Below are 56,141 nucleotides of genomic sequence, written 5' to 3'. Positions count from 1 at the left end.
CAAGGCCGGCCTGACGGACTGCACGCCGCAGGAGTTCGCCAAGATCCAGCAGCTCAACGCCGCCTACAACGAACGCTTTGGCTTCCCCTTCATCCTGGCGGTGCGTGGCCCGCGCGGCAGCGGCCTGACGCGCCAGCAGATCATCGAGACCTTCGAGCGCCGCGTGGACCACCATCCGGACTTCGAGCTGGGCGAGGCCCTGCGCAACATCCACCGCATCGCCGAGATCCGCCTGGCCGACAAGTTCGGCGTGCAGCCCGAGCTGGGCAACCTGGTCTGGGACTGGCAGGAAAGCCTGGCCGAGTTCAGCGACCCCGGCTTCAAGGAGCTGGGCCAGCTCACCGTCACCTACCTGACCGACGCCCACCGCGCAGCGGCAGCGCGCATTGCGCAGGACATGCGGGACTGCGGCTTCGACACGGTGGACATCGATGCCGTGGGCAATGTGGTGGGCCGCTACGAAGCAGCCTCCCCCGGCGCCAAACGCCTGCTCACAGGCTCGCACTACGACACTGTGCGCAACGGCGGCAAGTACGACGGCCGCCTGGGCATTTTCACGCCCATGGCCTGCGTGCGTGCCCTGGCGCAAGCCGGCCGGCGCCTGCCCTTCGGCATCGAGGTGGTGGGCTTCTCGGAAGAGGAAGGCCAGCGCTACAAGGCCACCTTTCTGGGTTCGGGCGCGCTCATCGGCGGCTTCAACCCCGACTGGCTGACACAGAAAGACGTCGACGGCATCAGCATGGCCGATGCGATGAAGAATGCCGGCCTGCCGGCCGATCTGCAGGCCATTGACGCCCTGCAGCGCACCCCCTCCGACTACCTGGGCTTTGTCGAGGTCCACATCGAGCAGGGCCCGGTGCTCAATGAGCTGGACCTGCCGCTGGGCATCGTCACTTCCATCAATGGCGGCGTGCGCTACCTGTGCGAGGTGATCGGCATGGCCAGCCACGCCGGCACCACGCCCATGAACCGCCGCCGCGATGCCGCCGCGGCCGTGGCCGAACTGGCGCTCTACGTGGAGCAGCGCGCGGCGCAGGACGGCGACTCTGTGGGCACCATCGGCATCCTCAACGTGCCGGGCGGCTCCACCAATGTGGTGCCGGGCCGCTGCGTCTTCACGCTCGATTTGCGCGCCCCCAATGACGCGCAGCGCGACGCCATGGTGGCCGACGTGCTGGCGCAACTCCAGGCCATCTGCGAGCGCCGCGGTGTGCGCCACACAGTGGAGCAGACCATGCGTGCCGCCGCGGCGCCCAGCGCGCCGGCCTGGCAGCAGCGCTGGGAACAAGCGGTGGACGCCCTGGGTGTGCCGCTGTTTCGCATGCCCAGCGGCGCCGGCCACGACGCCATGAAGTTGCACGAGGTGATGCCCCAGGCCATGCTCTTCGTACGCGGCCAGAACGCCGGCATCAGCCACAACCCGCTGGAAAGCACGACCAACGAGGACATAGCCCTGGGCGTGCGGGCCTTCCTGGGCCTGCTGGACCAGCTTGCGACCGAAACCCAATGAACGACATGACAGCCTACGCCACGCTCGACGCCTGGATCGACGCCCACTTCGATGAGGAAGTGCGCTTCCTGCAGGAACTGGTGCGCGTGCCCACCGACACGCCACCTGGCAACAACGCGCCGCATGCAGAGCGCACGGCCGAACTGCTCAAGGCCTTCGGCTTCGAGGCGGAAAAATATCCCGTGCCGCGGGCCGAGGTGCAGGCCTATGGCCTGGAGTCCATCACCAACCTCATCGTGCGCCGCAAATACGGCGAAGGCCGCACCATCGCCCTGAACGCCCACGGCGACGTGGTGCCGCCGGGTGAAGGCTGGAGCCATGACCCCTATGGCGGCGAGATCGTGGACGGCAAGATCTACGGCCGCGCCACGGCGGTGAGCAAGGGCGACTTTGCCAGCTTCAGCTTCGCCGTGCGCGCGCTGGAGTCGCTGCAGGCCCAACTCAAGGGCGCGGTGGAACTGCACTTCACCTACGACGAGGAGTTCGGCGGCGAGATGGGCCCGGGCTGGCTGCTCAAGAACAAGCTGACCCAACCAGACCTGATGATGGCGGCTGGCTTCAGCTACGAGGTGGTGACGGCGCACAACGGCTGCCTGCAGATGGAGGTGACGGTGCACGGCAAGATGGCCCATGCCGCCATCCCCGACACCGGTGTCGATGCGCTGCAGGGCGCCGTCGCCATCCTCAATGCCTTGTACGCACAGAACGCGCTGTACAAGAAGGTGACATCGGATGTCGCCGGTATCCAGCACCCCTATCTGAACGTGGGCCGCATCGAGGGCGGCACCAACACCAACGTCGTGCCCGGCAAGGTGGTGTTCAAGCTGGACCGCCGCATGATCCCGGAAGAAAACCCGGTGGAGGTGGAGAAATCCATTCGCCAGGTGATCGCCGATGCTGCCGCCCAATGCAAGGGCATCACGGTGGACATCAAACGCATCCTGTTGGCCAACTCCATGCGGCCGCTGGCGGGCAACAAGCCCCTGGTCGATGCGATCCAGAAGCACGGCGAACAGCTGTTCGGCCAGCCCATCCCCGCCATGGGCACGCCGCTGTACACCGACGTGCGCCTGTACGGCGAGGCCGGCATCCCCGGCGTGATCTATGGCTCGGGCCCGCGCAGCGTGCTGGAGTCGCACGCCAAGCGCGCCGACGAGCGCCTGGACCTGGCAGATCTGCGCAAGGCCACCAAGGTGGTGGCGCGGGTGCTGTACGACCTGCTGCAGTAAGCCGGCCTACTGCGCTTCCATCACCAGGCGGATTCCCACGAGGGTGTAGCGCGTGTCCTGTGCATTCCAGTTGCGGTAGGCGCAGCGCGCATAGAGCGGCCAGGTGTGCCAGGAGCCGCCGCGCCGCACCTTCACGCCGCCCTCGGCCGGTCCCTGCGGATCGTCCTGCGGCGAACGGGCGTAGTAGCTGTCGTCGTGCCAGTCAGCCGTCCATTCCCAGACGTTGCCGTGCATGTCGTGCAAGCCGAAGGCGTTGGGCGCGAACCGGCCCACAGGTGCGGTGAACGCAAAGCCATCCGCGGCGGGAAGCGCGAAGGCCTGCCACTTGGGCCAGTGCGGCGCCGCATCGGCATCGAACACATTGGCCACCGCGCTCAATGAGGCCGGCGCATCGCCGCTGTGGAATTGCGTGCGCGTGCCGGCGCGGCAGGCGTATTCCCATTCGGCCTCCGTGGGCAGACGGTAGTGGCGCCCCTCGGTGGCGCTGAGCCAGCGGGCCAGGGCCTGGGCGTCGTTCCAGGTCACGTTGACCACCGGATGCCCCTCTGTCTGCGCAAAGCCGGGGTTGTGCCAGGAGTAGCGCGGGTCGCGGCCTTCGAAGGCGTCGCCGCGCCGGGTGGCGCTGGGGTCGTAACTGGCGGAATAGCCGTAGCCGCCCGTGCCATCGGCCACGGACTCCGGCACGTGACCCGAGCCGGCCAGGAACTGGCGGAACTGGCCCACCGTCACTTCGTGCCGCGCCATGTAGAAGGGCCGCGTGATGCGCACGCGGTGGGCGGGGGTTTCGTCCCGCAGGTCTTGCAGGCGCGTGAGCTCCAGGCCGGGGAAGAGCTGGGCCATTTCCTGCACGAGCGCATCGTTGCCCATGGTGAACTCGCCGGCCGGGACCAGGACCAGTTCCATCCCCAGGCGGTTGGTGGCCAACGGTGGCGGGGTCGCACAGGCGGCGAGGGCCAGGCAGGCGATGGCGGCTAGCCATGACGGGACGGAGCTGCGGATCATGCTGGTGCTTGCTCTCTCGTTGAGGCGGAAGTCTCCATTAGAACCGGGCCGGCAAGCAGGCAGCCGCAACTTCATATTTCATGTATTATTGAAATATGGATGAAACAAGCGTTGTCAAAGCCCTTGCCGCCCTGGCCCAGCCCGTGCGCCTCCAGGTGTTTCGCGCCCTGGTCGTGGCCGGGCCCAGAGGCATGACGCCAGGCACCATGGCCGACGGCCTGGGCATCTCCCCTAGCGCCCTGTCCTTCCACCTGAAGGAGTTGACCAACGCCGGTCTGCTCACCCAGGAGCGCGCCAGCCGCAACCAGATCTACCGGGCCGCCTTCGGGCAGATGAACGCCTTGCTCGCCTACCTCACAGACAACTGCTGCCAGGGCGCGGAGTGCGCCGTCGACCCAGCGGCCGCCGCCTGCACCACCTGCTGACCACCACCGGAGACCCACCATGAAGCGCTTCCACGTCCATGCCCACGTCGAGAACCTGCAGGCGAGCATCGCCTTTTATTCCAGGCTGTTCGACGCCGAACCCAGCCGGGTGGAGAACGACTACGCGAAATGGATGCTGGACGACCCCCGCATCAACTTCGCCATTTCCACCCGTGGCGACAAGCCCGGTGTCGACCACCTGGGCTTCCAGACCGATTCCCAGGAAGAACTGGCTGTCTTGAAGGCGCGTGCCCAGGCCGCCGACATGGCGCTGGCCGACGACGGCGCCACCACCTGCTGCTACGCCCGCAGCGAGAAGCACTGGATCACCGATCCGCAGGGCATCGCCTGGGAGCAGTTCCACACGCTGGCGGATATTCCCGTCTTCAGCGAAAAAGCGGCTTCATCCGCAGGCCCTGCTTGCTGCGCACCCAAGTCTGCGCAGACGCAGTCCTGCTGCTAGGCCCTGGAGGTCCTGTGAGCGACAAAGCCATCAACGTGCTGTTCCTGTGCACGCACAACTCGGCCCGCAGCATCCTGGCCGAGGCCGCCCTGAACGCGCTCGGGCGGGGCCGCTTCCAGGCCTATTCGGCCGGCAGCAGCCCCAGGGAGAATCAGAGACCCAATCCGATGGCGCTGCAGGTGCTGGAGAAGGCTGGCATCCCCACGCAGGACTTGCGCAGCAAAAGCTGGGATGAGTTCGCCCAGCCGGACGCACCGCGCATGGACCTGGTGATCACCGTCTGCGACAACGCCGCAGGCGAGGCCTGCCCTTTCTGGCCCGGCCATCCCGCCACGGCACACTGGGGCTATGCCGACCCATCGGAGGCGCAAGGCAGCGAGGAACAACGCCTGGAAGCCTTCCGCCAGACCCTGCATGCGATCCGCAGGCGGTTGGAACTGCTGGTGAATCTTCCGGCGGACCGCGTGGACAAGTTGTTGCTGCAGCAGACCGCCCGCGACCTGGCCCGCAGCTGATGGCGCCGCAACTGCGTCGGGCCGCTGCGGCGGAGTTTGCCGGCACTGCCATGCTGCTGTGCGCTGTCATCGGCTCGGGCATCATGGCCGAGCGCCTGGCGGGCGGCAACATGGCCGTCGCGCTGCTGGCCAACACGCTGGCCACGGTGTTCGCCCTGTTCGTGTTGATTGAAACCCTGGGCCCGGTCAGCGGCGCGCACTTCAACCCCGTGGTCACACTGGTGCTCGCCAGCAAGGGCCAGTTCGGCCAGGGCGGGCGACGCGATGCAGTGCTGCTCTTCGTGGCCGCGCAGCTGGCCGGTGCAGTGGCCGGCGCCTGGCTGGCACACCTCATGTTCGATCTGCCCATCCTCCAGGCCAGCACCCGGCTGCGCGCAGGCTGGGGCCAGTGGGCCGCCGAGGCCGTCGCCACGGCGGGCCTGGTCTTCGTGGTCTTGAAAGCGCCGCAGGGCAAGGCCGCTGCGCTTGTCGCCTGCTACATCGGCGCGGCGTACTGGTTCACGGCGAGCACCTCGTTTGCCAATCCTGCGGCGGTGGCGGGACGCATGCTCAGTGACACGTTCGCAGGGGTCGCCCCGACCGATGCGCCGGCGTTCGTGCTGGCGCAGTTGGCCGGCGGATGGGCAGGAAGCGTGCTGGCCAGCGCGCTGTCTGCCAGCGAAGCGCCGCGCACTTGAGCCACACCGATGTTCTTCTTGTGGTTCAGGCGGAGTGCGCGGGGCGGCGAAGCAGTGGAGAGCTGGCAGCCGCCATTGCGAGCTCCTCGGCGGCTTGCACGAGCGGTTTGCCCAGTTCCTGCATGCGCGCGGCTGTCAGGCGCTGGAGCGGTCCCGCGATGGTGATGACGGCGGCCGCGGCGCCGCCGCGCCTGAGCACCGGCGCGGCCATGGCGCTCATCCCCGGCGCGTACATCTCCGCCATGAGGCTGAAGCCGCGCTGTCGGTCTTCCCCCAGCACCTTCATCAGCGACTTGAATGTGGTGGGCGCGTTGGGCCCGTACTCTCGCGGCGAGCCAAAGCCCTGGCGGGCCACGATTTCCGTTGCACGCTCCTCGTCCAGCATCATCAGCCACGCATGGCCACCGGCGCTGCAGGACAGGCGCACCTCGATGCCCATATCGGGGTCGTAGCGCAGGCCGGTGCGCGCGCCCTGCGCTTTCGCGACGAAGGTCAGGCGGTCGCCGTCCACCAGCGCCAGGCGCACCAGTTCACCGGACACTTCCGCGAGGCGGTCAATGATGGGTTGCGCGATATCCACAATGCCCGCCGCACCCAGAAAGCTCAGGCCGAGCGCCGGCAGGCGCATGGTGAGGGTGTAGTCGCCCATCTCACGCAGCTGACGCACATAGCCGCAGCGCACCAGGTCTGCCAGCAGTCGATGGCACGCGCTACGGGGCAGGTTGAGTTCATCGGCCAGTGACGCCAGAGGCAGACCCTCAGGCTGCGAGGCCAAGGTCTCCACGATGCGCAGGGTGCGCTCGACAGTGCCGGAAGGAATGACCGCCGAGTTCGTCATGTGATATTGAATTCCGACTTGGAACGGGGTTCTTGCTTCGTGCCTATCATGCCCCACTTTCGCATCGACACCAAAAGGAGACACGCATGAGATTCATTACCCGCCGCGGCCTGACCGCCATTGCCTTGCTCGCCGCCGTTACCGGTGTCAGCGCACAGGACATCCAAGAACGCACCATCAAGTTCGGCCACCTGAACAACGCCGGTCACCCGACCAGCCTGGGCGTGCAGAAGTTCGCCGAGATCGTTGCTGCCAAGAGCGGCGGCAAGATCAAGGTGCAGGAGTTCGCCGCGTCGCAGCTGGGCAACGAGCTGCAGCAGCAATCGGCGCTGCAGGGCGGCGTGCAGGAAATGTTGGTCGCGTCCACCACGTCCTTGAACGGGATCGCCAAGGAGTTCGGTCTGCTGGACTTCCCGTTCCTGTTCGCCAATGCCAAGCAGGCCGATGCGATGGTCGACGGCCCCCTGGGCAAGGCCCTGGCCGCGAAGCTGCCCGAAAAGGGCGTGATCGTTCTGGGTTTCTTCGACCTGGGCTTTCGCAATGTGACCAACAGCAAGCGCCCGATCATGAAAGGCTCCGACCTCGAAGGTCTGAAGCTGCGAGTGATCCCCAATCCGGTGTTCCTGGAAACATTCAAGACCTTCAACGCGAATCCGCTGCCCATGGCGTTCGCCGAGCTGTACGGCGCTCTCGAGAGCAAGGCTGTGGACGGCCAGGAGAACCCGTTCGCGGTCATTGCGTCGAGCAAGTTCTATGAGGTCCAGAAGTACGTCAGCGGCACCAACCACGTTTACGCGACCAATCCGGTCCAGATCAGCAAGCGCTTCTGGGACCGCCTGTCGGCGACTGAACAGAAGATCCTGGCCGACTCCGCCATTGAAGCCCAGAACTGGCAGCGCACCGTCAGCCGCGAAGTTTCCAGCAAGGCGCTGGGCGAGCTGACCGCAAAAGGCATGGTCTACAACGACCTCCCGCCCGCTGAACTGGCCAAGATGCGCGTCGCGGTTCGTCCGGTGTACGACAAGTTCTCGGCGGCTTATGACCCGGCCATCGTGACCCTCTTCAAGTCCGAACTGGAACGCGTGTCCAAGTTCTGAAGCGAATCGACGACTCCGTGAAAATTCTTGTCCTGCACGGCCCGAACCTGAACCTGTTCGGGCGCCGCGAGCCGCACATTTACGGCCATACCACCCTGGCGCAGATCGACGCTCAGCTCGCCACGCTGGCTGGCGAGCTCGGCGTGCAGCTCGAGACGATCCAGTCGAACCACGAGGGCGCGCTGATCGACTTCCTGCACCGCCACATCGACGACGCGCAGGGCGCCCTGGTCAACCCGGCGGGCCTGACACAGCACGGCGTGCCCTTGCACGACGCCATCAAGGCCATGCCGTTCCCGGTGATCGAAGTGCACATGTCCAACATCGCCGCGCGCGAGAGCTGGCGTGCGCACTCGATCATCTCGCCGGCCGTCAAGGCCACCATCCAGGGCCTGGGGCCCCTGTCCTATCTCATGGGACTGCGGGCCCTGGCCGCCCTGGCGCAACAGGCGCATTGAGCGGCCACAAGCAGCCGCTGATCGCGGCTGCGTCAGCGCGCTGGCACGAAGAGCGCTCGCCTCTTCGTGCTAGTCGCGGCCGAAGCGCCGCTCTGGCAGACCTTGAACGTCCACGTCAATGGCCAGCAGCGACCCTGACCAGGGCTCGTCGCGCAGCTGCTGGCGCGTGAGAAAGCGCCGCGCCGTGGTGATGTACAGGGTGCGCAGGTCCGGACCACCGAAGCACACGCAGGTGGGATTGCTCACGGGCAGCGCGATGACGCGGTCGATGCGGCCATCGGGCGCGTAGCGCACGACCCGCTTGCCCGCAAAGATCGCGTTCCACACATAGCCCTGGGCGTCCACGCAGGCGCCATCGGGCCGGTCGCGCACGGCCGTGTGATCGACGAACACCTGGCGTTCACCCAGCTTGCCCGCTTCCATGTCCAGGCCGAAGCGCCAGGTCGTGTAGCGTCGCGTGTCCGAGAAGTACAGCGTGTCCTCGCCCGGCGACATCGCGATCGTGTTGGCGACGATGACGTCACCGAACTGGCGGTGCGCGCTGCCGTCCGGGTCCACGCGGTAGACGCCGCCGTTGCCCCGGTGCAGCTGGTTGTCCATGGTGCCGACCCAGAAGCGCCCACGGCTGTCGCAGCGGCCGTCGTTCAGGCGGTTGTCGGCGCCACCGTCGGGCTCCACCTGGCAGACCAGTTCGCGCTGGCCCGTGCCCAGGTCGAAGCTGACCAGCGCCAGGTCCAGGCCCAGCAGCACCCGGCCCGGGCGACGCAGCAATGCCAGCGATCCGACGTAGCGCTCGTCGAACTGGAAGACGTCGTGGCGTCCGCTGGCGGGGTGGAAGCGCTGCAGCCGTGCCTGCTCGATGTCCAGCCACAGCAGGGACTGCGTCTGCTCGCACCACAAGGGCGTTTCGCCCAGCACATCGCTCCCCGGCACCACGCAGCGCACGCCTTCGGACATCACCATCACTGAGCTCCTCGAAAAGGGTTCCACTGTGCCACCAAACGGGCCCGTTCCAGCGACAGCGAAGCCGGGTTTTGCTGTCTAGAATGCCCCCAGCGCCGGGCAGTCGCATGGCGCAAAAGAACATCCAGGAGACAGCCTTGACCTTCCGCAAACTCGCCACCCTCGCGGTGCTCGCAGCCGCCTGTGCCGCCGCATCCGCCCAGGACATCCAGGACCGCGTGATCCGCTTCGGCCACGTCAATCCACTGGGCCACCACCTGTCGCTGGGCGTGCAGAAATTCGCGGAGATCGTCGGCGCCCGCAGCGGTGGCAAGCTCAAAGTGCAGGAGTTTCACACCAGCAGCTTGGGCGGCGAGCAGCAGCAGTTCAGCGCCGTGCAAGGTGGCGCGCAGGACATGGTCGTGTTGTCGGCCACCGTCACGGGCGGTGCCGTCAAGGAGTTCACGCTGCTGGACATCCCCTTCTCGTTCACCAGTGGCGAGCAGGTGGATGCGCTGGTGCAAGGACCGTTCGGCAAGTCGCTGCTGCAGCGGCTGCCGGAGAGGAGCCTGGTGGGGCTGGGCTTCTGGGAGGCGGGCTTTCGCCAGTTCACCAACAGCCGCCGGCCGATCCAGACCGTGGAAGACCTCAAGGGCCTGAAGCTGCGTGTGATCCCCAACCCCATGTTTGTGGAGAGCTTCGCTGCTCTGGGCGCGAACCCGGTGCCGATGGCCTTTCCCGAGCTCTACGGCGCTCTCGAGTCCAAGGCGATGGACGCGCAGGAGAACCCCTTCGCGATCATCGCGAACAGCAAGTTCTACGAAGTGCAGAAGTACCTGAGCGTGACCAACCACGTGTACACGGCCAGCCCGGTTCTCATCAGCAAGAAGCTGTGGGACCGCCTGAGCGCCACCGAGCAGAAGATCCTGCAGGACGCCGCGGTGGAAGCTGGCGCCTACCAGCGCCGCCTGAGCCGCGAGTCGGCCGTCGCAGCGCGCAAGGAGCTGGAAAGCAAGATGCAGATCAATGACGTGTCGCCCGCGACGCTGGCCCGCATGCGCGAACTGACCGCGCCGGTGGCCGAGAAGTTTGCCGCGACCTACGACCCGGCCGCGGTGAAGCTGTACCGGGCCGAACTGGACAAGGTGCGCGCGACGGTGCGCTGAAGAATCAGTCCACCTGCGCGCCGGAGCGCTTGACGAGAACGGCCCACTTGTCCATCTCCGCCTTGTTGAAGCCGGCCAGCTCCTCGGCCTTCAAGGCGCGCTGCTCGACGCCCTGCTCGCGCAGCTTGCCCGCCACTTCGCTTGAGGCCAGCACGCTGGCTGCGGCGGCGCGCAGCTTCGCCAGCGTGGCCGGCGGTGTGGCGGCGGGCGCGTAGAGCATGAACCAGGCGACCAGGTCGAAGTCGGCCAGGCCCTGCTCCATCAGTGTGGCCACCTCGGGCGCGGCGGCGCTGCGTTGCGCGCTGCTGGCGCCCAGGGCGCGCAGCTTGCCGGCCTTGACCTGGGGCATGACGGCCGCCGGGTGGTAGAACATCAGGTCGACCTGGCGGCCCATCACGGCCGTCATGGCCATCGCGCCCTCCTTGTAGGGCACATGCGTCATCTTCACGCCCAGGCGCTGGGCCAGCATCTCGCCGGCCAGGTGGCCGGAGGTGCCGTTGCCGGCGGAGGCAAAGCTCACGCCCTCGGGCCGGGCCGCCATGGCCTTGAGATCGTTGAGTGTCTTGGCCAGTGAGTCGGCGCCAACCACCAGCAGGGTGGGCGTGAAGCCCACCAGGGCCAGGGGCGCGAAGTCGCGCAGCGGGTCGTAGGGCAGCTTCTTGAACAGCGAGGCGTTGATCGCATGCGTGCCCACCGTGCCCATGACGATGGTGCGGCCGTCGGGCGCGGCCTTGGCCACCTGGTCCGAGCCGGTGGAGCCGCCCGCGCCGGCCCGGTTGTCCACCACCACAGTCTGCTGCAAGGCCTTGCCCAGGCCATCGCCGAGCACGCGGCTGACGATATCGGTCGTGGTGCCCGCGCCAAAGGGCACGACCAGGCGCAGCGTGCCATCGCTGGCTTGCGCCAGCAGCGCGGGCGCGGCAGCGGCCAGACCGGCGGCAATGAGGATGCGGCGGGAGATGGTGGTGGGCGACAGCATGCTTTGTCTCCTTCGTTTGGTATTGTTTTGCCGACGGGCCGCCCCTAGGCAAACCACGCGCCCTCGGGGGCAGCGAGCCACACGCCGTGGGCGAGCGTGGGGTCACATTCAGACGCCAAGGTAGGCTTTGCGAATCTCGGGTCGCTCCATCAATTCCTGCGGCAAGCCCTCGGCCACAACGCGGCCCAATTCCAGCACGCAGGCGCGGTGCGCCACTTTCATCGCCATCGAAACGTTCTGCTCGACCAGCACGATGGTGATGCCGGCGGCGCTGACCTTGCGGATGGCCTCGAACATGTCACCCACGACCAGCGGCGACAGGCCCAGCGAGGGCTCGTCCAGCAGCAGCAGGCGCGGCCGCGCCATCAGCGCCCGGGCTATGGCCACCATCTGCTGCTGGCCGCCGGAGAGCTCACCGGCCGGCGCAGCCAGCTTGGCTTTGAGGGCCGGGAACAGGGCCAGCACCTCATCGAGCGACTGGCCGCGGCGCGCCTTGGCCGCCGGCAGGAAGCTGCCCACGTCCAGGTTCTCGGCGACGGTCAGGCCGGTGAACAGGCGCCGGCCCTCGGGCACCAGGGCGATGCCGGCGGCGCAGAAGCGGTGCGGCGCCAGCCGCGTGATGTCCTGGCCTTCCATCGAGATGCGGCCGGCCATGGGCTGGAGCACGCCGGCGATGGTGTTGACCAGGGTGGTCTTGCCCGCGCCGTTGGGGCCGACGATGCACAGCAGCTCGCCCTGGGCGACGCGCAGCGACACATCCCAGATGGCGCGCGCCTGGCCGTAGGCCACGGTCAGTTGGTGCAGTTCAAGCATGCTGAATTCCCAGGTAAGCGCTCATCACGGCCGGGCTTTGCATCACCTCGCGCGGCGCGCCCTCGGCCAGCATGGCGCCCTGGTCGAAGACCACGATGCGGTCCGTCAGCGCCATCACGGCGTCCATCACGTGCTCGACGAAGACGATGGTCGTGCCCTGGTCGCGGATGCGGCGGATCTGGGCCACGGCCGACTGGATCTCGGCGGGCGTCAGACCGCACAGCACCTCGTCCAGCAGCACCAGGCGCGGCCGGCCGGCCAGCGCCCGCGCCAGCTCCAGGAACTTGCGCTGGTGCAGGTTCAGTTCGCCCGGCAGGCTGTGCGCCTTGCCCTCCAGGTGGGTGAAATCCAGCCAGCGCATGGCCTCGCGACGGCCCGCCTCCATGCTGCCCAGGCCCTGGCCGGCGTACATGGCGGCGACGGCCACGTTGTCCAGCACGCTCATCTGGGCGAAGGGCCGGGGGATCTGGTAGGTGCGGGCGATGCCGGCCTGGGCGATCGCATGGGCCGGCAGGCCGGCGATATCGCGGCCAGCCAGTTTGACCTGGCCTCCACTGGGCAGAAAGTGCCCGCTGACCACGTTGATGAAGGTCGACTTGCCCGAGCCGTTGGGCCCCAGCAAGCCCAGGATCTCGCCCTCGCGCACCTGCAGCGAGACCTTGTTCAGCGCCTTGAGGCCGCGGAAGGATTTGGACAGGTCGTGGACGTCGAGCAGAACACCTCCGTCATTCCCGCGGCGGCGGGAATCCAGGGCGCCCGCCTTCGGCTCAGTGGAAAGCACTGGATCCCCGCCTGCGCGGGGATGACGAATCTGCTTGCGTCGCAGTTTTCCCATCACACCTTCCGGCATGAAGAGCACACCCACCACCAGGATCAGGCCGATCACGCCCTTGCCCATCACTGCGTACTCGCCGCCGGTGAAGGAGAACAACAGGCAGGTGATGGCCACCGCGCCGATGGCCGGGCCGGCCCAGTGGCGCGTACCTCCCAGGATGCTCATGAGCACCACCGTCAGCGGCACGGTGAGGTTGAAGGTCTCGGCCGTGGTGACGTAGGAGACGAACAGCGCGTGGATGCCGCCGGCCCAGCCCGCCAGCGCGCAGGAAATCGCCAGCGCCAGCAGCTTCCAGCGGTAGGTGGGCACGCCCAGCACCTCGGCCGCGTCCTCGTCGTCGTGGATGGCGAACAGGGCCGCGCCGAAGCGCGAATGGCGGATGGCCCAGGACACGAGCAGGGTCACCACCGCCGCCACCAGCATCATCAGGTAGAGGCTGGAGGTGGGCGTGGGGCCCAGCTTGGGCACGGCCACGGCGTTGAGGTAGACGCCCGGGCCGCCGTCGATGGGCGTGTTGCCGATGATGGTGGCGACCACGAAGGTCACAGCCATCGACAGCAGGGCAAAGACCTCGCCGCGGATGCCGCGCACGCGGAACACCACGGCGCCCACGCCCACGCCGATCAGCGCCGCCACCAGCGCCGCCACCGGCAGGGTCCACAGGAAGGGCCAGTTGAACTTGCCTGCCAGTGTGGCCGAGGTGTAGACGCCCGCGCCAAAGAAAGCGCCGTGGCCGAAGGAGAAATAGCCCGCGTAGCCCGACAGGATGTTCCAGGAGGTGGCCAGCACCATCCAGAACAGCGCCAGGTAGAGGAAGGATTCGTAGAAGGCCGGCAACTTGAGAAAGGGCAGCGCGGCCAGCAGCAAGCCGGCGGCCAGGATGCCGGCGGGAGCGCGTTGCAGCTTCATCGCACCCGCCCCGGCCGCAGCAGCAAGATGGCGATCAGCAATGCGAACGACACCAGCGGCGCCCACGAGGGCGAGGTCACCGCCATGGTGACGGCCTCGCTGACGCCGATGATGATGCCCGCCACCAGGGGACCGAGCGCGCTGCCCAGCCCGCCGAGCATCACGGCGGCGAAGACCACGCCCACCCAGGTGTACATCTGCGAGGGGCTGATGCTGCTGGACAGGGCGATGCACACGCCGGCCACACCGGCGATGGCCGCGCAGGTGCCGGCCAGCAAGAAACCGTTGCGTCGCTGGTCGATGCCGAAGGCCGCCGCCACAGGCGCGTCTTCAGCGCTGGCGCGCAAGGCCTTGCCCAGGTCGGTGAAACGCAGCACGACCCACACAGCGAAGGAGATCGCGATGGCCAGCACCAGGGTCAGGACTTCCGGCACCGGCAGGTACAGCGGGCCCAGGCGGAACTTCAGCTCGGCGTAGTGCGACTCCAGCTTGCGCGGGTCGGCCGTCCAGATGGTCTGCATCACGGATTCCACAATGCCCATGCAACCGAAGGTCAGCAGCAGCGAGCTGAAGGGCGTGAGACGGAAGCGCTCGGTCAGCCAGTGCAGGCCGGCGCCTAGCGCGAACATCAGAGGCACGACGCAGACCAGGGTGAGCAAGGGGTCCCACTTGGCCACCACCGACAACTGCCAGCAGATGTAGGCAGACAGGAAGGCAAAGGCAAAGTGGGCCAGGTTGATGGTGCGCAGCAGGCCCCAGCTCAGGCCCAGCCCAAGCCCCAGCAGGCCGTACAGCGCGCCGGCGAATACGCCGGACAACACCGATTGGCCGAGCAGCGTCCAGCTCGGAAAACTCATCGCGCTGCTGCCTTAGTTCGTCGCCATGCGGAAACCAGGCGTCACCATTTCGCGCGGCCACACCACGACCCACTTGCCGTTCTGGATCTGCTTGATGCGCATCAGGTCGTCGCCGTAGTTCGAGGGGCCGTCAAAACGCAGCGCCCCCTGGATGGTGTTGACCTTGTTCTTCTTCAGATAATCGGCGATCTTCTTATCGTCCAGGCTCTTGGTGGCGGTGACGCCCGCCTCCAGGATCTGCCACGCCGTATAGGAGGCCGCGGCCTGTACTTCGACCGAGGTATCGGGGAAATTCGCCTTGGCGGCGCGGGCGCGGTAGGTGGTGATGAATTTTTCCGCGTTCGGCCGGGTGTTGAAGGGCGGCTGGTCCTCGAAGATGGTCACCGACAGCGCGTTCTTGCCTTCCGGCGAGGCCACCAGCGGCCCCGGCGCCGGATACATGTAGAAGTGCTGCGGCGGCACATAGTCGATCTTCTTCATCGCGTCGAGCAGCAGGTTGCCGTCCAGGCCGATGGCGCCCACGTAGACAAAGTCGGGCTTGGCATCCTTGACCCGGCTGGCGATGGGCCCGAAGTCGCGGTTGCCGAATTCCCACTCGAGGAACAGCACTTCGGTCAGTCCCTTTTTCTTGATGGTCTCGCGCGCGCCCATGGACATGAAGTGGATGGAGGGGAACTTGCTGGTGACCACCGCCACCGTCTTGGGCGGCTTCGGGCCATTGGCCAGCGCCTCGAACAAGGTGTTGTTGACCGTCACGCCAGGGTCCGATCCCAGCGACCAGGCCGGGAACTGCATGTCGTACTTGACCAGCGAAGGCACGCCCAGCGTGTGGTGCACCAGCACCTTGTTGTAGCGCTGGGCCACGCCCACGGCCGACAGGATGGCGCCGGTGGCGTAGGGGCCCATCAGCAGGTCGACCTTGTCGGAGGTGAGCAACTGCTCGTACAGCGTGCGGGCCAGGTCGGCCTTGGACTGGTCGTCCTTGAGCACCCACTCCAGCTTGCGGCCCAGCAGGCCGCCGCGGCTGTTCAGATCCTCCACATAGATCTCGCCCACCAGCTTGTGTACCTGGGCGGTGGCAGACAGCGGGCCGGTCAGGGCCAGGGTGCTGCCGATCCTGATCGGCCCGCCCTGGGCCCAGGCCGCCAGCGGCAATGCGGCGGCCGTGACTGCGGATCCGGCGGCCGCGGCCAGGACGGTACGGCGATGGAAAGTCGGTTGCGTCATGCTTGTCTCCTCGTTGTGAATCGCTCTGTCGGTCTCAGGGTCCGGCGGTCGCGGCTGTCAGGCCGCGCTCGGGGTCGCGAGCATGCGTTCGATCTCGGCGTTGTGCTCGCCCAATGTGGGCGGCGGCAGCACCGACAGCGAACGCTGGCCGTCGAAGGACACGGGCGGCCGCACGGTGCGGAACTCGCCCATGGTGGGGTGCTGTGCCGACACCAGCAGCTGCAGGTGCTGGGCCTGTGGGTCTTCCAGCGCCTCGTTGGTGTCGTACATGGGGGCGTGCGGCACGTCCTGCGCCAGCAGGCGGTTGCACCAGTCGACCCGCGTGCGGGTGAGGAAGCGCTGGGACAGCACACCGATCATGGCATCCTGGTGGTCGATGCGGGCCTCGCGCGTGGCAAAGCGCGGGTCCTGGAAGATCTCGGGCCGTTCGATGGCCTGGGCCAGGCCCTGCCAGAACTTTTCCGGCGAGGACATGTGCAGCGCCAGCCACTTGCCGTCCTGGCACTCCAGCACATAGGACTGCGAGACGCGCGGCCGGCTGAACGGGCCCATCACCTCGCCGGCCGAGTAGTAGTGGGTGAAGGCGTCCAGGTTCCAGTGGCTCATGGCCTCGAGCATCGAGACCTCGACCTTGCGGCCCACGCCGCTGCGCTCGCGCTCGTACAGCGCGCCCAGCACGCCATAGGCCGCGTAAAAGCCCGTCACCGCATCGGCGATGGCCGGGCCCACCACGCGTGGATTGGCCGGGTTGACCAGCAGCTTGAGGTAGCCACTGGCGGCCTGGGCCACCGTGTCGTAGCTGGGGCGGCCCGCCGAGGGGCCGGTGGCACCGAAGCCGCTGATCGAGCAATAGATCAGCCGTGGGTTGAGCGCGCGCAGCTGCGCCTCGCCCACGCCCAGCTGCTCGGCCACGCCGGGCCGGAAGTTCTGGATGTAGACGTCGGCCGTCTTGACCAGCTCGTAGAAGCGCGCACGCTCGGCGGCGGACTTGGTGTCCACCGTGATGCTGCGCTTGTTGCGGTTGTAGGTCTGGAAGTGCGGGCTGTACAGGCCGCCCTTGAAGGCGCGGAAGGGGTCGCCCGTGCCGGGCTGCTCCACCTTGATGACATCGGCACCCAGGTCGCCCAGCAGCATGCCGCAGGCCGGGCCGGTGATGAAGGTGCCCTGCTCCAGCACCCGCACGCCCTTGAGCACTCCGATCATGCGGCGCCCTCTTTGGCGGCGGCCGGCTTGCCTTCGTAAATGACTTCGCGTGTGGCCTGGTAGGACAGTGCAAAGCCGCTGGGTGTGACTGCCTCTTCGCACAGGTGGGCGATCAGGCCGGCGGTGCGCGCCAGGATGGGCACGCCGCGCAGGCCACGCAGCGGAAAGCTGGTGCCCAGCAGAACGGCCGGGATGGCGGCCGAGACGTTCAGCCGCAGCTCCTTGCCGACGATCTCGGGAATGACCTGCTCGACCATCTCGGCGATCTCGACAAAGCGCAGGCTGGTGCCGGCTTCCAGCGCCACCGCGAACAGGCGCGCCACGCGCGGGTCCCTGTCCTTGTGCAGTGGATGGCCGTAGCCGGGGATGGGCTTGCCGGCAGCGCGCCAGCGCGCCACCACCGTGCGGGCGGCGGCTTCCAGGTCAGCGCCGGCCTTGGCCTCCTCATCCACCTCCGTGAACAAACGGCCCGCCGTCTCGGAGGCGCCCAGGATGACGCTGCCGCAGCCCAGGATGCCGGCCGCCACCGCACCCTGAAGCGCATCGGGCGCCGCGGCATAGGTCATGCGGCTGGCCTGCACGCTGGGCACCAGGCCATGTTCGGCGATAGCCACCAGGGTGGCGTCGAGCACGGCCGCATCGGCGCGGGTGGGGCGCTCGCCGGTGACCAGCAGGCTGAAGTAGTCGGTGAAACTGATCTGGCCGATCAGGTCGCGGCACAGGTCCTCGCCGCGCACCGTGATGCTGTGCTCGTCCGAGGTGCAGATGGCGGTGCGGGGCACCGTGGACTTGCCGATCTTGTTGATCGATGCAGTGGGGGCGCCAGCGCTCATGCCGTCTCCTGCGGAATCAGGCGGAAGTCGTAATGCGCCACGTGGTAGGGCTTGGCCATCTTGCGGCCGTCCATGGCGGTGCCGGGCTCGTGCTGTTCAAACTCCACGATCAGGCTGTCGCGCACACCGAAGACGGCGTCCGAGTCCAGGTAGGGGCTGCCCTTGACGAACAAATGGGTGGTCAGCTTCTTGTGGCCAGGCGCCGACACCATCATGTGGATGTGGCCCGGACGGTTGGGATGGCGGCCCATCTTGCGCAGCATGGCGCCCACCGGGCCGTCGTCGGGCACCGGGTAGTAGGTGGGGCGGATCGACCAGAACCAGTAGCGGCCCTGGGCATCGGTGCGGATGCGGGCGCGGGCGCGCATGCCGCCGTCCTCGATCTGCATGTCGTAGACGCCGTCGCCGTCGCCCGACCAGATGTCCAGCAGCGCGCCTTGCAGGGGCTGGCCTTCCAGGTCGGTGACGCGGCCGCTGTACAGGGCCGGCTCGCCCGACACGCCCTGCGCGATGTCGGCACCCAGCGGCAGCTCGGGCGCGCCCTCCCAGAAGAAGGGACCTTGGACGGTGGCATCGGTGGGCGGCGTGGCGCCGCTGCGGCCCTTGAGGGCGCGCGCATGTTCCAGCGCCACCACCTGCATGGACAGGCCCAGCGTGTCGGACAGCAGGATGAACTCCTGCCGCTTGGCGTCGCAGGCCTTGCCGCAGGCGGTGAGGAACTCGATGGCCTTGAACCACTCGTCGCCCTTGAGGTCGATCTCGCGGGCAAAGGCGTGCAGGTGGCGCACCAGGGAACCCATCACTTGCTTGAAGCGCGGGTCCTTGCAGTCGGTCATGCGGGCGATGACCGCGTCGGTGATGCTTTCCGTGTCGTATTCCAGTTGGGCCATGCAAATCTCCGTCAATGGGGCGGGACTGTATCGATTGACAGGACGCAGAAGAAGTGAAGAATTTCGATGATCCGGATCGATGCCGTCGATCATTCACCTTGGTAAACCCTATGGAACTGCGCCATCTGCGCTACTTCGTCGCACTGGCGGAGTGCCTGTCTTTCACCCGCGCCGCCGAGCGCGCGCATGTCAGCCAGTCCACGCTCTCGCACCAGATCCGCCAGATGGAAGACGAGCTGGGCCACCCGCTGTTCGACCGCATCGGCAAGCGGGTGCTGCTGACCGAGGCAGGCGAGACCTTTCTGGGCCATGCCGCCAAGGCGCTGCAGGAGGTGGACCACGGCCTGTCGCAGCTCAAACGCGCCGGCGACGCGTTGTCGGGCGAGGTGCGCATCGGCGCCACCGGCACCTTCAACCTGGGTTTCGTGCCCGAGGCACTGGCCATGTTCCTCAAGCGCCATCCCACGGTGAAGGTGACGGTGGACGAGCTGGCGGCCGATGCGATCGCGCAGCGGCTGATCGACGAGACCCTGGACGTGGGCATCGCCTACCAGCCGGCCGACCCCACCCACCTGTGGTTCGAGCCGCTCTACACCGAAGAGATGGTGCTGGTGGTGGCGCCCAGCCACCCGCTGGCCCAGCGCAAGCGGGTGCGCATGGTGGAGCTGCACCGGCAAAGCCTGGCCCTGCTACCGCGCGCCTTTGCCACGCGCGTCATGCTGGACGAGTGTTTTCGCGCCTGCGGCGCCGAGCCGGTGATCGCCGCCGAGATGAACACCATCGCCCCCATCGTCGGCCTGGTGGCCCGCACCCAGCTGGCCGCCATCGTCTCCAGCCACGCCGTGCAGCCGCGCGACGATGTTCGCGTCATCCCGCTGGAAAGCCCCAGCCCCGTGCGCACGCCGGGCATGCTGTGGAAGCGCGACGCCAGGCAGACGTCTTCTGTGCGCTCATTCGCCTCCTGCATCCGCAAGCTGGCGCTGGGGCGCAGTTTGCGGGCGGCGGCCTGACGCCTTTTTTAGAGGGAAATCGGCCTGTAGCTCCCGGGAAATGGGCGTGACTTGCTATGGAATTGGAAGCAAATGGGTGGCGATCCGCTCGCCTTGCATGGCCGTGTCTGGCCGGGGCGGACCTGCGGGACATGCCTAGCACACCTGCCTCGCCTGCTGTCCACCTCAGGCGTGGAGAAGGCTGTGGACAAGCTTGTGGAGCCCTTGCGGCAGCCGCGCCGACGCTCGCTCTGCAGCCATTGCCTATTGCTTAGGCAGCTGATCAACGCGGTGCAAAAATACTTCGATCCGTCGCGCAGGAGCGACGGCAGTCAACGACCCAAAGTGGTCTAGCGCGAGCCCGCGTAAGCGCGGGCCTGTCACGCGGGCACAAAGCCTGGTGACGGGCCAGCATCACCTCAAGTGATCGGCGCCGGATTGAAAAGCACGAGGGCGTTGTGCAGCTTCCAGTGCTCGGCCCAGGTCTTCTTGCGGCCGCTGGCGACATCGAGCATCAGCTGGAACAGCTCCCAGCCCACCTGCTCGATGCTGTGTGTGCCGTCGGCGATGGTGCCGGCGTTCACGTCCATCAGGTCGTGCCAGCGGCGCGCCAGATCACTGCGCGTGGCCACCTTGATGACCGGCACCTGCGCCAGGCCATAAGGCGTGCCGCGACCGGTGGTGAACACGTGCATGTTCATGCCGGCCGCCAGCTGCAGCGTGCCGCAGATGAAGTCGCTGGCCGGTGTGGCGGCGTAGGTCAGGCCGCGTTGCCTGAGCTTTTCGCCCGGCGCCAGCACGCCCGAGATCGGCGACGTGCCCGACTTGACGATGGAGCCCATGGCCTTTTCCACGATGTTGGACAGGCCACCCTTCTTGTTGCCCGGCGAGGTGTTGGCGCTCCGGTCGACGCTGCCGCGCTGCAGGTAGGCGTCGTACCAGGCCATCTCGCGGATCATCGCCTCGGCCACCTGGGGCGTGGTGGCGCGCGAAGTGAGCTGGTCGATGCCGTCGCGCACCTCGGTCGTCTCGGAGAACATGACGCTGGCGCCGGCGCGCACCAACAGGTCGGTGCAAAAGCCCACGGCCGGATTGGCGGTGACGCCGGAAAAGGCATCGCTGCCGCCGCATTGCACGCCCACCACCAGCTCGCTGGCCGGCACGGTCTCGCGCCGGCGCGCATTCAATCGCTTCAGATGCACTTCGGCCTGGCGCAGGATGGACTCGACCATGGACATGAAGCCCACATGGGCCTCGTCCTGCAGGCAGACCACGTCCAGCGCCGCATCCTGGGTCTGGCGCTCGTCGATGACGGCAATCGTTCCCGGCGGCATCAGCCTTTCGGGTTGCAGCTTCTCGCAGCCCAGGCTGACCAGCATCACCTCGCCGCCGAAATTGGGGTTCAGGCTGATGTTGCGCAGCGTGCGGATGGGCACGACGGCATCGGGCGCGTCGATGGCCACGCCGCAGCCGTAGCCGTGTTCAAGTGCGACGACGTCGTCCACATTGGGGTAGCGCGGCAGCAGTTCGTCCTTGATCCGCTGCACGGCGAATTCCGTGACCCCGGCCACGCATTGCACGGTCTGGGTGATGGCCAGGATGTTGCGGGTGCCGACCGAGCCGTCGGCGTTGCGGTAGCCCTCGAATGTGTAGCCCTCCAGCGGCGCCATGGGTTCGGGCTTGACGGTGGCAATCGGCAGCTTGTCCAGGCCCAGGGCGTCGGGCATCTGCAGCAGGCGCTCATGAACCCAGCTGCCGGCCGGGATGTCTTTCAGCGCGTAGCCGATGGGCACGTTGTAACGGCGCACCGCGCTGCCCTGGGCCAGGTCTTGCAACGCCACCTTGTGGCCCTGGGGAACGTGGTCGCGCAGCGTCAGGCCGCAAGGGAACACCGTTCCCGCGGGCAGGCCGCCATCGTTGGCGACGATGGCGACGTTGTCGCTGGCGTGCATGGTGATGTACAGGGGGGATGCGATGGCAGCTTGCATGGAATCAATCAAAAAACGCTTTAACGGATGTACTGGTCCACGAAGGCCGCGCCCAGTCCGCACTCGGTGTAGTGCTTGCGGCACATCTCGATCTTGGTGAAGACATCTTCGTAGCCGGTGACCTGCCGGCCGGCGAACAGCCCCTGGTCAAACGTCGCTTGAGTCCCCATTTTTTTCAAGTCCTTTGCCGGTCAGTGTATCGGGTGCGCTGGTGGTGAAGACCGCCAGCTGGTCGTCGAAAGCGCGCTTGTACGCTGGGCGCTCTTCGGCGCGGGCGACATAGGCGCAAAGATTCGGATATTCATCCAGCACAGGCCATGCGCCCAGGCGGCGCAGCACCGTCACCATCAACAGGTCGCCCGCGCTGAACGCACCGTCCAGCCATTGCGCATCGCCGAGCCGGCCGGAGAGCTCAGCCAGCCGCACACGCACGCGGTCGTCCAGAACCTGCTGGCGTTGCGCGTACCAGGGCTGGTCGCGCTCGAGCATCCAGGCAAACCGGTTCTCCAGGATGGGCGGCTCCACGGTATTGAGGGCAGCAAACATCCACGCCACCGCGCGGGCCCTTGCGTTCGCATCGTCGGGCAGCAAGCCGGCATGGCGCTGCGCGATGTGCAAGACGATGGCCCCGGACTCGAACAGGGCGAGATCGCCTTCCTCATAGGTGGGGATCTGCCCGAAAGGATGGAGGGCGCGGTGCGCGGGCTCCTTCATCTCACTGAACGACACCAGGCGGACCTCGTAGGGCTGGCCCACTTCTTCCAGCGCCCAGCGCACGCGCATGTCACGGGCCAGGCCCCTGCCGCGATCGGGCGAGCGTGCAAAGGCGGTGATGGTGGCGGGCATGGGACGCTCCAGCTGCTTGCAGGCGTTCCATTATCCGCGTCCCACCACCTCCCTCAAGCTGCGCAATCCGCCTCTCGCCGCGACGGCGGTGTCGAATGGTGCAGCAGGCGCAGCAGACCTTGCGCTCCATCTGCATGAGGTTCTGGGATGGGCGGCCGCGGCGCTCACGCTGCTGGCCTTCTCATGCAACAACATGCTCCGCCTGCGCTACGCGGCTCTGGCTGCCAATGCAGCCTTCATCGCCTATGCCCTGCAGGCCCAGCTCTGGCCTTGCATCTTGTGCTGGTGCCGGTCAATGTCTGGCAGCTGCTGCAGGCGCGGCGCAGCCAGGCAAAGGGGCTGTCGGAGGCCTTTGATCAGGCCGCCATGCCCCGCCGCTCCGCGGCGCGGGAGGTGCCGCCGTCCTTGGCGACCACCCAGAAGTCATAGAGGTGCCGGAAGTTGAGCGGCGTGACCAGGCCTAGATGTAGTTGCTATAAATTGCGAAGTTCGTGACGCTCGTGCTGCCGGAGTTGCTGTTGATCGAACCGACCGCGAACACCTCCCATTGCTGCCCGCCCCCAATGAGGGTGTCTTGCACGTAGTAGATCGTGCCGGTCGCGGAGCCACTTGAGTTGCCCGATGAGAATGAAAACACCACGGCCTTGCCGTCGTCGGCTATGGCCACTTCGCCGGCCACGGCGTTGTCAGTCGCGAGCCGGATGTTGCCAGTGCCCAAGCTGCCAGTCCCATAACGGATGCCGACGTTCTGCCCGGTCGTCAGGTCCAGCCCCACCAGCGGTTCGATCGCGTCCACCGCGGCGCGCTTGACGACGCTGGTGCCCAGAAACGCGGAGAAATTGAAGACGTCGTTGTAGGTGTTGTCAGCGCGCACTCCGTTCAGGGAGTCGTTGCCGTTGTTGCTGGCCGTGTTCTCGAAGACATAGGTTGTCGTGCCTGTGGGAGATCTGGTGATGGTGTCACCGCCGGCGCCACCGCGCATGGTGTCGTTGCCCCCGCCGCCGACCAGCGTGTCCGCACCCACCGACCCGGTCAGGATGTTGTTGCCGGCGTTCCCGGTCAGCGTGACGGCGCCCCCCGTATGGGTGCTGGCATTGATGTTTTCGGCGGTCGTCCCGTTGGCCGTTGCGGTGCTGTTGGTGGTGACCATGTAGGAAAGGCCCGCCTTGAAGTTGTTGCCCACCACCAGCGTCTCACCCGTGGTCGACCTGAACAGCACGCTGTCGGTGCCCCCCCCACCGGTGACGTCGTCCGCGACCGCGGCGGCCGCGCTGTCGTAGATGAAGAAGTCGTGGCCTGAGCCGCCAACGATGGTGTCCGCGCCCATGCCCCCGTTGATGGTGTTGACGGTGCCGACGCCCGTGCTGCCGATCAGCGTGTCCGCGCCCGAGCCGCCGGTGATGGTGTTCTTGCCCGCGCCCACGCCCTTGAGCGTCATGGCGGTGGTGACGCCGGTGAAATCGATGGTCGCGGCCGATCCGCTGTTGGTGTCGCCCGACAGGTCGATGGTGGTCACGCCGCCCAGGTTGAAGTCGCTGTTGACAATGACGCTGTGCGTCTGCAGGGCCGTGGATAGGGACCGCGCCGTGATCCTCTCGACGCTGGTCATGCGCGTCAGGTCGGACGCCGTCGCCAGGATGATGCTGCCTTCAATCTCGGCGGTGTCGATGTCGCTGCCGCCATTGACCAGGTCGAGCAGCGCGTTCGCCGAAAGAAACAGCGCCATCGAATCGTAAAAGAAGGTGTCGTTGCCGTTGTCGCCGTTGAGGGTGTCGGTTCCGTTGCCGCCGGTGATGAGGTCGTCGCCGCCGCCTGCGTTGACCGTGTCGTTGCCGCTGCCGCCGATGATGGTGTTGGCGGCCGTGCCTGCGTTGACGGTCAGGTTGCCACTCGCCGAGCCCGCCGACAGCGCGCCTGCCGTCAGTGTGACGGTCGCGGCGAAGCTGCCTGCCAGCGACAGAGCCTGGCCCGCGGTCAGCGCCGTCGCGTCGACGGTCTGCGCGGCTTCCAGGGTGGCCGAGTTGTTGCCCGCGGCCAGGGTGAAGTGCTCCACCGCGGCGTTCAGCAAGCTTGCGCCGAGCGCCTGGGTCAGGATGATCCTGTCGTTGCTGCCGCCCGCGGTGATCTGGCTGAACGCGCCGTACTGGTTGGCCCGCATGGTCACGGCGCCGGCCATTGCCAAGCGCTCGACCTGCGTTAGCGTGGCGCCTGCGATGTTGGCGCCGTCTGTGGCGTCCAGCACATCGGCTGCGTTGCTCAGGATGTACGTGCCGGTGACGGTGTTGCCGCCAATGCTCACCGTCGTGGCGTTGCTCGCATCGCCGATGATGCCGACATCCAGCTTGCCTCCGTTCACGTTGAGCGTGTTGGACGCGACGGAGGACAGGCTGTAGGTTCCGACGCTGGCCTTGGCGTTGACGGTACCGCCTGTGGTGATCTTCGCCGCGTCGGTGCTGCTTCCCACCGCGATGGCCATCGCCCCGTGCTGGGCCGCCGTCATGCTGACCGTGCCGGTGATGTTCAGGGTTTCCGCCCCCGTGGTGCCCGCGCCCCCGTTGACACCGGCGATGCTGGAACCACTGGCGGCGGTGATCACGTCGAATCCGTTGTTCAGCGTCCAGGTGCCCGACACGGCCAGCCCTGCCCCGACGGTCACCGTCGTGGCGTAATTCGCTGACCCGGTAATGCCGGTCGCGCCCGTGAGCACCGTGATGTTGTTTGCGCCGCCACCCGACAGCGCATAGGTCTCGATGCCGGTCCATGCCTTCACCGCGCCGCCTGAGGTGATCGTGAGCACATCAGAACTGCCGTTTGCCACAATGCTGGTGAATTTCTCGTGCTGCGCCTGCGACATCGAGATCGTGCTGCCGTTGACGGTGAGGTACCTCGCCGTCGTGTCAGCGCCTCCATTGATGCCGCTGAGGTTGACGCCATTGGCGGCGCCGATCGCGTCGAAGTTACCGCTCAGGGACCAGGTGCCGGTGACAACGGTGCCGGCATCGATCTCCACAGTCGTCGTGCCTTTGTCATCAGCGATGTTCACGCCGCCGTCAGCGGTGGTCATCGACACGGTGTTGGCCTTGCCAGGTTGCGACACGATGTAGCTCTCGACGCCGGCCTTCAGCGTGACGATGCCCTGGGTGGTGATGGTCACCGCGTCCGAACCGCCCGCGCCCGTGATGGCGAGCGCCTCGTGCTGGTCGCGCGTCATGGTGATGGCGCCAGTGAGCGTGAGCTTCTCGGCGGAGGTCACGGCGCCACCATTGACGCCGGCGATGTTCGAAGTGCCGGTGGCGACGATCGTGTCGTCGGTGGTGTGGGCCAACGCCCAGGTGCCGGCCACGGTCTGGCCCGCGACGGTCACCGTCGTGGCGTTTTTCATTGAACCGGTGATGCCCGTCGTGCCCGAGAGCACCGCTAGGTTGTTGGCGCCGCCACCCGACAGCACGTAGCTGTTGATGCCGGCCCCGGCCGTGATGGCGCCGCCGGTGGTGATCGTGATCGAGTCCGAGGCGCCCACCGCCGTGAAGCTGGTGAATCCCTGGTGCTGCGCCTGCGTCATGGTCATGGCGCCGATGAGGTTCAGGCTTTTGGCTGTGGTGGCCAGGCCGCCGTTGACACCGCTGATGTTGGCGCCGGTCGCGGCGCTGAGGCCGTCGCTGGTGCCGTTGAGCGACCAGTTGCCGGTCGCGGTGACATTGGTGTCGACGACAACCAAGGCATCGCCTTTGCCACCCGTGATGTTGACGCCGGCAACCGCAGCAGACACCGACATGGTGTTGGGCGTGCCGGCTTGCTGCGCCACGATGTAGCTTTCTACGCCAGCTTTCAGCGTGACGACGCCACTGGTGGTGATGGTCACCGAGTCGCTGCCGCCGCCGGCGGAGACGGTGCCGGTGAAGGCCTCGTGCTGGTCGCGCGTCATCGTGATGCCGCCGGTCAGCGTGAGGTTCTCGGCCGAGGTTGCTGCGCCGGTATTGACGGCGGTGATGTTCGCACCACTGGTGGCCACCAGCGCGTCGGCGCCGTTGGCCAGGGCCCAGGTGCCTGCCACCGTGCCGCCGCCCACGGTCACCGTCGTGGCGTTGCCGGCCGCGCCTGTGATGCCGGTCGTGCCCGCCAGCACCGTGATGTCGTTGGCGCCGCCGCCAGAGAGCACATAGGACTCGATGCCGGCCTTGGCCGTCACCGTGCCGGCAGTGCTGATGGTGATCGCATCAGCACCGCCAGCGGCCGTGATGGCCAGGCCGTCGTGCTGCGCCAGCGTCATGCTGATCCCGCCTGTCAGCGTCAGGCTCTCGGCAGTCGTGGCCGCACCGGCGTTGACCCCGGCGATGCTCGCGCCATCGGTGGCCACCAGCACGTCGGCGCCGTTGGCCAGGGCCCAGGTGCCGCTGACGGTGTTGCCACCCACGGTCACCGTGGTGGCGTTGCCAGCCGCGCCGCTCAGGCCAGTCGCGCCGGCCAGCACCGTGATGCTGTTGGTGCCGCCGCTCGAGAGTGCATAGGACTCGATGCCGGCCTTGGCCGCCACCGCGCCAGCGGTGCTGATGTTGACCGCATCGGCGCCGCCGGCGGCCGTGATGGATGTCAGGGCCAGGTACTGCGCCTGCGTCATGGCGATGCCGCCGCTCAGCGTGAGGTTTTCTGCGCTGGTGGCGCTGCCCGTGTTCACGCCCGAGATGTCGGCGCCATCGGTGGCGACGAGGCTGTCAGCGGCGTTGGCCAGGGCCCAGGTGCCACTGACGGTGTTGCCGCCGACCGTCACCGTGGTGGCGTTGCCGGCTGCACCGGTCAGGCCGATCGCACCCGCCAGCACCGTGATGTTGTTGGCGCCGCCGCCAGACAGCGCATAGGCCTCGATGCCGGCCCTGGCTGTCACCGCGCCACCGCTGGTGATGGCCACGGCGTCCGAGCCGCCGGCGGCCGTGATGGACGTCAGGCCCAGGTACTGCGCCTGCGTCATGGCGATCCCACCGGCCAGGGTCAGGCTCTCAGCGGTCGTTGCCGCGCCGGCGTTGACCCCGGCGATGTTCGCGCCGTTGGTGGCGACGATCGCGTCGGCACCATTGCCCAGGGCCCAGGTGCCTGACACCGTGCTACTGCCCACGGCCACCGTGGTGACATTGCCAGCCGCGCCACTCAGGTCTGTCGCGCCCGCCAGCAATGTGATGGCGTTGGCGCCACCACCCGAGAGCGCATAGGACTCGATGCCAGTCTTGGCTGTCACCGCACCTGCGGTGGTGATGGTGACCGCATCGGCGCCGCCGGCCGCCGCGACAGCCAAGGCCTCGTGCTGGACGCGCGTCATGGTGATGGCGCCAGTGAGTGTGAGGTTCTCAGCCGTGGTCGCCGCGCCTGTGTTGACGCCGGCGATGTTGGCACCACTGGTGGCCACCAGCACGTCGGCGCCGTTGCCCAGCGCCCAGGTGCCCGACACCGTGTTGCCACCCACGGTCACCGTCGTGGCGTTGCCGACCGCACCGGTCAGGCCGGTCACCCCCGCCAGCACCGTGATGTTGTTGGCGCCGCCGCCCGAGACCACATAGGACTCGATGCCGGCCTTGGCCGTCACCGTGCCGCCGCTACTGATGGTGATCTTGTCCGCGCCACCGGCCGCCGTGATGGCCAGCCCATCGTGCTGCGCCAACGTCATGGCGATCCCGCCAGTCAGCGTAAGGTTTTCTGCGCTGATGGCGCTGCCCGTATTCACCCCCGAGATGTCGGAGCCATCGGTGGCAACGAGGCTGTCGGTACCGTTGGCCAGGGCCCAGGTGCCACTGACGGTACCGCCACCGACGGTCACCGTGGTGGCATTGCCGGCCGCGCCGCTGATGCCAGTCGCGCCCGCTAGCACCGTGATGTTGTTGGCGCCACCACCCGAGACCGCATAGGACTCGATGCCAGCCTTGGCGGTCACCGCGCCGCCGCTGGTGATGCTGATCTTGTCCACACCGCCGGCTGCCGTGATGGCCAGCGCGTCGTGCTGCGACAGCGTCATGGCGATGCCACCGGTGAGCGTGAGGTTTTCCGCAGTCGTTGCCGCGCCGAGGTTGACCCCGGCGATGCTCGCGCCATCCGTGGCCACCAGCGAGTCGGCGCCGTTGGCCAGCGCCCAGGTGCCACTGACGGTGTTGCCACCCACGGTCACCGTGGTGGCGTTGCCAGCCGCGCCGCTCAGGCCAGTCGCGCCGGCCAGCACCATGATGCTGTTGGTGCCGCCGCTCGAGACCGCATAGGACTCGATGCCGGCCTTGGCGGTCACCGCACCGCCGGTGGTGATGCTGATCTTGTCCGAGCCGCCGGCCGCCGTGATGGCCAGCCCATCGTGCTGTGCCAGCGTCATGCTGACCCCGCCTGTCAGCGTGAGGTTTTCTGCGCTGGTGGCGCTGCCCGCATTCACGCCGGAGATGTCGGCGCCATCGGTGGCGACGATGCTGTCGGCACCATTGCCAAGGGCCCAGGTGCCCGCCACTGTGCCGCCGCCCACGGTCACCGTGGTGGCGTTGCCGGCCGCGCCGGTCAGGCCAGTCGTGCCCGCCAGCACCGTGATGTCGTTGGCGCCGCCGCCCGACAGCGCATAGGACTCGATGCCGGCCTTGGCCGTCACCGCGCCGGCGCCGCTGATGGTGATCGCATCGGCACCGCCGGTCGCCAAGACGGTGCCGGTGAAGGCCTCGTGCTGGACGCGCGTCATGGTGATGGCGCCGGTGAGTGTCAGGTTCTCGGCGGTGGTGGCGGCGCCGGCGTTGACGCCGGCGATGTTCGCGCCATTGGTGGCAACCAGGGTGTCCGCGCCGTTGGCCAGGGTCCAGGTGCCGGTGGCGGCCAGGCCACCGATGGCCAGGCTGCTGGCCGTGCCGGCGGCGCCGCTGACGTTCTGCGCCGCTGCGCCCAGTGTCGCGGTGTTGGCGAAGTTGCCCAGCACGAAGGATTCCACTGCCGCACTGAGCGTGCCCGAGGCCGGCGTGGTCAAGGTCAGCGTCTGTGCGCCCGGCGCCGTGGCCACCAGCGCGGCCTGTGCGGCCGTCATGGTGTAGTTCTGGCCGGTGGCCAGGGTGATGCTGTCGATGCCCGCCACGCTGATGGCCGACACGTCGGCGCTGGTGGCGGCCGTGGCGATCACGCTGTCGGCGCCCTTGGTCTTGAGCGTGGCGGCGACGCCGCCGCCCAGGGCTGCCAGACTGTCGCGGACGATGATGGTTCCGCCATCGGTGAGCGTGCCGGCGGCGCCAGCGGCACCGATGCGGCCGATCGCGGCTTGCGCTGCGGTCAGCGTGTAGCTCTCCCCGCTGGTCAGCTGAAAGCCTGTGACGCCAGTGGCGGTGAAGGTGCTGAGGTCCTCGCCGGTGGTGTTCGCCACGACCAGGGCCGTGCCGGCGCCGCTGAAGGTCTTGCCCGACGCCAGCACGCTGCTGATGCTCAGGGTGGTGCCGGTGGGCACGACGATGCCGGTGATGGGAGCGGCGGCGGTGCCGGTGGTGCCGCTGCTGGTGAAGGTGAAGACGCCAAGCGCCTCGGTCACGCTGATCTGCGCGCCGGCAGTGGTGAAGGAAACGATGTCGCCGCCATCCTTGCTGACGGCGAAGACCGGGTCGGGCGCTGCCGGCGGCCCGACCGGAGGAACCTGTCCGGTGCCGGTGATCGCCAGCACCTTGGCCTGCAGCGACGCCTGCGCGCTTGCCAGGCTGGCGTCCGACGCATCCACAGAGTGAATGAAGTTGCGGGCCAGCGCGGCCGCCGCGGTACCGGCGTAGCCGTTGATCTCTGCCGGGGTGTCGAGCTGCTCGTAGAAGCTGTGCGCCAGCGCCAGCTTGTTGCTCACCGCGGCCTTGTCCGCATTCTGCGCGCCGGTCAGGATGGCCATGGCGGCCTGGGCGGGGCTCAGGCGCCCCGAGTTCACTTCCTGCTGCCAGTAGGCCTGGCCTGCAGGCTCCGCATCCCGGTTGAACAGGCTCTGGTAGATCGCGTTGACCTGGGCCGTCCCGAAACTGCTGCCGTGCAGGGCCACCGACTCCGGCGAGGCGCTGAAGGCGGCGGCCACGTCCTTGAGTTCATGGTTGCCGCTGGTGTAGAAACGCATGCCATCCGCATCAGGCGGGCGGCCGAAGTAGGCAAGGTACAGCTGGAACAGTTGGTCGGTGGTGACGGACATTTTCAGACTCAAAAATGGCCTTCCACGTCAAGCGACGCGTCATGCCAGACTGGGATCAAGGATGGGAACGCAGGACGCTGCGCGGGGCAGCTTGCGTGGCGACACGAAGGCGGCGGCAGGTTGGAGGCCGCTGGCGGTGCTGGCTGAACTGCCCAGGCACCGCAGACAGACTTTCGTTGAGGGGACCACACCCCAGGCGGGAAATGCCCGCGGAGTGTAAGCGAACGTGACCCAAACGAACAGCCTCAGGTGAGCAGGCCTTTTTTGCTTCCAAGTTGATAGCAACGAAGGCTTTATTTTCAGGGGCTTGACGGCTATTTCGCCTCGAAACGCCAAGTAAAAACCGCCCCGCCCCCCCGGCCGGCCTGGCTTGCGCCCCCTTATGGATCCCGTATCGAGGAACTACTTCACGAAAGCAGCGGCCTCAGCCGCGCGCCTGGACGAGTTTCCAGCCATTGCCCGAGGGGTCGCGAAAGCCCGCGTCCACCGTGCCGTAGCGGTCCGTCGGCTCCTGCGTGAACTCCACGCCCCTGGCGCGCATCTGCTCGCAGGCGGCGCGGCAGTCCGTGACGCTCAGCACCAGGGGCGGCATCGCGCCCTTGGCCACTAGCGCGTTCAGTGCCTGGGCAGTCGCGTCGTCCATGACTGGCGGGCCGGGTTTGCACAGACCCAGCTGGAACGAAGGCTGGTCCGGGTGCTGCACCGTCAGCCATCGGTAGTCACCGTTGCGCACATCCGTGTGGACTTTGAAACCCAGCTTGTCCACATAGAAGACAAGCGCCTCGTCCTGGTCTCGCACATACAACCCCACCGACTGAACACCTTGGCTCATCACAGCTCCTTTGTTTCTGAAGCCGTGGTTGTACCGGCCGCCGCCTGGCGCCGCTTCTCCGAAACTGCGGTTCTCAGATCGGGTCGCTGCGCCGCACTCAAGAAGCAGGCTGGCACATAGCCCGGCGCCAGCGCCGGCCCGCGGGAGCGCACGGCGCTTGGGCTCTCGCCCGTGATGTCGCGGAAGGTACGCCCGAAGCTGCCAAGACTGGCCCAACCGGTGCCGAAAGCGATCTCGGTGATGGGCATGTCCGTGTCGCGCAGCAGGGTCGCGGCTTTCTCGATGCGCCGCGTCAGCAGATAGCGGTGCGGCGGGACGCCGAAGGCTTGCTTGAACAGGCGCGCGAAGTGCGCCTCGGAGATGTGGCTGACGCGCGCCAGCCGCTCGACCGGCCAGGCCTCCTGCGAAGCGGCGTCCATCCTGTCCCTGGCGCGCAGCAGGCGGCGCAGGACCTCGGCTTGGATGGGAGCGGGCAGGTCCATGGTCACGCAATCCGGCTGACATCGCCGTTGCCCGGCGTGGCGCTTTCGTGGAACAGGTCGAACAGGAACTGCGCAATTTCCTCTGCTTCAATGAAGTCCGGCACCACGAAGCCGGCCGGACTGCGCTTGCAGTCCGCACCCACAGCGTAGGCCTGCCACAAGCCGGCTTCGCGCTGGACCAGGTAGATGCGGCCGAAGACGCTTAAGCGCAGGGGAGGCATTGCGCCAGTCTAACGAGACAGGCGATATGGAAGACCGGCATGTCCGCTTCCGACCATAGCGGACCTCGTCCAGCGGGATGCGTCCAGAGATAGACCGCTCTCACGTAGAAATGACCGACGGACAGTCGGGCGGCGAAAGCCGACAGATAGGACGTCCGTATCGATTGCCAAGTTAGGGCTCACCAGGAGCTTCCTTGCCGCGACGGCGGCCCCGGAACAGCACACACGAGCCCACGCCGATGAGCGCTGCGGCAGTGCCGCCAAAGAGTTGAGCAATTGGCCACATGGTCGCTCCGCCGCCGCGGTATGGCAACACATACGCTTCAACGAGCAAGAGCGACAGGAAGCCGAACCAGGGGATAGCAGCGCCGGCAAGAATGGAGAACCACCTTCGATGGATGCGTGCGCACATGGCACCCACGAATGCAGAAACCGCAACGATCAAAAACCAGACTGTCATGGTGAACTCTAACGTTGGAGTTGCCCGGCGCGCACCGATACTGCGCCGCATGGCGCAGGCTCGTCCACACGCTTTGCGGCGCGGTGCCGGTGCGTGTCCGCGTCGAACGACCCGTTAGACCGCACCGCCGCTCCTCCACTCCCGCTTCAAGAGTGAGTGCAGCATCAAGTCATGATGTGACCCGGCCCAATAGCCGACTTCTCGTAGACACCCTTCCTCCACAAAACCGAGCCTCCCAAGCAAGGCTAAGGACGCTCGGTTGTCGGGATGCACATTTGCTTCTACTCGGTTCAACTCCATCTCCCTGAATCCCCAAGCAAGAACCGCAGCTAGAGCCTCACTCATATAGCCGCGGCCCTGGTGCCGTGGGGAAATTTCATAGCCCACCACGCACATTCTCCAGTTTCGATTCCAGCGGAACAGGCCGCAAGATCCAATCAGGCCGGGGACGCTTTTTAACTGTACGCCCCAGCGGGTGCCGGACGCAGGTTCCTCACGCCATTTCGCAAACGTCTGGATCAGTCTTCTCGCCCCCTCGACGCCTGTTAAGGGATCCGATCCAAACCACTTCATGTGCTGGGCGTCGCCATGAATGCTCAAAAGATCTTCAGCATCAGTGTCAACGATCTCCCGCAAAAGGAGATTCTGAGTCTCGAGCTCCGGGAAGTGGCTCATAGTGCGGTCAAACGTCGGAGTTGACCGGCGCACAAGCCAGGTGCGACCGAAGGAAGCATACGCACTTGTGCGTCCGTGTCCAACAACCTGTTAGGGTGCATAGCCGCTCCTCTAGTAAAACCACGCGAAGTAGACAGCAACCGCGACCGTCCACCCCGAGGCGAGCGCTGCCCAGATCAACCGCTTGAACCTACTTGCGCTCGCGAATACTCCCAAGATTGCGAGCGCCGCAGCAATGAAGAACCACCCCTCGACTACAGCCAAAAGGTCGTAGGCCGTGTGAATTCCGGTGCGACTTCCGGTAGTGAGCTGACGCTCTGAAATTCCCATGTAGCCCAAAGCTGTGCAGATGAGCGCTGCGCACACAATCGCCGCTGCTAGAAATGGTGGCATGAGGCTACGCTTCACATGCGCCCTAACGAATGAAAGGGACTTCCCCGTCCCGGGCCAGCCGCGTGTTGCGGCGACCGGCAACGAAGTGCCACGATGGGAAGTGCGAAGGTCTCATCAACTCACTCGGAAGGGGAAGTTGGCTATTGTCACTCTGGGAATTGAACTGGCAAAGAACGTCTTCGCCGTGCATGGCGTGGACGCCACAGGCAAGCCCGGCCTGGTACGCCCGGGCATTGCGCGCGCCAAGCTGCTGGAGCTGGTCGCGTCGCTGCCGCCGTGCCTGATCGGGATGGAGGCATGCTCGGGCGCTCACCACTGGGCACGCCTGTTCGCCGCCCACGGCCACACCGTGCGGCTGATGGCGCCCAAGTTCGAGGTGCCGCATGCGCTCACCGACATCCGCACAGTGCAGGAGCTTCTCAGCCATAGCGATGTGAGCACCACGATGATCTACACGCATGTCCTGAAGGTGGCCGCGGGCGGCACAAGGAGTCCTCTGGATGCCATTTTGGCCGGGTGAGGTCCGCACTGGCAGGGCCCATCAAGCCTTGGGCAGCGTCTCCCACCACTTCGCCCCAAAGTGTCCCTGCAAAAAAGCAATCAGCGCCTGGACCTTGCCGGGCACGAGCTTGGGCGAGGGGAAGACGGCGTGGATCTCCTGCTCGGGCAGGCTGTGGTCGCGCAGCACCTCCACCACCTGGCCGGCTTGCAGTGAATCGGCCGCCACGTAGCGCGGCAGCGCGGCGATGCCCAGGTCATTGCGGCAAGCCGCCAGCACGGCCGACAAATTGTTGGAACGCAGGCGGCCGCTGACCGGCACCGTCACCGGCTCGCCCTTGGGCGAGACCAGCCGCCACACATCGTCGCCCTGAACACTGCTGTAGACCAGCGCGTTGTGGCCGCTCAGGTCCGAGGGACGCTTGGGCGTGCCGTGCTTTTTCAGGTACTTGGGCGAGGCCGCCAGCAGCCAGGGGTTCATGCCCAGGTGGCGCGCGCCCAAGGTGGAGTCGGCCAGCTTGCCCATGCGCAGGGCCACGTCCAGGCCCTGGGCCACCAGGTCGCTGTAGCGGTCGTCGAAGCTCAGGTCCACCTGCACCTGCGGGTGCTTGGCCATGAACGCCAGCGCCAGCGGCACAACGACGCGGCGGCCGAAGGCCACCGAGGTGCCGATGCGCAGCAGGCCCTGGGCCTGCGACTGGCGCAGCGTCACGATGCTCTCGGCTTCCTGCGCGTCGCGCACGATGCTCTTGCAGCGCTCGTAGTACAGCGCGCCCGATTCGGTCAGGCTGACGCCGCGGGTGTTGCGGTTGAGCAGCCGCACCTTGAGCCGCGCCTCGGTGGCCGCCACCTGCTTGGTCACCGTGGGCTGGGTGGTGGAAAACTCCTTGGCGGCCTTGGAAAAGCTGCCCGTCTCCACCACCCGCACAAACATCTCCATTGCCTGCAGGCGGTCCATGGCTTGTCTCCATCTATTCCGTTATGGAATGGATGTTATGGCCCCCAGCCGTCTTCTTCAATCCGCCGCGCCTTCCTACAGTCGTGACCCCGATAGCAGTAAAGGAGACAGCAATGGCAAGAATGACCGCAGCCCAGGCAGCCGTGTGGGTGATGGAGAAAGAAGGCATCACCCAGGCCTTCGGCATCCCCGGTGCGGCGATCAACCCACTGTACTCGGCCTTGCGCAAGCAGGGCACGATAGGCCACATCCTGGCGCGCCACATGGAGGGCGCCGCCCACATGGCCGAGGGCTTCACCCGCGCCACAGCCGGCAACATCGGCGTGTGCATAGGCACATCGGGCCCCGCCGGCACCGACATGATCACCGGCCTGTACTCGGCCCAGGCCGACTCCATCCCCATCCTGTGCATCACCGGCCAGGCGCCGCGCGCCCGCCTGTACAAGGAGGACTTCCAGGCCGTGGACATCGAGACCATCTCCAAGCCCGTCACCAAGTGGTCGGTCACGGTGCGCGAGCCCGCCCAGGTGCCGCGCGCTTTCCAGCAGGCCTTTCACCTGATGCGTTCGGGCCGGCCCGGCCCGGTGCTGATCGACCTGCCGTTTGACGTGCAGGTGGCCGAGATCGAGTTCGACCCCGACACCTACTCGCCCTTGCCGCTGTACAAGCCGGCCGCCACCCGCGCCCAGATCGAGAAGGCCCTGGCCATGCTCGAAGAAGCGCAGCGCCCGCTGATCGTGGCCGGCGGCGGCATCATCAACGCCGACGCCAGCGCCCTGCTGGTGGAGTTCGCCGAGCTGACCGGCGTGCCCGTCATTCCCACCCTGATGGGCTGGGGCACCATCCCCGACGACCACCCGCTGATGGCCGGCATGGTCGGCCTGCAGACCAGCCACCGCTACGGCAACGCCACCATGCTGGCCTCGGACTTTGTGCTGGGCATAGGCAACCGCTGGGCGAATCGCCACACGGGATCGATCGAGGTCTATACCAAGGACCGCAAGTTCGTCCACGTGGACATCGAGCCGACCCAGATCGGCCGGGTCTTCGCGCCCGACTACGGCATCGTCTCGGACGCCAAGGCCGCATTAGAGCTGTTCGTGCAGGTGGCGCGCGAGCGCAAGGCTGCCGGTGCGCTCAAAGCCCGCAATGCCTGGGCCGGCGAGTGCCAGGAGCGCAAGCGCAGCATGCTGCGCAAGACCAATTTCGACAACGTGCCCATGAAGCCCCAGCGGGTCTACCAGGGCATGGGCAAGGCCTTCGGGCAGGACACCTGCTACGTCAGCACCATCGGCCTGTCGCAGATTGCCGGCGCGCAGTTCCTCCATGTCTACAAGCCGCGCCACTGGATCAACTGCGGGCAGGCCGGCCCGCTGGGCTGGACGGTGCCCGCCGCCCTGGGCGTACGCGCCGCCGACCCGACGCGGCGCATCGTCGCACTGTCGGGCGACTTCGACTTCCAGTTCATGATCGAGGAGCTGGCCGTGGGCGCGCAGTTCCGCCTGCCCTACATCCACATGGTGGTGAACAACTCCTACCTCGGCCTGATCCGCCAGGCCCAGCGCAACTTCGACATGGACTACTGCGTCCAGCTGGGCTTCGACAACATCAACATCCTGGATGAATCGGCGCCCGAGCGCGCCTATGGCGTGGACCACGTCAAGGTGGTCGAGGGCCTGGGCTGCAAGGCCATCCGCGTGCACCGCCCCGACGAGCTGGAGCCGGCCATCGCGCAGGCCGAGGTCTGGATGAAGGAGTTCCAGGTGCCAGTGGTGATCGAGGTCATCCTGGAGCGGGTGACCAACATCGCCATGGGCATGGAGATCAACAACATCATGGAGTTCGAGGACCTGGCGACCACGGCCGCCGACGCGCCCACCGCCGTCGCTCCGATGCTGGACTGAACCATGCCCATCTTCGCCGCCAACCTGACCATGCTCTTCACCGAGCTGCCCTTCATGGAGCGCTTTGCCGCGGCCGCCGCAGCCGGCTTCAAGCATGTGGAATACCTCTTCCCCTATCCGTATGCCAAGGAAGAACTCGCCGCCGCGCTCAAGGCCAATGGCCTCCAGCAGGTGTTGCACAACCTGCCGGCCGGCAACTGGGATGCCGGCGAGCGCGGCATCGCCTGCCACCCGGACCGGGTGGCGGAGTTCCGCGAGGGCGCGGCCCAGGCCATCCACTACGCCAAGGCCCTGGCCTGCCCGCAGCTCAATTGCCTGGCCGGCAAGCTGCCGGCCGGTGTGACACCCGAAGCCGCCCATGCCACGCTGGTGTGCAACCTGGCGTTCGCCGCCGCAGCCCTGAAGGAAGTGGGCATCCGCCTGCTGATCGAGCCGATCAACAGCTATGACATCCCCGGCTTCTTCCTCAACCGCACCGAGCAGGCCATCGCGCTGATGGACGAGGTGGCCTCGGACAACCTCTTCCTGCAGTACGACATCTACCATGCGCAGCGCATGGAGGGCGAGCTGGGTGGCAATCTGAAAAAGCATTTCGCTCGCATAGCCCACATCCAGCTGGCCGACAACCCCGGCCGCAACGAGCCGGGCACGGGCGAGATCAACTACCCCTGGCTGTTTCGCCACATCGATGGTCTGGGCTACAGCGGCACCATCGGCTGCGAATACAAGCCCAGGACCACGACAAGCGAAGGCCTGGGATGGCTGAAGGAACAAGCATGACCAAATCCGGACTCAAGATCGGCTTCATCGGCCTGGGCATCATGGGCACGCCCATGGCCGGCCACCTGCTCAACGCCGGCCACATCCTGTTCGTCAACACGGCCGGCAAGATGCCGCAGGCGCTGGCCGACGGCGGTGCCACCATCTGCACCAACGCCCGCGGCGTGGCCGAGCGGGCCGACATCATCTTCATCATGGTGCCGGACACGCCGGACGTGGAGGCCGTGCTGTTCAGCGAGTACGGCGTGGCGTCAGGCCTGGCCAAGGGCAAGACGGTGGTCGACTGCAGCTCCATCGACCCCATCACCACGCGCAAGTTCGCCAAACAGATCCAGGAGCTGGGCTGCGAATGGCTGGATGCGCCGGTCTCCGGCGGCGAGGTCGGCGCCAAGGCCGCCAGCCTGACCATCATGGTCGGCGGTGAGCAGGCCACCTTCGACCGCGTCAAGCCCCTGCTGGACCTGATGGGAAAGAACGTCACCCTGGTCGGCGGCCCCGGCGACGGCCAGGTCTGCAAGGTGGCCAACCAGATCATCGTGGCCCTGAACATCGCTGCCGTCAGCGAAGCCCTGGTCTTTGCTTCCAAGGCCGGCGCCGACCCGGCCCGGGTGCGCCAGGCCCTGATGGGCGGTTTCGCAGCGTCGCGCATCCTCGAAGTGCATGGCGAACGCATGATCAAGCGCACTTTCGAGCCGGGCTTTCGCATCGCCCTGCACCAGAAGGACCTGAACCTGGCGATGCAGGGCGCGCGCGCCCTGGGCATGGCCCTGCCGCAAACCGCCATGGCGGCGCAGCTGATGCAGTCCTGCGTCGCCCTGGGCCTGGGCCAGGCCGACCACTCGGCCCTGGTCAAGGCCATCGAAAACATGGCCCAGCACCCGGTCTGTCCCGACGCCTGAACACAAAAAGACCTGAGGCGCTACATTTTCAGTAGCGGCTCAGGCCCATTTGGCGGGAGCCAGAGGCCGATTCGGCCTCTTTTTTTGCTCAGCGCACGCGGCCGCGGCGGAACAGGTTGACGATGGCCAGCAGGATGACGGCGCCGATCAGCGAGACCAGGACCGAGCCCAGGCTGAAGCCTTCATTGATGGTGGCCACGCCCACCAGCGGCGAAATGATCCAGCCGCCCAGAAAGGCGCCGACGATCCCGACCACCACGTTCAGCAAGATGCCTTGCTGGCCGTCGGTCTTCATGATCAGGCTGGCCAGCCAGCCCACCACACCCCCTACGATGAGCCAAAGCACAAAACCCATGATGTTCTCCTTGGCCGCAACGGCCTGTTGTTGAAAAGCCGCCCGACCGGGCGGTGTGAGGAGCAATGTGCTGGGCGGCGTGCAGCGTCCGCGTAGTCGGTGGGACGGCCTGCCCGTGCGAGACCGCGCCGAGGCGGCGTGGGACAGGCCCTACCTCGGGCTGCGGTGGGTTTTCCCGCAAGGGCTGGCTGCGGCAGTCGGGCGACAATGCCGTCCAAGTTGTGCCCCATCTTGGATACCGGCATCCTTTTTGCTTCCAGCCTGCCAGTCATTCTTTTTCCTGCTTTGGAGCTTTTCAAATGAAAAAACGGGTCTTCCTCCAGTCCGCCCTCGTCCTGGCCGCCGCCACCGCCTTTGGTGGCGCGCAGGCGCAAGCCCTCACTCCCATCAAGTTCCAGCTGGATTGGCGTTTCGAAGGCCCGGCCGCCCTGTTCCTGCAGCCGGTGGCCAAGGGTTATTTCAAGGACGCCAAGCTGGATGTGAGCGTGGACGCCGGCAACGGCTCGGGCGGCACCGTCACCCGCGTGGCCTCGGGCTCCTATGACATGGGCTTTGCCGACATGGCCGCCCTGATGGAGTTCCACGCCAACAACCCGGACGCACCCAACAAGCCGGTGGCCGTGATGATGGTCTACAACAACACGCCAGCTGCCGTCATGGCCCTGAAGAAGTCGGGCATCAAGACCCCGGCCGACCTCAATGGCAAGAAGCTGGGCGCCCCGGTGTTCGACGCCGGCCGCCGTGCCTACCCGATCTTCGCCAAGGCCAACAACGTGAGCAACGTGGCCTGGACCGCCATGGACCCGCCGCTGCGCGAGACCATGCTGGTGCGTGGGGACATCGACGCCATCACGGGCTTCTCCTTCACCTCGCTGCTCAACCTGGAAGCGCGCGGCGTCAAGCTGGACGACATCGTCACCCTGTCCTATGCCGACTACGGCGTGAAGCTGTACGGCAACGTCATCATCGCCTCGCCCAAGCTGCTCAAGGACAACCCGGCGGCGGTCAAGGCCTTCCTGCTGGCCTTCACCAAGGGCGCCAAGGAAGTCATGGCCAAGCCCGACGACGCCATCCAGTACGTCAAGGCCCGCGACGGCATCATCAACACCGAGCTGGAGACGCGCCGCCTGAAGATGGCGATCGACTCCGTGGTCGCCAGCCCCGACGCCCGCGCCGAGGGCTTCGGCCAGGCCAACCCGGGCCGCATGTCGCTGATGGCCTCGCAGGTCTCCGACGCCTTCGCCACCAAGACCCGCGTCAACGCCGACGCCGTCTGGAACGCCAGCTTCCTGCCGACCAAGGCGGAACTCAATGTGCTGCCGCCGGCCAAGAAGTGATTGATGCCTGAAACAGAAGACAACTTTTTTGTTGATTTCCAGGACGTCTGGCTCGCCTACAACGAAGAGCTGCTGCGCGCCAACCACTTCGCGGTGGAGGCCATCGACCTGAAGGTCCGCCAGGGCGAGTTCATCGCCATCGTCGGGCCTTCGGGCTGCGGCAAGTCCACTTTCATGAAGCTGACCACCGGGCTGCGCATGCCCTCGATGGGCCGCATCCGCATCGACGGCCAGCCGGTGACCGGCCCGCTGAAGATCTCGGGCATGGCCTTCCAGGCGCCCTCGCTGCTGCCCTGGCGCACCACGGTCGACAACGTGCTGCTGCCGCTGGAGATCGTCGAGCCCTACCGCTCGAGCTTCAAGGCCAAGCGCAAGGAGTACGTGGAGCGGGCCCGCAAGCTGCTGCAAAAGGTTGGCCTGGGCGGCTACGAGGACAAGTTCCCCTGGCAGCTCTCGGGCGGCATGCAGCAGCGCGCCAGCATCTGCCGCGCGCTCATCCACGAGCCCAAGATGCTGCTGCTGGACGAGCCTTTCGGCGCGCTGGACGCCTTCACCCGCGAGGAGCTGTGGTGCATCCTGCGCGACCTGTGGACCGAGCAGCGCTTCAACGTCATCCTGGTCACGCACGACCTGCGTGAATCGGTCTTCCTGGCCGACACGGTCTACGTCATGAGCAAGAGCCCGGGCCGCTTCGTCGTCAAGAAGGAGATCGATCTGCCGCGACCGCGCGAGCTGGAGATCACCTACACCAAGGAATTCACCGACATCGTCCACGAGCTGCGCGGCCATATCGGCGCGATGCGCAAGACGACGGCCACGGCAGGCGCCGAGGTGGCCCAATGAACGCCGCGCACCGCAAACGCGTCGAGGGATGGGCACCCGTGATCGCCGCCGCCGCCATGCTGCTGGTCTGGCAGCTGGTGTGCTCGGCCTTCACCATCCCCGACTACATCTTCCCCAGCCCCTGGACCATCACCCTGGCCATGCAGGAGTTCTTCGGCCCCATCATGGAGGCGGCCTGGAAGACCTTCTGGGTGACGATGGTGGGCTTTGCCCTGTCCATCGTGGTGGGCGTGATGCTGGGCTTCCTGATCGGCTCCTCGCGCATGATGTACGCGGCGCTGTATCCGCTGCTGGTGGCCTTCAACGCCGTGCCCAAGGCGGCCATCGTGCCCATCCTGATCGTCTGGTTCGGCATCGGCGTCGGCCCGGGCATCCTCACCGCTTTCCTGATCTCCTTCTTCCCGATCACGGTGAACATCGCCACCGGCCTGGCCACGCTGGAGCCGGAGCTCGAGGACGTGTTGCGGGTGCTGGGCGCCAAGCGCTGGGACGTGCTGGTCAAGGTCGGCCTGCCGCGCTCCATGCCCTACTTCTACGGCTCGCTCAAGATCGCCATCACACTGGCCTTCGTCGGCACGGTGCTGGCCGAGATGACGGCGGGCGACTCGGGCATCGGCTACCTGATGCAGACAGCCGGCTCGCAGCAGCGCATGCCCCTGGCCTTTGCCGGCCTGGTGGTGATCGGCGTCATGGCCATGGTCATGTACGAGCTGTTCAGCGCCGTCGAGAAGCACACGACCGGCTGGGCCCATCGGGGCAGCCAGGGTGAATGACGATCAGGTCGTCCGACACCTCAGGCGCGCCAACGAAGTCGCGCGCCGGGCCATGGGCCTGGGCCGCCATCCCTTCGGCGCCATCCTGGTGGCGCCGGACGGCGAGACGGTGCTGGCCGAACAGGGGAATGTCGACACGGTCAACCACGCCGAGGCCGTTCTGGCCCGCAGCGCGGCCCAGAACTTCGCGCCCGACTACCTCTGGGACTGCACCCTGGTGACCACGGCGGAGCCCTGCGCCATGTGCGCCGGCACCCAGTACTGGGCCCACATCGGCCACCTGGTCTACGGCCTGTCGGAGCGGCGTCTGCTGGAGCTCACCGGCAAGCACAGCGAGAACCCGACCATGGACCTGCCCTGCCGCGAGGTCTTCGCGCGCGGCCAGAAGGCCGTGCAGGTGACGGGGCCGGTGGCGGCGGTGGAAGCCGAGATCGCCCAGCTGCACAGCGGCTTCTGGTCCTAGGCCAGTGCCCCGTCAGTAGACTCGCCGCATGCCCTGGCACGCCCGTCTCTCCCTGGACTACAGCCTCGAAAGCGGTCGCTGCGTCGCCCGCTTCGTGCACGAAGGCCCGCTGCGCATCCTGCAAAGCCTGTATCCCGAGGGCGATGCCATCTGCCACAACGTGCTGGTTCATCCGCCCAGCGGCATCGTCGGCGGCGACGTGCTGGACATCAGCGTGCATGGCGCGGCCGGCACGCACGGCCTGCTCACCACGCCAGGCGCATCGCGCTTCTACCGCTCGCAGGGCGAGCTGGCGCTGCAGCGCACGCGCATCGTGCTGGACGAAGGCGCGCGCCTGGAATGGCTGCCGCTGGAGGCCATCTGCTACAGCGGCTGCCGGGCTGAGAACCGGCTGGAAATGGAGCTGGCGCCCGGCGCCGAGATGCTGGGCTGGGATGTGACGGCTCTGGGCCTGCCCGAGGCCGGCCAGCCCTTCGCGCAGGGCAGCCTGCAGCAACACATGGAACTGGCCGGCGCCTGGCTGGAGCGCGGCCGCATCGACGCGCTGGACAAACGCTTGATGGACGGGCCGCTGGGCCTGGCCGGCCAGCGCTGCATGGCCACGCTCTACCTGGCCACAGGCTCAGCCCTGGCGCGGCCCCGGCGCGAACAGGCGCTGGACCTGGCCCGCCAGGTGATCGCCGCCCATCCGCTGGCGGCACAGGCCGGCGCCACCGCCGCCGGCCCCCAGGTGCTGGTGGTGCGGGTGCTGGCGCCCCTGGTCGAGCCGGCCATCGCCCTGCTCAAGGCCGTGCGCGACGCCTGGCGGCCCGCCCTGTGGAGCCTGCCGGCCCGCCAGCCGCGCACCTGGGCGCTGTAGCTGGCCAAGGGTCGCCCCTGACGGCCCCGTCCTACGGCATCACCGGCATTCAGCCGCCGTCAAGGCGCTGCCCTCTCCTGCCCTGGCAACCCGGCCGGATTCCTAGACTGCAGTCATTGAATCCCATCCGTCCAGGAGCACAGACATGAACGCCAAGCATTCCACCCATTCCCGCAAGAGCCTCGTCTCCTTCGGTATCGCGGCCCTGCTGGCGGTGACCGCCGCCACCGCCCAGGTCGCCACCGGCACCACCGGCATCGATGCCACGGGCAGCTACCAGAGCGAAGTGCAGTCCTGCATGAGCGGCAAGACCCAGCAGGACCAGGCCACCTGCCTGCGCGAAGCCCGCAACGCCCAGGCCGACAAGCGCCGCGGCGTGCTGGACAACGCCAATGGCAGCTTTGAATCCAATGCCAAGGCCCGCTGCGACGTGCTGGCCGGCGAAGAGAAGTCGGCCTGCCAGGCCCGTGTGCTGGGCTACGGCAGCACCACCGGCAGCGTGGCCGCCGGCGGCGTGCTGCGCGAGGTCGAGACCGTGGTCCTGCCTGCGGGCGCCAGCTCGGTGACCATCGAGCCCAAGACCAGCGACCCGGTGGTACTGGTGCCGGCGCAATAAGCCAGACAAAAAATTAAGCATCGCAATGGCGGGTCACGGACCCGCCATTTTTTTTTGCCGTCCGCCATGCCGACTGTTACGCGGCTTCACAAACGCAACAGAAATGCCTCCCTACGATGGGCTTCCCACAACGAAGGATGACAAAAATGAAATCACAAACCACGATGACACAGCGGCCCATGCGCTGGCTGGCGGCCCTGGCTGCGGCAACGGCCCTGGTGGCCTGCGGCGGTGGTGGCGGTGGCGGCGGTGACACCGGCGCTGCCCCCGGGACCTTGCGGGTCGCCATCACGGACGCGCCCAGTTGCGGCTACGACAGCATCTTCGTCACGGTCGAAAAGGTCCGGGTCCACCAAAGCCCCAACGCCGGCGACGCTGAAAGCGGCTGGTCCGACCTGACGCTGTCTCCCCCACGCAGGATGGACCTGTTGTCACTGACCAATGGCGTCCTGGAAGAACTGGGCTCGATGCCGCTGGCTGCCGGGCACTACTCCCAAGTCCGGCTGGTGCTCGCCGAAAACAGCAGCACGGCCGCCTTTGCCAACGCCGCGCAAGTGACCGGCGGCGCCCTGGTGGACCTCAAGACCCCCAGCGCGCAGCAAAGCGGCCTGAAGCTGCAGGCCCATTTCAACATCGCGTCGGGCCAGCTGGCCGACATGGTGCTGGACTTCGACGCCTGCAAGTCCGTCGTGAAAGCCGGCAACTCCGGCCAGTACATCCTCAAGCCGGTGGTGACCGTGGTACCCCGCCTGACCACGGCCATCCAGGGCTACGTGAGCACGTCACTGACGGCGGGCGCCACAACGGTCTCGGCCCAGCAAAATGGCGTGATCGTGCGCTCCACCGCGCCTGACACGAGCGGCAAGTTCAGCATTCCCTATCTGGATCCCGGCAGCTACACCCTGGTCGTCACCTCCGACGGACGCAGCACAGCCGTGGTCACGAGCATTCCGGTGGCGACCCTGACAGGCGTCACCACGGTCAATGGCACAGCCACCGCCATCGCGCCACCCGTGTCGGCGATGGCAGCGGTCACCGGCGCTGTCGCTGCCACGACTGCTTCGGGCAGTGGGACGACGACTGTGCCCGTGACCGATGCCTCCGTGCGCGCCTTGCAGGGCCTGGCCGGCGGACCAGCGATCCAGGTCGCGGCCCAGGGTGTGGACAGCGTGCTGGGAACCTACAGTCTTCGCTTGCCCGTCGGCGCCCCGGTCAAGGCAGCTTACGCAACGTCCGCCGCACTGGCCTTCACGGCCGACACAGCAGCGGCAGGCAAATACACCCTGGAAACACAGGCGCCCGGCCGCGCAACACTGAGCAAGCCGGCAGACATCAGCAGCGGTAGCGCCGCGACGGTCAATTTCTCGTACTGACCCTGAGCACAGACGGGCCCCTGGCCCGTCTGTTCCATTGTGCTTCCAGTTGTTCATACGGCCACCTCCTACAGAGCGCCGCCGTGCTGGGTGGCCACACTTGAAGCATGTATTTCGAGCACTACCCAGACGACCTGCCGGCCGTCACCTTCGACCTTGTCCTGCTGCTGGCCGTGCTGGCCTTCGGCCTGCTGTTCGACCGCATGGCGTCGTTCTAGCGGCCCGCCCAGCAAAAAGGCCTGCTCCGTCGCCGGGGCAGGCCTGCGTGTTGGGGTGCTGCACTCAGAGCACGCCGAACAGCATCAGCAGCAGCACGAGGCTCAGGGGAACGCCGAGAAGCCAGAGAATGATGGGCATGGAAATCTCCTTGGGTGGTTGATGCCCTCAGAGTAAGCCCCTGCCCCCGCTGCAGCTGAGCGACGGCGGCCCGACAAGCAGTAGGCAGCTGCCTACTGGCACTGTCGTCAGATCGCCACCAGCTGGCGCACACCCTGGGCTTCCATGTCCTTGCCCAGGCCGCGGGCGATGAACTCGCCGCGCTCCATCACCAAGTAGTCGTCGGCCAGTTCCTGGGCGAAGTCATAGTACTGCTCGACCAGCAGGATGGCCATGTCGCCGCGGTCGGCCAGCATGCGGATGACGCGGCCGATGTCCTTGATGATGGACGGCTGGATGCCCTCGGTGGGCTCGTCCAGGATCAGCAGCTTGGGCTTGGCGGCCAGGGCCCGCGCGATCGCCAGCTGCTGCTGCTGGCCGCCCGAGAGGTCGCCGCCGCGCCGCCCCAGCATCTGCTTGAGTACGGGGAACAACTCGTAGAGTTCCGCCGGCACCGGCGTGCTGCCGCTCTTGTAGGCCAGGCCCATGCGCAGGTTCTCTTCCACCGTCAGGCGGGCGAAGATTTCGCGGCCCTGGGGCACGAAGCCGATGCCGGCGCGGGCGCGTTCGTAGGGCGTGGCGTTGTGGATGGCCTTGCCGTCGAACTCGATGCTGCCGGTCTTGATCGGCACCAGGCCCATCAGCGATTTGAGCAGCGTGGTCTTGCCCACGCCGTTGCGGCCCAGCAGCACCGTGACCTTGCCCAGGTGGGCTTCCAGGCTGACATCGCGCAGGATGTGCGAGCCGCCGTAGTACTGGTTGACGTTCTTGACTGAGAGCATCGTCATCTTCCGAGATAGACCTCGACCACACGCTCGTCGTTCTGGACCTGGTCCAGCGTGCCTTGTGCCAGCACGGAGCCGTCGCACAGCACGGTGACGATCTCCGAGATGGTCTTGATGAAGCTCATGTCGTGCTCCACCACCATCAGCGAGTGCTTGCCCTTGAGCGTGAGGAACAGTTCGGCCGTGCGCGCCGTCTCCTCGTCGGTCATGCCGGCGACGGGCTCGTCCAGCAGCAGCAGCTTGGGGTCCTGCATCAGCAGCATGCCGATCTCCAGCCACTGCTTCTGGCCGTGACTCAAGTTGCCGGCCATGCGCGCCACGCTGTCGGCCAGGTGGATGGTGTGCAGGATCTCGGCGAGCCGGTCGCTGGCGGCCGAATCCAGCCGGAAGAACATCGAGGACTTGACACCCTTGTCTGTCTTGAGGGCCAGCTCCAGGTTCTCGAACACCGTGAGCTGCTCGAACACCGTGGGCTTCTGGAACTTGCGGCCTATGCCCATCTGGGCGATCTGCGGCTCGGTGTAGCGCAGCAGGTCGATGGTGCTGCCGAAGAACACCGTTCCCGAATCGGGCCGGGTCTTGCCGGTGATGATGTCCATCATCGTGGTCTTGCCGGCGCCGTTGGGTCCGATGATGCAGCGCAGCTCGCCCGGCGCGATGTCCAGCGAGAGATTGTTGATGGCCTTGAAGCCGTCGAAGCTGACGCAGACGTCTTCCAGGTAGAGGATGCGGCCGTGGGTGACGTCGACCACGCCGGGCGCGGCGGCGATGCGCGAGAAGCCGGCGGCGCGGCCGCCCGACTCGGTCTTGCCCAGCGCTGCCTGTTGCTGCATGCGCGCCTCGACGCGCCTGGCGCCTTGTTCGAGCAGATCGGGTGTCATGCCTTCTTGCCCCACAGCTTCTTGACCAGGCCGACCACGCCGTTGGGCAGGAACAGCGTCACGGCGATGAACAACGCGCCCAGGAAGTACAGCCAATACTCCGGCGCCGTCACCGTCAGCCAGCTCTTGGCGCCGTTGACCAGGAAGGCGCCGACGATGGGGCCGATCAACGAGGCGCGGCCGCCCACGGCCGTCCAGATGGCGATCTCGATGGAGTTGGCCGGACTCATCTCGCCTGGGTTGATGATGCCCACCTGGGGCACATAGAGGGCGCCGGCCACGCCGCACATCACGGCCGACAGCGTCCAGATCGCCAGCTTGTAGCCGATGGGGTTGTAGCCGGAGAACATGACGCGGGTCTCGGCGTCGCGGATGGCTTGCAGCACGCGACCGAACTTGCTGGCCACCAGCCAGCGGGCAAACAGGTAAAAGCCCAGCAGGGTCAGGCCGGTGAGCACGAAGATGGCCATGCGCATGGACGGCGTGGCGATCGCAATCCCCAGGATGCGCTTGAAGTCGGTGAAACCGTTGTTGCCGCCGAAGCCGGTCTCGTTGCGGAAGAACAGCAGCATGGCCGCGAAGGTCATGGCCTGGGTGATGATGGAAAAATACACGCCCTTGATGCGCGAGCGGAAGGCGAAGTAGCCGAAGACAAAGGCCACCACGCCGGGTACGACGACGATCAGCACCAGGGTGGCCAGGAAGCTGTCGCTGAAGGTCCAGTGCCAGGGCAGGGTCTTCCAGTCGAGGAAAACCATGAAGTCCGGCAGATCGCTCTTGTAGTTGCCGTCGCGGCCGATCTGGCGCATCAGGTACATGCCCATGGCATAGCCGCCCAGCGCGAAGAACAGGCCGTGGCCCAGCGACAGGATGCCGGTGTAGCCCCAGATCAGGTCCATGGCCAGCGCGCAGATGGCGTAGCACATGATCTTGCCGACCAGGGCGACGGCGTAGTCGCTCATGTGGAAGACGCTGCCCTCGGGCACGACCAGGTTGAGCAGCGGCGCCACCGCGCAGACCACGATGAGGGCCACGACGAAGGCGCTCCAGCCCATGCGGCTGAGCACGGCGGGCCGCGTCGGCAGCACCAGGGGCGCAGGCGGGGAAAGGGTTTCGGGTCCGCGGTCCATCATGCTTCTGCACTTCTGCCCTTCATCGCGAAGATGCCTTGCGGGCGCTTCTGGATGAAGATGATGATGAAGACCAGCACGGCGATCTTGGCCAGCACGGCGCCGGTCCAGCCTTCGAGAAACTTGTTGAGAACGCCCAGGCCCATGGCGGCGTAGACGGTGCCGGCGAGCTGGCCGACGCCGCCCAGAACCACCACCATGAAGGAGTCGACGATGTAGCCCTGGCCCAGGTCGGGACCGACGTTGCCGACCTGGCTGAGCGCGCAACCGGCCAGGCCGGCGATGCCCGAGCCCAGGGCGAAGGCGTAGGTGTCGATGCGCGCGGTGTTGACGCCCATGCACGACGCAATCGGCCGGTTCTGCGTGACGCCGCGCACGAACAGGCCCAGGCGGGTGCGGCCGATCAGGAAGCCCATGCCCAGCAGCACGGCGAAGGCAAAGCCCAGGATGATGATGCGGTTCCAGGGCAGCTGCAGGCTGCCGAACAGCACCACGCCGCCGCTCATCCAGCTGGGGTTTTCCACGCCCACGTTCTGCGCGCCGAAGATGGTGCGCACCAGCTGCTGCAGCATCAGGCTGATGCCCCAGGTGGCCAGCAGGGTCTCCAGCGGCCGGCCGTAGAGGAAGCGGATGACGCTGCGCTCGAGCGCAGCGCCCATCAGGGCCGAGGCCGCGAAGGCCACCGGCACGGCGGCCACCAGGTACCAGTCGAAGGCGCCGGGCAGGAATTTCTGGAACAGGCCCTGGACCACGTAGGTGGCGTAGGCGCCGATCATCATCAGCTCGCCGTGGGCCATGTTGATCACGCCCATCAGGCCGTAGGTGATGGCCAGGCCCAGTGCCACCAACAGCAGGATGGAGCCCAGGCTGATGCCGGAGAAGGCCGCGCCCAGGCGGTCGGTCCAGACCAGCGAAGCTTCAATGGAACGCAGCGAGGCCTGCAACGCGGCCTTGACCTCGGGGTCCTGCTCGCCGCGCAGGCTTTCGCTCAGCAGGGTCTTGGTCTCGGCCTTGCCCTGCTTGCCCAGCAACTCGGCGGCCTCCAGGCGCTTGGCCCTGTCGTCGCTGCCCAGCAGGATGGAGGCGCGCACCAGGCCCAACTGGTCCTTGAGCACGGCATCGGCTTCGGCGGCCCAGGCCTTCTCGATCAGCGGCAGGCGGGCGGCGTCGGTCGAGCCCTGCAAGGCCTTGATGGACGCAGCGCGCACCTTGGCGTCCTTAGAGAACAGCTGCAGCGAGGCCAGCGCGGCGTCGAGCTCGCCGCGCATGCGGTTGTTGTTGACCACGTCCTCTGCCCCCTCGGGCAGGGTGGCGGGCGCGCCGCTGACGGGGTCGAAGGCCTTGTCGTCCTTGACGATGAAGACCTTGTCACCAGCGACCTTGACCGCGTCGTCGGACAGCGCCTGGATGAAGGCTGCCGTCTTGTCGTCGGCCGCGGCCAGCGCCTTGCCCAGCGCTTGCACGCGGGTGTCGGATTCGCCGGCGGCGATGGCCAGCGCTTGCTCGGAGGTGAGGGCTTGCGCGGCGCCCGCGGCCCAGAGGGCGGCAAGCAGAAGCAGTCGTTTGATCATTGAAAGAACCTGTAGGGTGGACAGCCCGCTGTCCACCATGCAAGACCCTTGCCTGCCGGCCCGCGATACCTCTCTCTTTTCGTGGGCAACCGCGGATCCGGTTTTGCCGGTCCGCTGGTTGCGCCCCTTGAGAGGAGGCGGCCGCAGGCCGCTTCGGGGTGGTCTTATTTCGACTTGCCGTCCGGCTCGTCCTTCTTCTTGTCGTTGCCTTCGATGTACGGCGACCAGGGCTTGGCCTTGACCGGACCCGGGGTCTTCCAGACCACGTTGAACTGGCCGTCTGCCTTGATTTCGCCGATGAACACCGACTTGTGCAGGTGGTGGTTCTTTTCGTCCATCTTGGAGACGATGCCCGACGGTGCCTTGAAGGTCTGACCGGCCATGGCGGCGATCACCTTGTCGGTCTCGGTGGACTTGGCCTTCTCGACGGCCTGCTTCCACATGTTGATGCCGATGTAGGTGGCTTCCATCGGGTCGTTGGTCAGCGGCTTGTCCTTGTGGCCGGCGATGCCCTTGGCCTTGGCATAGGCAGCCCACTTCTTCTCGAATTCGGTGTTGGTCGGGTTCTTGATCGACTGGAAGTAGTTCCAGGCGGCCAGGTGGCCCACCAGCGGCTTGGTGTCGACACCGCGCAGCTCTTCCTCACCCACCGAGAAGGCGACAACCGGCACGTCCTTGGCCTTGAGGCCAGCGTTGCCCAGTTCCTTGTAGAAGGGCACGTTGGAGTCGCCGTTGATGGTCGACACCACGGCGGTCTTGCCGCCTTGCGAGAACTTCTTGATGTCGGCAACGATGGTCTGGTAGTCGCTGTGGCCGAACGGGGTGTACTTCTCGTCGATGTCGCTTTCCTTCACGCCCTTGGACTTGAGGTAGGCGCGCAGGATCTTGTTGGTGGTGCGGGGATAGACGTAGTCGGTGCCCAGCAGGACCCAGCGCTTGGCGCCGCCGCCGTCCTTGGACATCAGGTAGTCCACCGCGGGGATGGCTTGCTGGTTGGGAGCTGCACCCGTGTAGAACACGTTCTTGGACAGCTCTTCACCCTCGTACTGCACGGGGTAGAACAGCAGGCCGTTCATTTCTTCCACGACCGGCAGCACCGACTTGCGCGACACCGAGGTCCAGCAGCCGAAGATCACCGAGACCTTGTCCTGACCCAGCAGCTGCTTGGTCTTCTCGGCGAACAGCGGCCAGTTGGAGGCCGGGTCGACGATGACGGGCTCGAGCTTCTTGCCCAGCACGCCGCCCTTGGCGTTGATTTCGTCGATGGCCATCAGGACGGTGTCCTTGAGAACCGTCTCGGAGATGGCCATGGTGCCCGACAGGCTGTGCAGGATGCCGACCTTGATGGTGCCACCGGCCTGGGCGAAGGCCATGCCGGAGCCGGCCAGCGCGACAGCGGCCGTGAGCGCCTTGAGTGTGAAACGACGTTGCATTGAGTGCTCCTGAAAGAGGGTAAGGAAACCGCGAAATCAATCACCTGAAAACTTCGCCGCAGCGCCCCCTGAAGGGACTGGATGCGGACGGTTTGATTCTGGGCAGCGGCTGGGCTGGCGCAAATACGCCGCATGGCGTATGCGAAGGTTCTCAACAACACTCTTGTTTTGATAGCTGCCCATGGAGTCCCCGTGCGGGATTCAGGCCGCTTTGCTGATGAATCAGCCTTCGAAATGCGGATGCAGCTGGCGGATGCGGTTGATGGCCATGGCGGCGGCAGCGGTGCGCGTCTCCACCCCCAGCTTGGCAAACACCCGCTCCAGGTGCTTCTTCACCGTGGCCGGGCTGGCGCCCAGGATGTCGCCGATGTCGCGGTTGGTCTTGCCCTTGACGACCCAGTAGAGCACCTCGGCCTCGCGGGCGGTGAGCCGGAACTGGGCCATCATGGCTTCGAGCACGGCCGCGTCGTCGTTGGCGTCCTTCACCAGACGGTCGACGATCTGCTGGCGCGGCATCGCGGTGGCGATCTGCGCCAGCGGCAACGTGCCTGGCGCAGGTGTCACGCTGTAGGTTTGTTGCCACTGCTGCAGGCTGGCCGGGTCATACCGCCCCAAGGTGGACAAGTCCTCCCAGGCCAGACCCAATCGGCTGGCATCGAAACAGACGTCGGCCAGTTTCAAACTCAGTGCATCCCCGACGCCGATGACCTCGCTGGTCAAGGCCAGCCAGACGCCCCCCTGGCTGGGACAGCGGGCCAGGAACCAACCCCCACCGACGACGGGAAACAGGCCGATGTTGGTCACGGGCATGGCCATCATTGTGCGATCTCTCACGATCCGACATGCGGCGCCCTGGCTGATGCCCATGCCCCCCCCCATCACAATGCCGTCCATGAAGGCAATGTAAGGTTTGGGATAGTGGTGGATCAGGTGGTTGAGTGCGTATTCCTCGGTGAAAAAATCCTCCAGCTCGGCATCACCACGCAGCATGGCTTGGTGGAAAAAGCGAATATCCCCACCCGCACAGAACGCGCCGAACGGACCTTCTTTGCCCATGCCACGGATGGCCACCGCCTGCACTTGAGGGTCGTCGCGCCACGCGAGCAATGTCCCTGCCAAGGCCCGTATCATCGGCAAGGACAAGGCGTTGAGCGCACGCGGTCGGTTCAGCGTGATACAGCCCAGATGCCCTCGTACCTCGGTCAAAACGTCGTCACAGGTTGCAGTCAGCGCGTGGTTCATGGTTTGTTCTTCCAAATCATCCATTCATTGGCCAGCAGAGCCAGCAACACCAGTGTCCCGCCTTGCAACACGGCGGGGCCAGGGCGCTCCCCGGCGCCAAGCCAGACCAGCAGGATGCCAAACAGGATTTCCAACTGCGCCAGCAAAGAGACCTCGGGCGCTTGAAGTACACGCGCGCACACCACCAGCAGGGTGCAAGGAATGGCCAGTTGGACCACCCCCAGTACGGCCAGCAGGCCGAGGTCGTGTGCCGTGGCCTGCAAAGGCAGTGCCAGCGGCAGGGTCAGCAAGCTGGAGATCACTGCGCCCACCAGGACCGAGGGAATCAGATCGACATCTTTGCCGTGACTGTGGGCTTGTTGCACCACCACCCAGTTGATGGCGGCAGAAAGCGGAACACACAGGGCAATCAACAACCCCAACCAATGGTCGCCAGCCATCTGGGCGACAAACATCCAGCCCATGCCAGCGCCGGCCAGGACAATGGCCAGCCAGGTGTGTGCCGCAATCCGTTGGCGCAGAAAAAGCCATGCAATCAGGGCGGTGAACAAGGGGTTCAGCGCCGAGATCACCAGCACACACGCCACACTGGTCATGGTCATGGCCAGCATGAAGGAGGTGAACATGCCGCTCCAGCACAGTCCAGACCACCACAAGGCCGCTGGGGCACCGCGCAGTTGTTGCCAGACCGTCGCCGGGCCGCGCCACAACGGCAGGATGAAGACCAGCGACAGCGCCGTGAAGAAGCTGCGCCAGAACGTCACCTCGAAACTGCGCGCAGACTCCAGATGGCGCGTGACGATACCGGCGATGGACCACATCAAGGTCACCGCCACCATCAACCAGACCGCGCGCCGGTGCGTAAGTTTCATGTGCAGGGGCTGCCTGACGCCCGTATCCCCTTCGCGGGACGCCGTGGAACCGGCTTTGCCGGGCCACTGGCGTCATTCCCCTTGGAGGCAAGCGGCCCTGAGGCCGACTCACGGGCTAACTGGATCAAGGAGGTTAATCCCGTGATGCGCGCTTGCGCTCGTGTTCTTTCAGGAAGCGCTTGCGCAGACGCACACTCTTGGGCGTGATTTCGACCAACTCATCGTCTTCAATGAATTCCACGCCGTACTCCAGCGTGAGTTCAATCGGCGGCGTGATCTTGATGGCATCTTCCTTGCCGCTGACGCGGAAGTTGGTCAGTTGTTTGGTGCGCGTGGCGTTGACCACCAAATCGTTGTCGCGGCTGTGGATACCCACGATCATGCCTTCGTACACCGGATCGTTGGCTTTGACGAACATACGGCCGCGATCATCCAGTTTGCCCAGGGCGTAGGTGAAGATTTCGCCGTCATCCATGGAAATCAACACGCCGTTCTTGCGCCCACCGATGTCACCCTTGTGCGGTTCATAGCGATCAAAGATGTTGGAGATCAGGCCTGAACCACGTGTCAGGTTCAGGAATTCGTTGGAGAAACCGATCAGCCCACGCGCCGGGATGCGGTATTCCAGCCGCACGCGGCCACGGCCATCGGGCTCCATGTTCACCAGTTCACCCTTGCGTTCGCCCATGGCTTGCATCACCCCGCCCTGATGCTGCTCTTCGATATCGGCAGTCACCAGTTCGATCGGCTCGCATTTTTCACCATTGATCTCACGGAACACCACACGCGGCTTGGACACGGCCAGCTCATAGCCTTCACGGCGCATGTTCTCCAGCAGGATGGTCAGATGCAGTTCACCGCGACCCGAGACTTCAAAGATACCTTCCTCGTCAGTTTCCTTGACGCGCAAGGCCACGTTGTGTTGCAGTTCCTTTTGCAGGCGGTCCCATAGCTGACGGCTGGTCACGAATTTGCCTTCGCGACCGGCCAAGGGGCTGGTGTTGACGCAGAAATTCATGGTCAAGGTCGGCTCATCCACTTTGAGCATGGGCAGCGGCGCCGGGTTGCTCGGGTCGGTCACGGTCACGCCGATACCGATGTCTTCAATGCCATTGATCAGCACGATGTCACCCGGGCCGGCCTGGGGGGTTTGCATGCGGTCCAGACCTTGGAAGGTCAACACCTGATTCACACGCCCTTTGACGGACTTGCCGTCCGGCCCTTCCATGACCAGCACATCCTGGCTGGGTTTGAGTGTGCCCTGGCTGATGCGACCCACGCCAATGCGGCCCACAAAACTGGAGTAGTCCAGCGCAGAAATCTGCAACTGCAGGGGTGCGGCCGGATCGCCGGAGTTCGGCGGCACGTGTTTCAGAATGGTGTTGAAGAGGGCCGACATGTCAGGCCCCCACTGCTCACCGGGTGCACCCTCTTCCAACGACGACCAGCCATTGATGCCGGAGGCGTAGACCACGGGGAAATCCAGTTGCTCGTCGGTGGCGCCCAGCTTGTCGAACAAATCGAACGCGGCGTTCACCACCTTGTCGGGGTTGGCACCGGGCTTGTCCACCTTGTTGACGACCAGAATCGGCTTGAGGCCGAGAGCCAGCGCCTTTTTGGTCACAAAACGCGTCTGTGGCATCGGGCCTTCCTGGGCATCGATCAACAGCACAACACCGTCCACCAAGGACAACGCGCGTTCCACTTCTCCGCCGAAGTCGGCGTGGCCTGGGGTGTCCACGATGTTGATGTGCGTGCCTTCCCAGCTCACGGCGCAGTTCTTGGCCAGGATCGTGATGCCACGTTCCTTTTCGATGGCGTTGTTGTCCATCACCGTATCGACCACTTTTTCGTGCTCGGCAAAGGTGCCCGACTGCCGCAGCAGTTGGTCAACCATGGTGGTCTTGCCATGGTCCACGTGGGCAATGATGGCGATGTTACGGATCTGTTTCTGACTCATGATTCACTCTCCAAAATCTGTTGTATCTCTAAGGGGCTCAACAGTCGCCCAGGGATCAGTTCGCCCGCCTTGACATGGGCTGAGCCCAGCAGGACTGCCGCCTGTACTGCGCTGGTCGACCGGCCATACACGGCAATTCGCTCACCCTCCGGCCAGGCGCCACGACGGCGCAGTCCGCTGAGAAAACGACCGGCATTTTCACTGTCGAGCGTGACGGTGTCATGACCCGTTAACAGCGTGTCTATCGGTTGGATCTGGTGACGTCGCTCTGCCTCCAGCATGCGCTCCAGCGCGTCCAAAGTGACGCATTGCGACACCTCAAACG

The 56,141-nt window shown here is 66.3% G+C and carries 50 protein-coding genes and 3 pseudogenes (1 of these 53 running past the window's edge); 21 read left to right on the top strand and 32 right to left on the bottom strand.

Annotated features, from left to right (window positions below; genetic code table 11):
• Window positions 1-1,510, top strand: partial view of a 2-oxo-4-hydroxy-4-carboxy-5-ureidoimidazoline decarboxylase gene (gene uraD, locus Q0632_RS21210; protein WP_298933974.1) — the 3' portion only. Its footprint begins 272 nt before the window's first position; only the last 1,510 of its 1,782 coding nucleotides appear in the window; its start codon lies off the left edge, out of view; the stop codon is at window positions 1,508-1,510.
• A 5-nt stretch (window positions 1,511-1,515) separates the two neighbouring features.
• Window positions 1,516-2,739 carry an ArgE/DapE family deacylase gene (locus Q0632_RS21205; protein ID WP_298933972.1) on the top strand — a complete coding sequence of 408 codons (1,224 nt, stop codon included), beginning with the start codon at window positions 1,516-1,518 and terminating at the stop codon, window positions 2,737-2,739.
• A gap of 6 nt (window positions 2,740-2,745) precedes the next feature.
• Here Q0632_RS21205 and Q0632_RS21200 read toward each other — a convergent pair whose 3' ends face one another.
• A complete protein-coding gene (locus Q0632_RS21200; RefSeq protein WP_298934177.1) occupies window positions 2,746-3,642 on the bottom strand; it encodes a formylglycine-generating enzyme family protein in 897 nt (298 codons plus the stop codon).
• A gap of 194 nt (window positions 3,643-3,836) precedes the next feature.
• Here Q0632_RS21200 and Q0632_RS21195 point away from each other — a divergent pair, with 194 nt between their 5' ends.
• From Q0632_RS21195 to Q0632_RS21180, 4 genes are read left to right on the top strand one after another with little or no spacing between them, the layout of a single operon-like run.
• Window positions 3,837-4,166: a helix-turn-helix transcriptional regulator gene (locus tag Q0632_RS21195; protein ID WP_298933970.1), complete on the top strand. Its 330-nt coding sequence runs from the start codon at window positions 3,837-3,839 to the stop codon at window positions 4,164-4,166.
• 19 nt (window positions 4,167-4,185) lie between these two features.
• Window positions 4,186-4,629: an ArsI/CadI family heavy metal resistance metalloenzyme gene (locus Q0632_RS21190; protein WP_298933968.1), complete on the top strand. Its 444-nt coding sequence runs from the start codon at window positions 4,186-4,188 to the stop codon at window positions 4,627-4,629.
• 14 nt (window positions 4,630-4,643) lie between these two features.
• A complete protein-coding gene (locus Q0632_RS21185; RefSeq protein ID WP_298933966.1) occupies window positions 4,644-5,144 on the top strand; it encodes an arsenate reductase ArsC in 501 nt (166 codons plus the stop codon).
• Window positions 5,144-5,821, top strand: coding sequence for an aquaporin (locus Q0632_RS21180; RefSeq protein ID WP_298933964.1), 678 nt, complete (start codon window positions 5,144-5,146; stop codon window positions 5,819-5,821). The genes Q0632_RS21185 and Q0632_RS21180 overlap by 1 nt, the downstream gene beginning before the upstream one ends.
• A 25-nt stretch (window positions 5,822-5,846) precedes the next feature.
• On the opposite strand, the gene Q0632_RS21175 is transcribed toward Q0632_RS21180, so the two are convergent.
• Window positions 5,847-6,659, bottom strand: coding sequence for an IclR family transcriptional regulator (locus Q0632_RS21175; protein WP_298933962.1), 813 nt, complete (start codon window positions 6,657-6,659; stop codon window positions 5,847-5,849).
• Window positions 6,660-6,745: 86 nt separating this feature from the next.
• On the opposite strand from Q0632_RS21175, the gene Q0632_RS21170 reads away from it, so the two are divergent.
• Complete coding sequence (locus tag Q0632_RS21170) at window positions 6,746-7,756, top strand: TRAP transporter substrate-binding protein (RefSeq protein ID WP_298933960.1); 1,011 nt, start codon at window positions 6,746-6,748, stop codon at window positions 7,754-7,756.
• Window positions 7,757-7,773: 17 nt separating this feature from the next.
• Window positions 7,774-8,214, top strand: a complete 441-nt coding sequence (locus tag Q0632_RS21165) for a type II 3-dehydroquinate dehydratase (protein ID WP_298933958.1) — start codon at window positions 7,774-7,776, stop codon at window positions 8,212-8,214.
• A gap of 69 nt (window positions 8,215-8,283) precedes the next feature.
• Here the strand turns inward: Q0632_RS21165 and Q0632_RS21160 are convergent, their stop codons facing one another.
• Entirely contained in the window at window positions 8,284-9,177 is an 894-nt protein-coding gene (locus tag Q0632_RS21160; protein WP_298933956.1) for an SMP-30/gluconolactonase/LRE family protein, read from the bottom strand.
• Between the two features lie 137 nt (window positions 9,178-9,314).
• On the opposite strand from Q0632_RS21160, the gene Q0632_RS21155 reads away from it, so the two are divergent.
• Window positions 9,315-10,322 carry a TRAP transporter substrate-binding protein gene (locus tag Q0632_RS21155; RefSeq protein WP_298933954.1) on the top strand — a complete coding sequence of 336 codons (1,008 nt, stop codon included), beginning with the start codon at window positions 9,315-9,317 and terminating at the stop codon, window positions 10,320-10,322.
• Window positions 10,323-10,326: 4 nt separating this feature from the next.
• Here Q0632_RS21155 and Q0632_RS21150 read toward each other — a convergent pair whose 3' ends face one another.
• The 8 genes from Q0632_RS21150 to Q0632_RS21115 all read right to left on the bottom strand — a co-directional run bounded on the left by Q0632_RS21150 (window position 10,327) and on the right by Q0632_RS21115 (window position 18,868).
• Window positions 10,327-11,301 (bottom strand): tripartite tricarboxylate transporter substrate binding protein, encoded by a 975-nt coding sequence (locus tag Q0632_RS21150; RefSeq protein WP_298933952.1) that lies wholly within the window; start codon window positions 11,299-11,301, stop codon window positions 10,327-10,329.
• 108 nt (window positions 11,302-11,409) lie between these two features.
• A complete protein-coding gene (locus Q0632_RS21145; RefSeq protein ID WP_298933950.1) occupies window positions 11,410-12,114 on the bottom strand; it encodes an ABC transporter ATP-binding protein in 705 nt (234 codons plus the stop codon).
• Entirely contained in the window at window positions 12,107-13,858 is a 1,752-nt protein-coding gene (locus tag Q0632_RS21140; RefSeq protein ID WP_298933948.1) for a branched-chain amino acid ABC transporter ATP-binding protein/permease, read from the bottom strand. The genes Q0632_RS21145 and Q0632_RS21140 overlap by 8 nt, the downstream gene beginning before the upstream one ends.
• Window positions 13,855-14,715, bottom strand: a complete 861-nt coding sequence (locus tag Q0632_RS21135) for a branched-chain amino acid ABC transporter permease (RefSeq protein WP_298933946.1) — start codon at window positions 14,713-14,715, stop codon at window positions 13,855-13,857. The genes Q0632_RS21140 and Q0632_RS21135 overlap by 4 nt, the downstream gene beginning before the upstream one ends.
• Window positions 14,716-14,727: 12 nt before the next feature.
• Window positions 14,728-15,942 (bottom strand): amino acid ABC transporter substrate-binding protein, encoded by a 1,215-nt coding sequence (locus tag Q0632_RS21130; protein WP_298933944.1) that lies wholly within the window; start codon window positions 15,940-15,942, stop codon window positions 14,728-14,730.
• A gap of 57 nt (window positions 15,943-15,999) precedes the next feature.
• Window positions 16,000-17,145 carry a CaiB/BaiF CoA-transferase family protein gene (locus tag Q0632_RS21125; protein WP_298933942.1) on the bottom strand — a complete coding sequence of 382 codons (1,146 nt, stop codon included), beginning with the start codon at window positions 17,143-17,145 and terminating at the stop codon, window positions 16,000-16,002.
• Complete coding sequence (locus Q0632_RS21120; RefSeq protein ID WP_298933941.1) at window positions 17,142-17,978, bottom strand: citryl-CoA lyase; 837 nt, start codon at window positions 17,976-17,978, stop codon at window positions 17,142-17,144. The genes Q0632_RS21125 and Q0632_RS21120 overlap by 4 nt, the downstream gene beginning before the upstream one ends.
• Complete coding sequence (locus Q0632_RS21115) at window positions 17,975-18,868, bottom strand: intradiol ring-cleavage dioxygenase (RefSeq protein WP_298933939.1); 894 nt, start codon at window positions 18,866-18,868, stop codon at window positions 17,975-17,977. The genes Q0632_RS21120 and Q0632_RS21115 overlap by 4 nt, the downstream gene beginning before the upstream one ends.
• A 110-nt stretch (window positions 18,869-18,978) precedes the next feature.
• Between Q0632_RS21115 and Q0632_RS21110 the strand changes: the two genes are divergently transcribed.
• The gene (locus Q0632_RS21110; RefSeq protein WP_298933937.1) at window positions 18,979-19,878 is read left to right on the top strand and encodes a LysR substrate-binding domain-containing protein; all 900 of its coding nucleotides are present in this window, start codon (window positions 18,979-18,981) and stop codon (window positions 19,876-19,878) included.
• Between the two features lie 398 nt (window positions 19,879-20,276).
• Here the strand turns inward: Q0632_RS21110 and garD are convergent, their stop codons facing one another.
• The 10 genes and pseudogenes from garD to Q0632_RS21060 form a co-directional block, all read right to left on the bottom strand.
• Entirely contained in the window at window positions 20,277-21,845 is a 1,569-nt protein-coding gene (gene garD / locus Q0632_RS21105; RefSeq protein WP_298933934.1) for a galactarate dehydratase, read from the bottom strand.
• Between the two features lie 20 nt (window positions 21,846-21,865).
• Window positions 21,866-22,015, bottom strand: a complete 150-nt coding sequence (locus Q0632_RS21100) for a hypothetical protein (RefSeq protein WP_298933932.1) — start codon at window positions 22,013-22,015, stop codon at window positions 21,866-21,868.
• A complete protein-coding gene (locus Q0632_RS21095; RefSeq protein WP_298933930.1) occupies window positions 21,993-22,691 on the bottom strand; it encodes a glutathione S-transferase family protein in 699 nt (232 codons plus the stop codon). The genes Q0632_RS21100 and Q0632_RS21095 overlap by 23 nt, the downstream gene beginning before the upstream one ends.
• Before the next feature lie 362 nt (window positions 22,692-23,053).
• Window positions 23,054-23,149: pseudogene (locus Q0632_RS21090) on the bottom strand (LysR family transcriptional regulator); the annotation flags it as partial.
• A gap of 2 nt (window positions 23,150-23,151) precedes the next feature.
• Window positions 23,152-30,846 carry a DUF4214 domain-containing protein gene (locus Q0632_RS21085; protein WP_298933928.1) on the bottom strand — a complete coding sequence of 2,565 codons (7,695 nt, stop codon included), beginning with the start codon at window positions 30,844-30,846 and terminating at the stop codon, window positions 23,152-23,154.
• 424 nt (window positions 30,847-31,270) lie between these two features.
• Window positions 31,271-31,678, bottom strand: coding sequence for a VOC family protein (locus Q0632_RS21080; protein ID WP_298933926.1), 408 nt, complete (start codon window positions 31,676-31,678; stop codon window positions 31,271-31,273).
• Window positions 31,678-32,160: a helix-turn-helix transcriptional regulator gene (locus Q0632_RS21075; protein ID WP_298933924.1), complete on the bottom strand. Its 483-nt coding sequence runs from the start codon at window positions 32,158-32,160 to the stop codon at window positions 31,678-31,680. The genes Q0632_RS21080 and Q0632_RS21075 overlap by 1 nt, the downstream gene beginning before the upstream one ends.
• Window positions 32,161-32,162: 2 nt before the next feature.
• Window positions 32,163-32,381 carry a hypothetical protein gene (locus Q0632_RS21070; protein WP_298933922.1) on the bottom strand — a complete coding sequence of 73 codons (219 nt, stop codon included), beginning with the start codon at window positions 32,379-32,381 and terminating at the stop codon, window positions 32,163-32,165.
• A 172-nt stretch (window positions 32,382-32,553) separates the two neighbouring features.
• Window positions 32,554-32,841, bottom strand: coding sequence for a hypothetical protein (locus tag Q0632_RS21065; protein ID WP_298933920.1), 288 nt, complete (start codon window positions 32,839-32,841; stop codon window positions 32,554-32,556).
• 114 nt (window positions 32,842-32,955) lie between these two features.
• The gene (locus Q0632_RS21060) at window positions 32,956-33,516 is read right to left on the bottom strand and encodes a GNAT family protein (protein ID WP_298933918.1); all 561 of its coding nucleotides are present in this window, start codon (window positions 33,514-33,516) and stop codon (window positions 32,956-32,958) included.
• Between the two features lie 529 nt (window positions 33,517-34,045).
• On the opposite strand from Q0632_RS21060, the pseudogene Q0632_RS21055 reads away from it, so the two are divergent.
• Window positions 34,046-34,279: pseudogene (locus tag Q0632_RS21055) on the top strand (IS110 family transposase); the annotation flags it as partial.
• A 171-nt stretch (window positions 34,280-34,450) separates the two neighbouring features.
• Here Q0632_RS21055 and Q0632_RS21045 read toward each other — a convergent pair.
• The gene (locus Q0632_RS21045; protein WP_298933917.1) at window positions 34,451-35,365 is read right to left on the bottom strand and encodes a LysR family transcriptional regulator; all 915 of its coding nucleotides are present in this window, start codon (window positions 35,363-35,365) and stop codon (window positions 34,451-34,453) included.
• Window positions 35,366-35,478: 113 nt separating this feature from the next.
• Here Q0632_RS21045 and gcl point away from each other — a divergent pair, with 113 nt between their 5' ends.
• The 3 genes from gcl to Q0632_RS21030 are packed head-to-tail and all read left to right on the top strand — an operon-like array spanning window position 35,479 to window position 38,948.
• Window positions 35,479-37,269 carry a glyoxylate carboligase gene (gene gcl, locus Q0632_RS21040; protein WP_298933915.1) on the top strand — a complete coding sequence of 597 codons (1,791 nt, stop codon included), beginning with the start codon at window positions 35,479-35,481 and terminating at the stop codon, window positions 37,267-37,269.
• A 3-nt stretch (window positions 37,270-37,272) separates the two neighbouring features.
• Window positions 37,273-38,049 carry a hydroxypyruvate isomerase gene (hyi, locus tag Q0632_RS21035; protein ID WP_298933913.1) on the top strand — a complete coding sequence of 259 codons (777 nt, stop codon included), beginning with the start codon at window positions 37,273-37,275 and terminating at the stop codon, window positions 38,047-38,049.
• Complete coding sequence (locus tag Q0632_RS21030; RefSeq protein ID WP_298933911.1) at window positions 38,046-38,948, top strand: 2-hydroxy-3-oxopropionate reductase; 903 nt, start codon at window positions 38,046-38,048, stop codon at window positions 38,946-38,948. Before hyi ends, Q0632_RS21030 begins: the two co-directional genes overlap by 4 nt.
• 88 nt (window positions 38,949-39,036) lie before the next feature.
• Here Q0632_RS21030 and Q0632_RS21025 read toward each other — a convergent pair whose 3' ends face one another.
• Complete coding sequence (locus Q0632_RS21025; protein WP_298933909.1) at window positions 39,037-39,303, bottom strand: GlsB/YeaQ/YmgE family stress response membrane protein; 267 nt, start codon at window positions 39,301-39,303, stop codon at window positions 39,037-39,039.
• A 299-nt stretch (window positions 39,304-39,602) separates the two neighbouring features.
• Between Q0632_RS21025 and Q0632_RS21020 the strand changes: the two genes are divergently transcribed.
• From Q0632_RS21020 to Q0632_RS20990, 7 genes are all read left to right on the top strand, one after another.
• On the top strand, window positions 39,603-40,640 hold the full coding sequence (locus Q0632_RS21020; RefSeq protein WP_298933906.1) for an ABC transporter substrate-binding protein: 1,038 nt from the start codon (window positions 39,603-39,605) through the stop codon (window positions 40,638-40,640).
• A 3-nt stretch (window positions 40,641-40,643) separates the two neighbouring features.
• Window positions 40,644-41,483 carry an ABC transporter ATP-binding protein gene (locus Q0632_RS21015; protein WP_298933905.1) on the top strand — a complete coding sequence of 280 codons (840 nt, stop codon included), beginning with the start codon at window positions 40,644-40,646 and terminating at the stop codon, window positions 41,481-41,483.
• Complete coding sequence (locus Q0632_RS21010) at window positions 41,480-42,256, top strand: ABC transporter permease (RefSeq protein ID WP_298933903.1); 777 nt, start codon at window positions 41,480-41,482, stop codon at window positions 42,254-42,256. The genes Q0632_RS21015 and Q0632_RS21010 overlap by 4 nt, the downstream gene beginning before the upstream one ends.
• Complete coding sequence (locus tag Q0632_RS21005) at window positions 42,249-42,719, top strand: nucleoside deaminase (RefSeq protein ID WP_298933900.1); 471 nt, start codon at window positions 42,249-42,251, stop codon at window positions 42,717-42,719. Before Q0632_RS21010 ends, Q0632_RS21005 begins: the two co-directional genes overlap by 8 nt.
• Before the next feature lie 28 nt (window positions 42,720-42,747).
• On the top strand, window positions 42,748-43,578 hold the full coding sequence (locus Q0632_RS21000) for an urease accessory protein UreD (protein WP_298933898.1): 831 nt from the start codon (window positions 42,748-42,750) through the stop codon (window positions 43,576-43,578).
• A gap of 145 nt (window positions 43,579-43,723) precedes the next feature.
• Window positions 43,724-44,194, top strand: a complete 471-nt coding sequence (locus tag Q0632_RS20995; RefSeq protein ID WP_298933895.1) for a hypothetical protein — start codon at window positions 43,724-43,726, stop codon at window positions 44,192-44,194.
• A 146-nt stretch (window positions 44,195-44,340) separates the two neighbouring features.
• Window positions 44,341-45,567: a DUF4382 domain-containing protein gene (locus tag Q0632_RS20990; protein ID WP_298933893.1), complete on the top strand. Its 1,227-nt coding sequence runs from the start codon at window positions 44,341-44,343 to the stop codon at window positions 45,565-45,567.
• A 464-nt stretch (window positions 45,568-46,031) separates the two neighbouring features.
• Here the strand turns inward: Q0632_RS20990 and urtE are convergent, their stop codons facing one another.
• From urtE to truB, 9 genes and pseudogenes are all read right to left on the bottom strand, one after another.
• Window positions 46,032-46,724 carry an urea ABC transporter ATP-binding subunit UrtE gene (gene urtE / locus Q0632_RS20985; protein ID WP_298934173.1) on the bottom strand — a complete coding sequence of 231 codons (693 nt, stop codon included), beginning with the start codon at window positions 46,722-46,724 and terminating at the stop codon, window positions 46,032-46,034.
• A gap of 2 nt (window positions 46,725-46,726) precedes the next feature.
• Window positions 46,727-47,608, bottom strand: a complete 882-nt coding sequence (urtD, locus tag Q0632_RS20980; protein WP_298933891.1) for an urea ABC transporter ATP-binding protein UrtD — start codon at window positions 47,606-47,608, stop codon at window positions 46,727-46,729.
• Complete coding sequence (gene urtC / locus Q0632_RS20975; protein ID WP_298934171.1) at window positions 47,605-48,663, bottom strand: urea ABC transporter permease subunit UrtC; 1,059 nt, start codon at window positions 48,661-48,663, stop codon at window positions 47,605-47,607. Before urtC ends, urtD begins: the two co-directional genes overlap by 4 nt.
• A 74-nt stretch (window positions 48,664-48,737) precedes the next feature.
• Window positions 48,738-50,309: an urea ABC transporter permease subunit UrtB gene (gene urtB, locus Q0632_RS20970; RefSeq protein ID WP_298933888.1), complete on the bottom strand. Its 1,572-nt coding sequence runs from the start codon at window positions 50,307-50,309 to the stop codon at window positions 48,738-48,740.
• Between the two features lie 164 nt (window positions 50,310-50,473).
• A complete protein-coding gene (urtA, locus tag Q0632_RS20965) occupies window positions 50,474-51,742 on the bottom strand; it encodes an urea ABC transporter substrate-binding protein (protein ID WP_298933886.1) in 1,269 nt (422 codons plus the stop codon).
• Between the two features lie 222 nt (window positions 51,743-51,964).
• Window positions 51,965-53,008, bottom strand: a complete 1,044-nt coding sequence (locus Q0632_RS20960; protein WP_298933884.1) for a 3-hydroxyisobutyryl-CoA hydrolase — start codon at window positions 53,006-53,008, stop codon at window positions 51,965-51,967.
• A complete protein-coding gene (locus Q0632_RS20955) occupies window positions 52,981-53,856 on the bottom strand; it encodes a DMT family transporter (RefSeq protein WP_298933883.1) in 876 nt (291 codons plus the stop codon). The genes Q0632_RS20960 and Q0632_RS20955 overlap by 28 nt, the downstream gene beginning before the upstream one ends.
• 133 nt (window positions 53,857-53,989) lie before the next feature.
• Entirely contained in the window at window positions 53,990-55,816 is a 1,827-nt protein-coding gene (gene typA, locus Q0632_RS20950; protein WP_298933880.1) for a translational GTPase TypA, read from the bottom strand.
• Window positions 55,813-56,141 (bottom strand): annotated as a pseudogene (gene truB, locus Q0632_RS20945) (tRNA pseudouridine(55) synthase TruB); the annotation flags it as partial. The gene typA and the pseudogene truB, both read right to left, overlap by 4 nt.

The organism is uncultured Ramlibacter sp., from assembly GCF_936925435.1.
GTDB lineage: Bacteria > Pseudomonadota > Gammaproteobacteria > Burkholderiales > Burkholderiaceae_C > Ramlibacter.
This window is presented reverse-complemented; position numbering and strand designations above follow the sequence as displayed.

Excerpts from the sequence above, each read along its gene's own strand:
- Q0632_RS21205 (WP_298933972.1), top strand. The coding sequence starts at position 1,516 with ATGACAGCCTACGCCACGCTCGACGCCTGGATCGACGCCCACTTCGAT.
- Q0632_RS21200 (WP_298934177.1), bottom strand. The coding sequence starts at position 3,642 with ATGGAACTGGTCCTGGTCCCGGCCGGCGAGTTCACCATGGGCAACGAT.
- Q0632_RS21195 (WP_298933970.1), top strand. The coding sequence starts at position 3,837 with ATGGATGAAACAAGCGTTGTCAAAGCCCTTGCCGCCCTGGCCCAGCCC.
- Q0632_RS21190 (WP_298933968.1), top strand. The coding sequence starts at position 4,186 with ATGAAGCGCTTCCACGTCCATGCCCACGTCGAGAACCTGCAGGCGAGC.
- Q0632_RS21180 (WP_298933964.1), top strand. The coding sequence starts at position 5,144 with ATGGCGCCGCAACTGCGTCGGGCCGCTGCGGCGGAGTTTGCCGGCACT.
- Q0632_RS21175 (WP_298933962.1), bottom strand. The coding sequence starts at position 6,659 with ATGACGAACTCGGCGGTCATTCCTTCCGGCACTGTCGAGCGCACCCTG.
- Q0632_RS21170 (WP_298933960.1), top strand. The coding sequence starts at position 6,746 with ATGAGATTCATTACCCGCCGCGGCCTGACCGCCATTGCCTTGCTCGCC.
- Q0632_RS21160 (WP_298933956.1), bottom strand. The coding sequence starts at position 9,177 with ATGGTGATGTCCGAAGGCGTGCGCTGCGTGGTGCCGGGGAGCGATGTG.
- Q0632_RS21150 (WP_298933952.1), bottom strand. The coding sequence starts at position 11,301 with ATGCTGTCGCCCACCACCATCTCCCGCCGCATCCTCATTGCCGCCGGT.
- Q0632_RS21145 (WP_298933950.1), bottom strand. The coding sequence starts at position 12,114 with ATGCTTGAACTGCACCAACTGACCGTGGCCTACGGCCAGGCGCGCGCC.
- Q0632_RS21140 (WP_298933948.1), bottom strand. The coding sequence starts at position 13,858 with ATGAAGCTGCAACGCGCTCCCGCCGGCATCCTGGCCGCCGGCTTGCTG.
- Q0632_RS21135 (WP_298933946.1), bottom strand. The coding sequence starts at position 14,715 with ATGAGTTTTCCGAGCTGGACGCTGCTCGGCCAATCGGTGTTGTCCGGC.
- Q0632_RS21130 (WP_298933944.1), bottom strand. The coding sequence starts at position 15,942 with ATGACGCAACCGACTTTCCATCGCCGTACCGTCCTGGCCGCGGCCGCC.
- Q0632_RS21125 (WP_298933942.1), bottom strand. The coding sequence starts at position 17,145 with ATGATCGGAGTGCTCAAGGGCGTGCGGGTGCTGGAGCAGGGCACCTTC.
- Q0632_RS21120 (WP_298933941.1), bottom strand. The coding sequence starts at position 17,978 with ATGAGCGCTGGCGCCCCCACTGCATCGATCAACAAGATCGGCAAGTCC.
- Q0632_RS21115 (WP_298933939.1), bottom strand. The coding sequence starts at position 18,868 with ATGGCCCAACTGGAATACGACACGGAAAGCATCACCGACGCGGTCATC.
- Q0632_RS21110 (WP_298933937.1), top strand. The coding sequence starts at position 18,979 with ATGGAACTGCGCCATCTGCGCTACTTCGTCGCACTGGCGGAGTGCCTG.
- garD (WP_298933934.1), bottom strand. The coding sequence starts at position 21,845 with ATGCAAGCTGCCATCGCATCCCCCCTGTACATCACCATGCACGCCAGC.
- Q0632_RS21100 (WP_298933932.1), bottom strand. The coding sequence starts at position 22,015 with ATGGGGACTCAAGCGACGTTTGACCAGGGGCTGTTCGCCGGCCGGCAG.
- Q0632_RS21095 (WP_298933930.1), bottom strand. The coding sequence starts at position 22,691 with ATGCCCGCCACCATCACCGCCTTTGCACGCTCGCCCGATCGCGGCAGG.
- Q0632_RS21085 (WP_298933928.1), bottom strand. The coding sequence starts at position 30,846 with ATGTCCGTCACCACCGACCAACTGTTCCAGCTGTACCTTGCCTACTTC.
- Q0632_RS21080 (WP_298933926.1), bottom strand. The coding sequence starts at position 31,678 with ATGAGCCAAGGTGTTCAGTCGGTGGGGTTGTATGTGCGAGACCAGGAC.
- Q0632_RS21075 (WP_298933924.1), bottom strand. The coding sequence starts at position 32,160 with ATGGACCTGCCCGCTCCCATCCAAGCCGAGGTCCTGCGCCGCCTGCTG.
- Q0632_RS21070 (WP_298933922.1), bottom strand. The coding sequence starts at position 32,381 with ATGCCTCCCCTGCGCTTAAGCGTCTTCGGCCGCATCTACCTGGTCCAG.
- Q0632_RS21065 (WP_298933920.1), bottom strand. The coding sequence starts at position 32,841 with ATGACAGTCTGGTTTTTGATCGTTGCGGTTTCTGCATTCGTGGGTGCC.
- Q0632_RS21060 (WP_298933918.1), bottom strand. The coding sequence starts at position 33,516 with ATGAGCCACTTCCCGGAGCTCGAGACTCAGAATCTCCTTTTGCGGGAG.
- Q0632_RS21045 (WP_298933917.1), bottom strand. The coding sequence starts at position 35,365 with ATGGACCGCCTGCAGGCAATGGAGATGTTTGTGCGGGTGGTGGAGACG.
- gcl (WP_298933915.1), top strand. The coding sequence starts at position 35,479 with ATGGCAAGAATGACCGCAGCCCAGGCAGCCGTGTGGGTGATGGAGAAA.
- hyi (WP_298933913.1), top strand. The coding sequence starts at position 37,273 with ATGCCCATCTTCGCCGCCAACCTGACCATGCTCTTCACCGAGCTGCCC.
- Q0632_RS21030 (WP_298933911.1), top strand. The coding sequence starts at position 38,046 with ATGACCAAATCCGGACTCAAGATCGGCTTCATCGGCCTGGGCATCATG.
- Q0632_RS21025 (WP_298933909.1), bottom strand. The coding sequence starts at position 39,303 with ATGGGTTTTGTGCTTTGGCTCATCGTAGGGGGTGTGGTGGGCTGGCTG.
- Q0632_RS21020 (WP_298933906.1), top strand. The coding sequence starts at position 39,603 with ATGAAAAAACGGGTCTTCCTCCAGTCCGCCCTCGTCCTGGCCGCCGCC.
- Q0632_RS21015 (WP_298933905.1), top strand. The coding sequence starts at position 40,644 with ATGCCTGAAACAGAAGACAACTTTTTTGTTGATTTCCAGGACGTCTGG.
- Q0632_RS21010 (WP_298933903.1), top strand. The coding sequence starts at position 41,480 with ATGAACGCCGCGCACCGCAAACGCGTCGAGGGATGGGCACCCGTGATC.
- Q0632_RS21000 (WP_298933898.1), top strand. The coding sequence starts at position 42,748 with ATGCCCTGGCACGCCCGTCTCTCCCTGGACTACAGCCTCGAAAGCGGT.
- Q0632_RS20995 (WP_298933895.1), top strand. The coding sequence starts at position 43,724 with ATGAACGCCAAGCATTCCACCCATTCCCGCAAGAGCCTCGTCTCCTTC.
- Q0632_RS20990 (WP_298933893.1), top strand. The coding sequence starts at position 44,341 with ATGAAATCACAAACCACGATGACACAGCGGCCCATGCGCTGGCTGGCG.
- urtE (WP_298934173.1), bottom strand. The coding sequence starts at position 46,724 with ATGCTCTCAGTCAAGAACGTCAACCAGTACTACGGCGGCTCGCACATC.
- urtD (WP_298933891.1), bottom strand. The coding sequence starts at position 47,608 with ATGACACCCGATCTGCTCGAACAAGGCGCCAGGCGCGTCGAGGCGCGC.
- urtC (WP_298934171.1), bottom strand. The coding sequence starts at position 48,663 with ATGGGCTGGAGCGCCTTCGTCGTGGCCCTCATCGTGGTCTGCGCGGTG.
- urtB (WP_298933888.1), bottom strand. The coding sequence starts at position 50,309 with ATGATCAAACGACTGCTTCTGCTTGCCGCCCTCTGGGCCGCGGGCGCC.
- urtA (WP_298933886.1), bottom strand. The coding sequence starts at position 51,742 with ATGCAACGTCGTTTCACACTCAAGGCGCTCACGGCCGCTGTCGCGCTG.
- Q0632_RS20960 (WP_298933884.1), bottom strand. The coding sequence starts at position 53,008 with ATGGATGATTTGGAAGAACAAACCATGAACCACGCGCTGACTGCAACC.
- Q0632_RS20955 (WP_298933883.1), bottom strand. The coding sequence starts at position 53,856 with ATGAAACTTACGCACCGGCGCGCGGTCTGGTTGATGGTGGCGGTGACC.
- typA (WP_298933880.1), bottom strand. The coding sequence starts at position 55,816 with ATGAGTCAGAAACAGATCCGTAACATCGCCATCATTGCCCACGTGGAC.